The organism is Pseudomonas sp. IT-P260, assembly GCF_949768395.1.
GTDB lineage: Bacteria > Pseudomonadota > Gammaproteobacteria > Pseudomonadales > Pseudomonadaceae > Aquipseudomonas > Aquipseudomonas parakoreensis.
In genome coordinates, this window is sequence record NZ_CATKPO010000044.1 from 1 (window position 1) to 54030 (window position 54030).

59 protein-coding genes and 1 pseudogene (1 of these 60 only partly in view) are annotated in these 54030 nt (G+C 60.3%); 30 read left to right on the forward strand and 30 right to left on the reverse strand.

Annotated features, from left to right (window positions below; translation table 11 throughout):
• Window positions 1-123: 123 nt before the first annotated feature.
• The 4 genes from infA to trxB all read right to left on the reverse strand — a co-directional run bounded on the left by infA (window position 124) and on the right by trxB (window position 2922).
• Window positions 124-342 carry a translation initiation factor IF-1 gene (infA, locus tag ACM6HV_RS25910; protein WP_002553999.1) on the reverse strand — a complete coding sequence of 73 codons (219 nt, stop codon included), beginning with the start codon at window positions 340-342 and terminating at the stop codon, window positions 124-126.
• Window positions 343-454: 112 nt separating this feature from the next.
• Complete coding sequence (locus ACM6HV_RS25915; protein WP_041074211.1) at window positions 455-1162, reverse strand: arginyltransferase; 708 nt, start codon at window positions 1160-1162, stop codon at window positions 455-457.
• Between the two features lie 57 nt (window positions 1163-1219).
• Window positions 1220-1900, reverse strand: coding sequence for a leucyl/phenylalanyl-tRNA--protein transferase (gene aat, locus ACM6HV_RS25920; RefSeq protein WP_414905627.1), 681 nt, complete (start codon window positions 1898-1900; stop codon window positions 1220-1222).
• Window positions 1901-1962: 62 nt separating this feature from the next.
• Entirely contained in the window at window positions 1963-2922 is a 960-nt protein-coding gene (gene trxB, locus ACM6HV_RS25925) for a thioredoxin-disulfide reductase (RefSeq protein ID WP_414905628.1), read from the reverse strand.
• Window positions 2923-3230: 308 nt separating this feature from the next.
• Between trxB and ACM6HV_RS25930 the strand changes: the two genes are divergently transcribed.
• From ACM6HV_RS25930 to cysG, 6 genes are all read left to right on the forward strand, one after another.
• Entirely contained in the window at window positions 3231-5639 is a 2409-nt protein-coding gene (locus ACM6HV_RS25930; protein ID WP_084234290.1) for a DNA translocase FtsK, read from the forward strand.
• 66 nt (window positions 5640-5705) lie between these two features.
• Window positions 5706-6326 (forward strand): outer membrane lipoprotein chaperone LolA, encoded by a 621-nt coding sequence (gene lolA, locus ACM6HV_RS25935; protein WP_145596692.1) that lies wholly within the window; start codon window positions 5706-5708, stop codon window positions 6324-6326.
• 147 nt (window positions 6327-6473) lie between these two features.
• Complete coding sequence (locus ACM6HV_RS25940) at window positions 6474-7796, forward strand: replication-associated recombination protein A (protein WP_003223849.1); 1323 nt, start codon at window positions 6474-6476, stop codon at window positions 7794-7796.
• Window positions 7796-8170 (forward strand): fluoride efflux transporter CrcB, encoded by a 375-nt coding sequence (gene crcB / locus ACM6HV_RS25945; protein ID WP_041074221.1) that lies wholly within the window; start codon window positions 7796-7798, stop codon window positions 8168-8170. The genes ACM6HV_RS25940 and crcB overlap by 1 nt, the downstream gene beginning before the upstream one ends.
• A 15-nt stretch (window positions 8171-8185) precedes the next feature.
• Window positions 8186-9466, forward strand: coding sequence for a serine--tRNA ligase (gene serS / locus ACM6HV_RS25950; protein ID WP_003223852.1), 1281 nt, complete (start codon window positions 8186-8188; stop codon window positions 9464-9466).
• Entirely contained in the window at window positions 9467-10861 is a 1395-nt protein-coding gene (gene cysG / locus ACM6HV_RS25955; RefSeq protein WP_047295105.1) for a siroheme synthase CysG, read from the forward strand.
• Window positions 10862-10974: 113 nt separating this feature from the next.
• Here the strand turns inward: cysG and ACM6HV_RS25960 are convergent, their stop codons facing one another.
• The 8 genes from ACM6HV_RS25960 to ACM6HV_RS25995 all read right to left on the reverse strand — a co-directional run bounded on the left by ACM6HV_RS25960 (window position 10975) and on the right by ACM6HV_RS25995 (window position 15743).
• Window positions 10975-11982: a glutathione S-transferase family protein gene (locus tag ACM6HV_RS25960; RefSeq protein WP_414905629.1), complete on the reverse strand. Its 1008-nt coding sequence runs from the start codon at window positions 11980-11982 to the stop codon at window positions 10975-10977.
• Between the two features lie 91 nt (window positions 11983-12073).
• Window positions 12074-13075: a glycosyl transferase family protein gene (locus tag ACM6HV_RS25965; protein ID WP_414905630.1), complete on the reverse strand. Its 1002-nt coding sequence runs from the start codon at window positions 13073-13075 to the stop codon at window positions 12074-12076.
• A complete protein-coding gene (locus ACM6HV_RS25970) occupies window positions 13072-13407 on the reverse strand; it encodes a TusE/DsrC/DsvC family sulfur relay protein (RefSeq protein ID WP_131670153.1) in 336 nt (111 codons plus the stop codon). Before ACM6HV_RS25970 ends, ACM6HV_RS25965 begins: the two co-directional genes overlap by 4 nt.
• A complete protein-coding gene (tusB, locus tag ACM6HV_RS25975) occupies window positions 13404-13697 on the reverse strand; it encodes a sulfurtransferase complex subunit TusB (RefSeq protein WP_121184803.1) in 294 nt (97 codons plus the stop codon). Before tusB ends, ACM6HV_RS25970 begins: the two co-directional genes overlap by 4 nt.
• Complete coding sequence (gene tusC, locus ACM6HV_RS25980; RefSeq protein ID WP_262948707.1) at window positions 13697-14053, reverse strand: sulfurtransferase complex subunit TusC; 357 nt, start codon at window positions 14051-14053, stop codon at window positions 13697-13699. Before tusC ends, tusB begins: the two co-directional genes overlap by 1 nt.
• Before the next feature lies 1 nt (window position 14054).
• Window positions 14055-14447, reverse strand: a complete 393-nt coding sequence (gene tusD, locus ACM6HV_RS25985) for a sulfurtransferase complex subunit TusD (protein ID WP_041074269.1) — start codon at window positions 14445-14447, stop codon at window positions 14055-14057.
• Between the two features lie 236 nt (window positions 14448-14683).
• Window positions 14684-15388 carry a YoaK family protein gene (locus tag ACM6HV_RS25990; protein ID WP_414905631.1) on the reverse strand — a complete coding sequence of 235 codons (705 nt, stop codon included), beginning with the start codon at window positions 15386-15388 and terminating at the stop codon, window positions 14684-14686.
• 25 nt (window positions 15389-15413) lie between these two features.
• Complete coding sequence (locus ACM6HV_RS25995) at window positions 15414-15743, reverse strand: DUF6388 family protein (protein ID WP_414905632.1); 330 nt, start codon at window positions 15741-15743, stop codon at window positions 15414-15416.
• 134 nt (window positions 15744-15877) lie between these two features.
• Here ACM6HV_RS25995 and ACM6HV_RS26000 point away from each other — a divergent pair, with 134 nt between their 5' ends.
• Window positions 15878-16228 carry a hypothetical protein gene (locus tag ACM6HV_RS26000; RefSeq protein WP_041074236.1) on the forward strand — a complete coding sequence of 117 codons (351 nt, stop codon included), beginning with the start codon at window positions 15878-15880 and terminating at the stop codon, window positions 16226-16228.
• Between the two features lie 89 nt (window positions 16229-16317).
• Here the strand turns inward: ACM6HV_RS26000 and ACM6HV_RS26005 are convergent, their stop codons facing one another.
• Window positions 16318-16743, reverse strand: coding sequence for a GNAT family N-acetyltransferase (locus ACM6HV_RS26005; RefSeq protein ID WP_145596703.1), 426 nt, complete (start codon window positions 16741-16743; stop codon window positions 16318-16320).
• A gap of 147 nt (window positions 16744-16890) precedes the next feature.
• Between ACM6HV_RS26005 and ACM6HV_RS26010 the strand changes: the two genes are divergently transcribed.
• From ACM6HV_RS26010 to ACM6HV_RS26025, 4 genes and pseudogenes are all read left to right on the forward strand, one after another.
• Window positions 16891-17328, forward strand: coding sequence for a hemerythrin domain-containing protein (locus ACM6HV_RS26010; protein WP_041074240.1), 438 nt, complete (start codon window positions 16891-16893; stop codon window positions 17326-17328).
• 222 nt (window positions 17329-17550) lie between these two features.
• Window positions 17551-18186: a lytic polysaccharide monooxygenase gene (locus ACM6HV_RS26015; protein ID WP_145596705.1), complete on the forward strand. Its 636-nt coding sequence runs from the start codon at window positions 17551-17553 to the stop codon at window positions 18184-18186.
• A 40-nt stretch (window positions 18187-18226) separates the two neighbouring features.
• A pseudogene (locus ACM6HV_RS26020) lies at window positions 18227-19249 on the forward strand (chitinase); the annotation flags it as partial.
• A 131-nt stretch (window positions 19250-19380) separates the two neighbouring features.
• Entirely contained in the window at window positions 19381-19968 is a 588-nt protein-coding gene (locus ACM6HV_RS26025) for an NUDIX domain-containing protein (RefSeq protein WP_414905633.1), read from the forward strand.
• Between the two features lie 83 nt (window positions 19969-20051).
• Here ACM6HV_RS26025 and ACM6HV_RS26030 read toward each other — a convergent pair whose 3' ends face one another.
• Window positions 20052-20567: a methylated-DNA--[protein]-cysteine S-methyltransferase gene (locus ACM6HV_RS26030; RefSeq protein WP_414905634.1), complete on the reverse strand. Its 516-nt coding sequence runs from the start codon at window positions 20565-20567 to the stop codon at window positions 20052-20054.
• 150 nt (window positions 20568-20717) lie between these two features.
• On the opposite strand from ACM6HV_RS26030, the gene ggt reads away from it, so the two are divergent.
• The 3 genes from ggt to ACM6HV_RS26045 all read left to right on the forward strand — a co-directional run bounded on the left by ggt (window position 20718) and on the right by ACM6HV_RS26045 (window position 24387).
• Complete coding sequence (gene ggt / locus ACM6HV_RS26035) at window positions 20718-22445, forward strand: gamma-glutamyltransferase (RefSeq protein ID WP_182404288.1); 1728 nt, start codon at window positions 20718-20720, stop codon at window positions 22443-22445.
• 66 nt (window positions 22446-22511) lie between these two features.
• Complete coding sequence (locus ACM6HV_RS26040) at window positions 22512-23045, forward strand: cysteine hydrolase family protein (RefSeq protein WP_414905635.1); 534 nt, start codon at window positions 22512-22514, stop codon at window positions 23043-23045.
• 322 nt (window positions 23046-23367) lie between these two features.
• A complete protein-coding gene (locus tag ACM6HV_RS26045; RefSeq protein ID WP_414905636.1) occupies window positions 23368-24387 on the forward strand; it encodes a lysozyme inhibitor LprI family protein in 1020 nt (339 codons plus the stop codon).
• 59 nt (window positions 24388-24446) lie between these two features.
• Here the strand turns inward: ACM6HV_RS26045 and ACM6HV_RS26050 are convergent, their stop codons facing one another.
• The gene (locus ACM6HV_RS26050) at window positions 24447-25088 is read right to left on the reverse strand and encodes a TetR/AcrR family transcriptional regulator (RefSeq protein ID WP_414905637.1); all 642 of its coding nucleotides are present in this window, start codon (window positions 25086-25088) and stop codon (window positions 24447-24449) included.
• Window positions 25089-25230: 142 nt separating this feature from the next.
• Between ACM6HV_RS26050 and ACM6HV_RS26055 the strand changes: the two genes are divergently transcribed.
• Window positions 25231-25689 (forward strand): GNAT family N-acetyltransferase, encoded by a 459-nt coding sequence (locus ACM6HV_RS26055; protein ID WP_414905638.1) that lies wholly within the window; start codon window positions 25231-25233, stop codon window positions 25687-25689.
• A gap of 6 nt (window positions 25690-25695) precedes the next feature.
• Here the strand turns inward: ACM6HV_RS26055 and ACM6HV_RS26060 are convergent, their stop codons facing one another.
• Window positions 25696-25998, reverse strand: coding sequence for a hypothetical protein (locus ACM6HV_RS26060; protein ID WP_041074257.1), 303 nt, complete (start codon window positions 25996-25998; stop codon window positions 25696-25698).
• A gap of 157 nt (window positions 25999-26155) precedes the next feature.
• Here ACM6HV_RS26060 and ACM6HV_RS26065 point away from each other — a divergent pair, with 157 nt between their 5' ends.
• Complete coding sequence (locus ACM6HV_RS26065) at window positions 26156-27601, forward strand: SulP family inorganic anion transporter (RefSeq protein WP_414905639.1); 1446 nt, start codon at window positions 26156-26158, stop codon at window positions 27599-27601.
• A gap of 106 nt (window positions 27602-27707) precedes the next feature.
• On the opposite strand, the gene ACM6HV_RS26070 is transcribed toward ACM6HV_RS26065, so the two are convergent.
• Complete coding sequence (locus ACM6HV_RS26070; protein ID WP_414905640.1) at window positions 27708-28601, reverse strand: DMT family transporter; 894 nt, start codon at window positions 28599-28601, stop codon at window positions 27708-27710.
• Between the two features lie 89 nt (window positions 28602-28690).
• On the opposite strand from ACM6HV_RS26070, the gene ACM6HV_RS26075 reads away from it, so the two are divergent.
• The 3 genes from ACM6HV_RS26075 (at window position 28691) to ACM6HV_RS26085 (ending at window position 31873) form a co-directional block, all read left to right on the forward strand.
• Window positions 28691-30022 (forward strand): PLP-dependent aminotransferase family protein, encoded by a 1332-nt coding sequence (locus ACM6HV_RS26075; protein WP_414905641.1) that lies wholly within the window; start codon window positions 28691-28693, stop codon window positions 30020-30022.
• A gap of 161 nt (window positions 30023-30183) precedes the next feature.
• Window positions 30184-30576, forward strand: coding sequence for a c-type cytochrome (locus ACM6HV_RS26080; protein ID WP_414905642.1), 393 nt, complete (start codon window positions 30184-30186; stop codon window positions 30574-30576).
• Window positions 30577-30640: 64 nt separating this feature from the next.
• A complete protein-coding gene (locus ACM6HV_RS26085) occupies window positions 30641-31873 on the forward strand; it encodes a hypothetical protein (protein WP_414905643.1) in 1233 nt (410 codons plus the stop codon).
• A gap of 29 nt (window positions 31874-31902) precedes the next feature.
• Here ACM6HV_RS26085 and ACM6HV_RS26090 read toward each other — a convergent pair whose 3' ends face one another.
• Window positions 31903-32790, reverse strand: a complete 888-nt coding sequence (locus ACM6HV_RS26090) for a LysR substrate-binding domain-containing protein (RefSeq protein WP_145596739.1) — start codon at window positions 32788-32790, stop codon at window positions 31903-31905.
• 161 nt (window positions 32791-32951) lie between these two features.
• Here ACM6HV_RS26090 and ACM6HV_RS26095 point away from each other — a divergent pair, with 161 nt between their 5' ends.
• From ACM6HV_RS26095 to ACM6HV_RS26105, 3 genes are all read left to right on the forward strand, one after another.
• Window positions 32952-34253: an NAD(P)/FAD-dependent oxidoreductase gene (locus ACM6HV_RS26095; protein WP_414905644.1), complete on the forward strand. Its 1302-nt coding sequence runs from the start codon at window positions 32952-32954 to the stop codon at window positions 34251-34253.
• Window positions 34254-34304: 51 nt separating this feature from the next.
• Entirely contained in the window at window positions 34305-35390 is a 1086-nt protein-coding gene (locus tag ACM6HV_RS26100; protein WP_414905645.1) for a polyamine ABC transporter substrate-binding protein, read from the forward strand.
• A gap of 116 nt (window positions 35391-35506) precedes the next feature.
• Window positions 35507-36202, forward strand: a complete 696-nt coding sequence (locus tag ACM6HV_RS26105) for a hypothetical protein (RefSeq protein WP_041074271.1) — start codon at window positions 35507-35509, stop codon at window positions 36200-36202.
• A 40-nt stretch (window positions 36203-36242) separates the two neighbouring features.
• On the opposite strand, the gene ACM6HV_RS26110 is transcribed toward ACM6HV_RS26105, so the two are convergent.
• The 3 genes from ACM6HV_RS26110 to ACM6HV_RS26120 all read right to left on the reverse strand — a co-directional run bounded on the left by ACM6HV_RS26110 (window position 36243) and on the right by ACM6HV_RS26120 (window position 39209).
• Window positions 36243-37886, reverse strand: a complete 1644-nt coding sequence (locus ACM6HV_RS26110; protein ID WP_414905646.1) for a diguanylate cyclase — start codon at window positions 37884-37886, stop codon at window positions 36243-36245.
• Window positions 37887-38113: 227 nt separating this feature from the next.
• Window positions 38114-38515 (reverse strand): hypothetical protein, encoded by a 402-nt coding sequence (locus tag ACM6HV_RS26115; protein ID WP_414905647.1) that lies wholly within the window; start codon window positions 38513-38515, stop codon window positions 38114-38116.
• A 124-nt stretch (window positions 38516-38639) separates the two neighbouring features.
• Entirely contained in the window at window positions 38640-39209 is a 570-nt protein-coding gene (locus tag ACM6HV_RS26120) for a chorismate mutase (protein ID WP_414905648.1), read from the reverse strand.
• A 124-nt stretch (window positions 39210-39333) separates the two neighbouring features.
• Here ACM6HV_RS26120 and ACM6HV_RS26125 point away from each other — a divergent pair, with 124 nt between their 5' ends.
• Both ACM6HV_RS26125 and ACM6HV_RS26130 read left to right on the forward strand, forming a co-directional pair.
• Window positions 39334-40692: an MATE family efflux transporter gene (locus ACM6HV_RS26125; RefSeq protein WP_414905649.1), complete on the forward strand. Its 1359-nt coding sequence runs from the start codon at window positions 39334-39336 to the stop codon at window positions 40690-40692.
• A gap of 98 nt (window positions 40693-40790) precedes the next feature.
• Entirely contained in the window at window positions 40791-41351 is a 561-nt protein-coding gene (locus ACM6HV_RS26130) for a YceI family protein (protein WP_414905650.1), read from the forward strand.
• Between the two features lie 15 nt (window positions 41352-41366).
• Here ACM6HV_RS26130 and ACM6HV_RS26135 read toward each other — a convergent pair whose 3' ends face one another.
• Together ACM6HV_RS26135 and ACM6HV_RS26140 are read right to left on the reverse strand one after the other, a co-directional pair.
• Window positions 41367-41579 carry a hypothetical protein gene (locus ACM6HV_RS26135; protein ID WP_414905651.1) on the reverse strand — a complete coding sequence of 71 codons (213 nt, stop codon included), beginning with the start codon at window positions 41577-41579 and terminating at the stop codon, window positions 41367-41369.
• A gap of 41 nt (window positions 41580-41620) precedes the next feature.
• Window positions 41621-41944 carry a YXWGXW repeat-containing protein gene (locus tag ACM6HV_RS26140; protein WP_041074788.1) on the reverse strand — a complete coding sequence of 108 codons (324 nt, stop codon included), beginning with the start codon at window positions 41942-41944 and terminating at the stop codon, window positions 41621-41623.
• A gap of 255 nt (window positions 41945-42199) precedes the next feature.
• On the opposite strand from ACM6HV_RS26140, the gene ACM6HV_RS26145 reads away from it, so the two are divergent.
• The gene (locus ACM6HV_RS26145) at window positions 42200-42886 is read left to right on the forward strand and encodes a GNAT family N-acetyltransferase (protein ID WP_086790845.1); all 687 of its coding nucleotides are present in this window, start codon (window positions 42200-42202) and stop codon (window positions 42884-42886) included.
• A gap of 192 nt (window positions 42887-43078) precedes the next feature.
• Here ACM6HV_RS26145 and ACM6HV_RS26150 read toward each other — a convergent pair whose 3' ends face one another.
• On the reverse strand, window positions 43079-43717 hold the full coding sequence (locus ACM6HV_RS26150) for a TetR/AcrR family transcriptional regulator (protein ID WP_414905652.1): 639 nt from the start codon (window positions 43715-43717) through the stop codon (window positions 43079-43081).
• A gap of 86 nt (window positions 43718-43803) precedes the next feature.
• On the opposite strand from ACM6HV_RS26150, the gene ACM6HV_RS26155 reads away from it, so the two are divergent.
• Window positions 43804-44391: an NAD(P)H-dependent oxidoreductase gene (locus ACM6HV_RS26155; RefSeq protein ID WP_414905653.1), complete on the forward strand. Its 588-nt coding sequence runs from the start codon at window positions 43804-43806 to the stop codon at window positions 44389-44391.
• Window positions 44392-44484: 93 nt separating this feature from the next.
• Here the strand turns inward: ACM6HV_RS26155 and ACM6HV_RS26160 are convergent, their stop codons facing one another.
• Both ACM6HV_RS26160 and ACM6HV_RS26165 read right to left on the reverse strand, forming a co-directional pair.
• Window positions 44485-45603 carry a P1 family peptidase gene (locus ACM6HV_RS26160; protein ID WP_414905654.1) on the reverse strand — a complete coding sequence of 373 codons (1119 nt, stop codon included), beginning with the start codon at window positions 45601-45603 and terminating at the stop codon, window positions 44485-44487.
• Window positions 45604-45773: 170 nt separating this feature from the next.
• Window positions 45774-46889: a polyamine ABC transporter substrate-binding protein gene (locus ACM6HV_RS26165; protein ID WP_414905655.1), complete on the reverse strand. Its 1116-nt coding sequence runs from the start codon at window positions 46887-46889 to the stop codon at window positions 45774-45776.
• Between the two features lie 111 nt (window positions 46890-47000).
• Here ACM6HV_RS26165 and ACM6HV_RS26170 point away from each other — a divergent pair, with 111 nt between their 5' ends.
• Window positions 47001-47780, forward strand: coding sequence for a helix-turn-helix transcriptional regulator (locus tag ACM6HV_RS26170; RefSeq protein WP_414905656.1), 780 nt, complete (start codon window positions 47001-47003; stop codon window positions 47778-47780).
• A gap of 126 nt (window positions 47781-47906) precedes the next feature.
• Here the strand turns inward: ACM6HV_RS26170 and ACM6HV_RS26175 are convergent, their stop codons facing one another.
• Entirely contained in the window at window positions 47907-48848 is a 942-nt protein-coding gene (locus ACM6HV_RS26175; protein ID WP_145596771.1) for a class I SAM-dependent methyltransferase, read from the reverse strand.
• A 199-nt stretch (window positions 48849-49047) separates the two neighbouring features.
• On the opposite strand from ACM6HV_RS26175, the gene ACM6HV_RS26180 reads away from it, so the two are divergent.
• Window positions 49048-49461 (forward strand): response regulator, encoded by a 414-nt coding sequence (locus tag ACM6HV_RS26180; protein ID WP_041062997.1) that lies wholly within the window; start codon window positions 49048-49050, stop codon window positions 49459-49461.
• Window positions 49462-49539: 78 nt separating this feature from the next.
• Window positions 49540-50208 (forward strand): HAD-IA family hydrolase, encoded by a 669-nt coding sequence (locus ACM6HV_RS26185; RefSeq protein WP_414905657.1) that lies wholly within the window; start codon window positions 49540-49542, stop codon window positions 50206-50208.
• 102 nt (window positions 50209-50310) lie between these two features.
• Here ACM6HV_RS26185 and ACM6HV_RS26190 read toward each other — a convergent pair whose 3' ends face one another.
• Complete coding sequence (locus ACM6HV_RS26190) at window positions 50311-50970, reverse strand: methyltransferase family protein (RefSeq protein ID WP_145596775.1); 660 nt, start codon at window positions 50968-50970, stop codon at window positions 50311-50313.
• Window positions 50971-51146: 176 nt separating this feature from the next.
• Between ACM6HV_RS26190 and ACM6HV_RS26195 the strand changes: the two genes are divergently transcribed.
• Window positions 51147-51944, forward strand: coding sequence for an SDR family NAD(P)-dependent oxidoreductase (locus ACM6HV_RS26195; RefSeq protein ID WP_414905658.1), 798 nt, complete (start codon window positions 51147-51149; stop codon window positions 51942-51944).
• A gap of 182 nt (window positions 51945-52126) precedes the next feature.
• Here the strand turns inward: ACM6HV_RS26195 and ACM6HV_RS26200 are convergent, their stop codons facing one another.
• Together ACM6HV_RS26200 and ACM6HV_RS26205 are read right to left on the reverse strand one after the other, a co-directional pair.
• On the reverse strand, window positions 52127-53521 hold the full coding sequence (locus ACM6HV_RS26200; protein ID WP_414905659.1) for a sensor histidine kinase: 1395 nt from the start codon (window positions 53519-53521) through the stop codon (window positions 52127-52129).
• Window positions 53499-54030, reverse strand: partial view of a response regulator transcription factor gene (locus ACM6HV_RS26205; protein ID WP_003223938.1) — the 3' portion only. Its footprint extends 152 nt past the window's final position; 532 of the gene's 684 nt are visible here — the last part of the coding sequence; its start codon lies beyond the right edge, outside the window; the stop codon is at window positions 53499-53501. The genes ACM6HV_RS26200 and ACM6HV_RS26205 overlap by 23 nt, the downstream gene beginning before the upstream one ends.

Here is a 54030-nt window from a genome sequence, read left to right on the forward strand (position 1 = left end):
ATAAGAGGCCGTTACCGCAGCAACGGATATACACCCCAAACCCAAACCCAAACCCAAACCCAAACCCAAACCCCAGACAAACAAAAACGCCCGGTATAAACCGGGCGTCTTGTATTGACTTGATTAGCGAGCGCGGTAAGTAATGCGCCCTTTGCTCAAGTCATAGGGCGTCAGCTCGACGCGCACTTTGTCACCGGTAAGAATACGAATGTAGTTCTTGCGCATCTTGCCGGAGATATGCGCGGTTACGACGTGCCCATTTTCCAACTCCACACGAAACATGGTGTTGGGCAGGGTGTCGACGACAGTGCCTTCCATTTCGAAGCTGTCTTCTTTCGACATGCAGTAAAGCCCTCGGTGTCCAATGAATGGCCCGGTGCAACTGCGCCAGGCAAAAGCGGCGTGCATTGTGCCCGAAAAAGGGGGTTCAAGCCAAGGGGTTTAGGGCTCGCGATTAGTTCAGGATTACCCAGCGCTGATTGATCAGCAATTCGATGGGGCGATATTGGGTCTTGTAGTTCATCTTTTTGCAGTTCTTGATCCAGTATCCGAGATACACCGCTTCCAGCCCCAGACGCTGGCTTTCGGCGATTTGCCACAGGATCGCGAAGCGCCCCAGGCTGCGGCGCTCCTCGTCAGGTTCGTAAAAGGTGTAGACCGCCGACAAGCCGTTGGGCAGCAGATCGGTCACAGCAACGGCGAGTAACCGTCCGTCGAGTCGAAATTCATAGAAGCGCGAAAAGGGCAGGTCGCGCACCAGAAAGGTCGAGAACTGGTCACGGCTTGGCGGGTACATGTCGCCGTCGGCGTGTCGCTGTTCGATATAGCGTTGGTACAGGTCGAAATATTCTTCGCTGAAATGCGGTTTTACCGGGCGCACCTGCAGATCGGCATTGCGTTTGAAAATGCGTTTCTGCTGGCGGTTGGGGTTGAACTGTGCCACCGGGATGCGTGCAGGCACGCACGCATTGCAATTCTGGCAATGGGGCCGATACAGATGATCGCCGCTGCGGCGAAAGCCCATTTCCGACAGGTCTGCGTAGACATGCACATCCATGGGCTGACTCGGGTCGAGAAACAGCGTCGTCGCCTGCTCCTCGGGCAGATAACTGCAGGAATGAGGCTGAGTGGCATAGAACTTCAAGCGCGCCAACTCGGTCATGATCAACCCTCGGGATAAGCTGGTGAATTAAGTGTAAGCCACGTGCGCAAAAGTCGCTCAGCAAACCCAGGTGGCACGACTGGATTGATCCAGGTGGCGGGCCAGGTAGTTGGCGAATTCGTGGCGGGGGATCGCCCGGGCGCCGAGGCTGTGCAGATGATCGGTCGGCATCTGGCAATCAATCAGAACGAATCCCGCCTCTTTCAGATGCTGCACCAGCGTGGCAAAGCCATATTTGGAGGCGTTGTCGGCGCGGCTGAACATCGATTCGCCGAAAAACAGCTGACCCATCGCCAAGCCATACAGGCCGCCGACCAGTTGGCCCTGATCCCAGACCTCGACCGAGTGGGCGAAGCCGCGGCGGTGCAGTTCGAGGTAGGCGTCCTGCATCGCTTCGGTAATCCAAGTGCCATCGGCGTAGACCCGAGGCGCGGCGCAGGCGCGAATCACGGCTGCGAAATCCCGATCGAAGGTCACCTGGTAGCGTTGCTTGCGCAGCAGCTTGCCGAGGCTGCGCGAGACATGCAGTTCGTCGGGAAACAGAACGGTGCGCGGATCCGGCGACCACCAGAGGATTGGCTGGCCCTCGGAAAACCATGGAAAACAGCCGTGTCGGTAAGCCTGCACCAGGCGATCGGCGGACAGGTCGCCACCGGCGGCCAGCAATCCATTGGGATCGCGCATGGCCTTTTCCAGGGGCGGGAAAGTCAGGGAATTGCGTTGTAACCAAGTCAGCATGGCGTCCAGGCTTGCAGAAGGGGAGGGCGGTGCGGGCGCGAGGCCCGCGATAAAGTGTGCCGCTAAATGACAGGAATGTCGTCCAGATACTTCTCCGCGTCCAGTGCCGCCATGCAACCGGCGCCGGCCGAGATCACGGCTTGGCGGTAGACGTGGTCGGCCACATCGCCAGCGGCGAAGACGCCGGGGATCTCGGTGGAGGTGGCGTCGCCGTCGCTGCCGCCCTTGACCAGCAGATAGCCGTCGCGCATTGGCAACTGGCCCTGAAACAGGTCGGTGTTGGGTTTATGCCCGATGGCGATGAATACGCCGGTCAGGGCCAGTTCGCGGGTCTGCCCGGTGTGGCTGTCACGCAGGCGCGCGCCGGTCACGCCGCTGGCATCGCCCAGCACTTCATCCAGATTCTGGTTCCAGTGCAGGCGAACGTTGCCGTTGGCGACTTTTTCGAACAGTTTGTCCTGGAGAATTTTCTCCGAGCGCAATTTGTCGCGGCGATGGATCAAATGCACCTCTCTGGCAATGTTCGACAGGTACAGGGCTTCCTCGACGGCAGTGTTGCCGCCGCCCACCACGGCGACCACCTGATTGCGATAGAAAAAGCCGTCACAGGTCGCACAGGCCGAAACCCCTTTGCCGGCGAAGGCTTCTTCCGAGGGCAGTCCCAGATACTGCGCCGAAGCGCCGGTGGCGATAATCAGGGCGTCGCAGGTATAAGTGCCGCTGTCGCCGATGAGCTCGAACGGGCGCTGCTGCAACTTGGCAGTGTGGATGTGGTCGTAAACGATCTCGGTGGCAAAGCGTTCGGCGTGCCTCTGCATGCGCTCCATCAGTACCGGGCCGGTGAGGCCTTCGACGTCGCCGGGCCAATTGTCGACTTCGACGGTGGTGGTGAGCTGGCCACCGGCCTGCAACCCGGTAATGACCACCGGTTTGAGGTTGGCGCGGGCAGCGTATACGGCGGCGCTGTAGCCGGCAGGGCCGGAGCCAAGAATGATCAGGCGTGAATGCTTCGCTGCGTTCATCAAATACACCTCATAAGCCTTTGTCACAAAAGACAATGCATGCTCAAATTGAACCGCAGGATTTGTGCGGTTGGCTATGCTCAGCTAAGGGGTTTGAAGCATGGCATCAGCCGCGCAAACCCGTACAATGCCGGGCTGTTACAGAATATTTGTAGAGCGCTGTGTTTATAGCTGTGTTTATAAAAGCTGCGGCACAGTGTTAAAAGTAGTCTCAGATGCGCCGGTTCACTTTTTTACCTGCCTGGATTGGGCAGTTTTTATCGTCATTCAATAGATGGACGCGCCTTGGGCGCAGGAAAAGAAGCGTTTTGAAGAAATCCACCGCAGCACCAAAAACAGTCGTTCCGCTCTGGCGCCAGCAATTGCACTACCGGCTCAAGGAAGGTGCATTGATCGCCATCGGTGCCTTGTGCCTGTTCCTGATGATGGCCTTGCTGACCTACGGCAAGGACGATCCGGGCTGGAGCCACAACAGCAAGATCGACGACGTGCAGAACTTCGGCGGCCCCGCCGGTTCCTACAGCGCCGACATCCTGTTCATGGTGCTGGGTTATTTCGCGTACATTTTCCCGTTGCTGCTGGCGATCAAGGCGTATCAAATCTTCCGTCAACGCCACGAACCCTGGCAGTGGAGTGGCTGGCTGTTCTCCTGGCGCCTGATCGGTCTGGTGTTTCTGGTGCTGTCCGGCGCGGCGCTGGCGCATATCCATTTTCATGCCGCCACCGGTCTGCCGGCGGGTGCGGGCGGGGCGCTGGGCGAAAGTCTCGGTGACCTGGCACGCAACGCCCTGAATATCCAGGGCAGCACGCTGCTGTTCATCGCGCTGTTCCTGTTCGGCCTGACGGTGTTCACCGACCTGTCGTGGTTCAAGGTGATGGACGTCACCGGCAAGATCACCCTCGACCTGTTCGAACTGTTTCAGGGCGCGATCAACCGCTGGTGGTCGGCCCGTACCGAGCGCAAGCAATTGGTCGCGCAGTTGCGTGAGGTCGATGACCGCGTCCACGACGTCGTGGCGCCGACCGTTACCGACAAGCGTGAACAGGCCAAGGTCAAGGAGCGCCTGATCGAGCGTGAGCAGGCCTTGAGCAAGCATATGTCGGACCGCGAGAAGCAGGTGCCGCCGGTCATCGCCCCGGCCCCGGTCAAAGCACCGGAACCAAGCAAGCGCGTGCAGAAAGAGAAACAGGTGCCGTTGTTCGTCGACAGCGCCGTGGAAGGTACTTTGCCACCGATCTCGATTCTCGATCCGGCGGAAAAGAAACAACTCAATTATTCGCCGGAATCCCTGGCTGCCGTCGGCCACTTGCTGGAAATCAAGCTCAAGGAGTTCGGCGTCGAAGTCACCGTGGATTCGATCCATCCGGGCCCGGTGATTACCCGTTACGAAATTCAGCCTGCCGCTGGCGTCAAGGTCAGCCGCATCGCCAACCTGGCCAAAGACCTCGCACGTTCGCTGGCGGTGACCAGCGTGCGCGTGGTCGAGGTGATTCCGGGCAAGACCACGGTCGGTATCGAAATTCCCAACGAAGACCGGCAGATCGTGCGTTTCTCCGAAGTGCTGTCGACCCCCGAGTACGACAACTTCAAGTCGCCGGTCACTCTGGCCCTGGGCCACGACATTGGCGGCAAACCGGTCATCACCGACCTGGCCAAGATGCCGCACCTGCTGGTGGCCGGTACCACCGGTTCCGGTAAGTCGGTGGGCGTGAACGCGATGATCCTGTCGATCCTGTTCAAGTCCGGCCCGGATGACGCCAAACTGATCATGATCGACCCGAAAATGCTCGAGCTGTCGATCTACGAAGGCATTCCGCACCTGCTGTGCCCGGTAGTGACCGACATGAAGGACGCCGCCAACGCCCTCCGCTGGAGCGTTGCCGAAATGGAACGCCGCTACAAGCTGATGGCGAAGATGGGCGTGCGTAACCTGTCCGGCTTCAACGCCAAGGTCAAGGAAGCCCAGGACGCCGGTGAGCCGCTGAGCGATCCGCTGTACAAGCGCGAAAGCATTCACGACGAAGCGCCGTTGCTGCAGAAGCTGCCAACCATCGTTGTGGTGGTCGACGAATTCGCCGACATGATGATGATCGTCGGCAAGAAGGTCGAAGAACTGATCGCCCGTATCGCGCAGAAGGCACGTGCCGCCGGTATCCACTTGATCCTCGCGACCCAGCGCCCTTCTGTGGACGTGATCACCGGTCTGATCAAAGCCAACATTCCGACCCGTATGGCGTTCCAGGTGTCGAGCAAGATCGACTCGCGGACCATCATCGATCAGGGCGGCGCCGAGCAACTGCTCGGGCACGGTGACATGCTCTACATGCCGCCGGGCACCAGCCTGCCGATCCGGGTACACGGCGCGTTCGTTTCCGACGATGAAGTACACCGCGTGGTGGAAGCGTGGAAACTGCGTGGCGCACCGGAATACAACGATGACATCCTCAACGGTGTCGAAGAGGCGGGCAGCGGTTTTGAGGGCAGCAGCGGTGGTGGCGACGGTGATGATGCCGAGACCGACGCCCTGTACGACGAAGCCGTGCAGTTCGTGCTGGAAAGCCGCCGGGCGTCGATTTCTGCGGTACAGCGCAAGCTGAAGATCGGTTACAACCGGGCCGCGCGCATGATCGAAGCCATGGAAATGGCCGGGGTCGTGACCTCAATGAACACCAACGGTTCGCGTGAAGTTCTGGCCCCCGGCCCGGTGCGCGACTGATTGCCAAGCAAGAGGCGGCACCATGATGTGCCGCCGCTCTCCCAACGAGTATTCAAGAGGACTCCCATGCGTTTTATCCGCATGCTGTTGCCAGTACTGGCGCTGACCACGCTCACGGCCCACGCCGATGACAAAGACGTCGCGCGTCTGACGCAATTGCTGGAAACATCGAAAACCCTGACCGCGAACTTCTCCCAGCTGACCCTCGACGGCAGCGGCACCCAGTTGCAGGAAACTCGCGGTGATATGGTCCTGCAGCGTCCGGGCCTGTTCTACTGGCACACCGAAGCGCCAAACGAGCAGACCATGGTTTCCGACGGCAAGAAGGTCACCCTGTGGGACCCGGATCTGGAGCAGGCAACCATCAAGAAGCTCGACGAGCGTCTGACTCAAACCCCGGCGCTGCTGCTCTCCGGTGACGTGTCGAAGATCAGCCAGAGCTTTGAGATCAGTGCCAAAGAGGCGGGTGGCGTGATCGACTTCACCCTCAAGCCGAAGACCAAGGACACCCTGTTCGACAGTCTGCGTCTGTCGTTCCGCAACGGCCTGGTCAATGACATGCAACTGATCGACAGCGTCGGCCAGCGCACCAACATTCTGTTCACCGGGGTCAAGGCCAACGAAGCGGTGCCGGCGTCGAAGTTCAAGTTCGACATCCCGAAGGGTGCTGACGTTATCCAGGAATAAATCCAAAACCCTGTGGGAGCGAGCCTGCTCGCGAATGCAATGGTTCACTCAACATTGACGGTGACTGGTGCACCGCATTCGCGAGCAGGCTCGCTCCCACAAGGGCAAGTGATCGACCTGATCAAATAGAGGTTTCAACGCTACGTGATGGATCTGTTTCGCAGTGCACCGATTGCCCAGCCGCTGGCCGCGCGTTTGCGCGCGACCAATCTGGATGAGTACGTCGGTCAGGAGCACGTGCTCGCTCGCGGCAAGCCTCTGCGTGAGGCGCTGGAGCAGGGTGCCCTGCATTCGATGATCTTCTGGGGGCCGCCGGGTGTGGGCAAGACCACCCTGGCGCGCTTGCTCGCGGAAGTCTCGGACGCGCATTTCGAAACGGTCTCGGCAGTGCTCGCCGGGGTCAAGGAAATCCGTCAGGCCGTGGAAATCGCCAAACAGCAGGCCGGGCAGTACGGCAAGCGCACGATCCTGTTCGTCGATGAAGTGCACCGCTTCAACAAATCGCAGCAGGATGCGTTCCTGCCGTACGTCGAAGACGGCACGCTGATTTTCATCGGTGCCACCACCGAAAACCCTTCATTTGAATTGAACAACGCGCTGTTGTCGCGGGCCCGTGTCTATGTGTTGAAAAGCCTCGACGAGACCGCGCTGCGCAAACTGGTACATCGCGCGCTCACCGAAGAGCGCGGGCTGGGCAAACGCAACCTGACCCTCAGCGATGAAGGCTTCCAGATGCTGTTGTCGGCCGCCGATGGCGATGGCCGGCGCCTGCTCAATCTGCTGGAGAACGCCTCGGACCTGGCCGAAGACAACAGCGAAATGGGCACCGAGCTGCTGCAAAGCCTGCTCGGCGACACCCGACGACGCTTCGACAAGGGTGGCGAAGCGTTCTACGACCAGATTTCCGCGCTGCACAAATCGGTACGCGGCTCCAACCCCGATGGCGCGCTGTACTGGTTTGCGCGGATGATCGACGGTGGTTGCGATCCGTTGTACCTGGCGCGACGCGTGGTGCGCATGGCCAGCGAAGACATCGGCAACGCCGATCCGCGCGCGCTGAGCCTGTGCCTGGCGGCGTGGGAGGTGCAGGAGCGCCTCGGCAGCCCGGAAGGCGAGTTGGCAGTCGCCCAGGCCATCACCTATCTCGCCTGCGCACCGAAAAGCAACGCGGTGTACATGGGCTTCAAGACCGCTCTGCGCGCGGCTGCCGAGTACGGTTCGCTGGAAGTGCCGCTGCACTTGCGCAATGCGCCGACCAAACTGATGAAGCAATTGGGCTATGGCGACGAATACCGCTACGCCCACGACGAACCGGACGCGTATGCCGCCGGCGAAGATTATTTCCCGGAAGAGCTCGAGCCCATTCCGTTCTATCAACCGGTGCCCCGTGGCCTGGAGTTGAAGATCGGCGAGAAGCTCAACCACCTCGCGCAACTCGACCGTTTAAGCCCAAGACAGCGGAGAAAATAGTGCTTCCATTGATTGTTGCGGTCTCCGTCGGCGGAATTGCCGGCACCCTGTTGCGCTTCGCCACCGCTAACTGGGTCAACGCCAATTGGCCGCGGCACTTCTATACCGCGACGCTGGCCGTTAATATCGTGGGCTGTCTGCTGATTGGCGTGTTGTACGGCCTGTTTTTGATACGCCCGGAGGTGCCGATCGAGGTGCGCGCCGGGTTGATGGTCGGCTTCCTCGGGGGGCTGACGACTTTTTCATCCTTTTCACTGGATACGGTGCGCCTGCTGGAAAGCGGGCAGGTGCCGCTGGCCCTGGGCTATGCGGCGATCAGCGTATTCGGCGGGCTGCTCGCGACGTGGGCTGGCCTGTCCCTGACCAAACTTTGATAACGAGAAACCGACATGCTCGATTCCAAACTGTTACGTAGCAACCTTCAGGACGTAGCGGACCGCCTGGCTTCCCGTGGCTTTGCCCTGGATACCGCGCGCATCGAAGCGCTGGAAGAACAGCGCAAGACCGTCCAGACCCGCACCGAAGCACTGCAGGCTGAGCGTAACGCTCGTTCCAAATCCATCGGTCAGGCCAAGCAGCGCGGCGAAGACATCGCGCCGCTGATGGCGGACGTCGAGCGCATGGCGGGCGAGCTGAGTGCCGGTAAAGTCGAGCTGGACGCGATCCAGACCGAACTGGACTCGATCCTGCTGGGTATCCCCAACCTGCCGCACGAATCGGTACCGGTCGGTAAAGACGAAGACGACAACGTTGAAGTGCGCCGCTGGGGCACGCCGACGCAGTTCGATTTCGAGGTCAAGGACCACGTCGCGCTGGGCGAGAAGTTCGGCTGGCTGGACTTTGAAACCGCCGCCAAGCTCTCTGGTGCCCGTTTCGCCTTGCTGCGCGGCCCGATTGCTCGCCTGCATCGCGCCCTGGCGCAGTTCATGATCAACCTGCACGTCAACGAGCATGGCTACGAAGAGGCCTACACGCCTTATCTGGTTCAGGCCCCGGCGCTGCAAGGCACCGGTCAACTGCCGAAGTTCGAAGAAGACCTGTTCAAGATCGCTCGCGAAGGCGAAGCCGATCTGTACCTGATCCCGACTGCCGAAGTGTCGCTGACCAACATCGTGGCCGGTGAAATCGTCGATTCGAAACTGCTGCCGATCAAGTTCGTCGCGCACACCCCGTGCTTCCGCAGCGAAGCCGGCGCATCGGGTCGTGACACTCGCGGGATGATCCGTCAGCACCAGTTCGACAAAGTCGAGATGGTCCAGATCGTCGAGCCGTCGACCTCGATGGAAGCGCTGGAAGGTCTGACCGCCAACGCCGAAAAAGTCCTGCAACTGCTGGGTCTGCCTTATCGCACCCTGGCGCTGTGCACCGGCGACATGGGCTTCAGCGCCGTGAAGACCTACGACCTGGAAGTGTGGATTCCAAGTCAGGACAAGTACCGCGAAATTTCCTCGTGCTCCAACTGCGGCGACTTCCAGGCCCGCCGTATGCAAGCGCGTTTCCGTAATCCGGAAACCGGCAAGCCTGAACTGGTACACACCCTGAACGGTTCCGGCCTGGCGGTCGGTCGTACTCTGGTTGCCGTGCTGGAAAACTACCAGCAGGCCGACGGTTCGATCCGCGTGCCGGACGTACTGAAACCGTACATGGGTGGCCTTGAGGTCATCGGCTAAATGAAATATCTGCCGCTGTTTCACAACCTGCGCGGCAGTCGTGTGTTGGTGGTCGGTGGGGGGGAAATTGCCTTGCGCAAATCCCGCCTGCTGGCCGATGCCGGTGCGCTGCTGCGGGTGGTCGCACCTGAAATCGAAGCGCAACTGCGCGAACTGGTCACTGCCAGCGGTGGTGAATGCCTGTTGCGTGGTTATGTGGAAGCGGATCTGGACGGCTGCGGCCTGATCATCGCCGCCACCGACGATGAAACGCTCAACGCCCAGGTCTCCAGCGATGCCCATCGGCGTTGCGTGCCGGTCAATGTGGTTGACGCGCCGCAGTTGTGCAGCGTGATCTTCCCGGCGATCGTCGATCGCTCGCCGCTGATCATCGCGGTGTCCAGCGGCGGCGATGCGCCAGTGCTGGCGCGGCTGATTCGCGCCAAGATCGAAACCTGGATTCCTTCGACTTACGGCCAGTTGGCCGGTCTTGCCGCACGTTTTCGCAATCAGGTGAAAAACCTGTTTCCCGATGTGCAGCAGCGTCGCGGGTTCTGGGAAGACGTGTTCCAGGGGCCGATTGCCGACCGGCAACTGGCCGGGCAGGGCGCCGAGGCCGAGCGTCTGTTGCAGGCCAAGATTGATGGCGAGGCGGACATCACCACCGGTGAGGTGTATCTGGTGGGCGCCGGGCCGGGTGATCCGGACCTGCTGACCTTCCGCGCACTGCGTTTGATGCAGCAAGCTGACGTGGTGCTGTACGACCGCTTGGTCGCGCCGGCGATTCTTGAGCTGTGCCGTCGCGATGCCGAGCGTGTCTACGTCGGCAAGCGTCGCTCCGACCATGCGGTACCGCAGGACCAGATCAACCAGCAACTGGTGGACCTGGCCAAGGCCGGTAAGCGGGTGGTGCGCTTGAAGGGCGGTGACCCGTTCATCTTCGGTCGCGGCGGTGAAGAGATCGAAGAGCTGGCGGCCCACGGGATTCCGTTCCAGGTGGTGCCGGGGATCACGGCGGCCAGCGGTTGCGCGGCGTATGCCGGGATTCCGCTGACCCATCGCGATTACGCGCAGTCGGTGCGCTTCGTCACCGGTCACTTGAAGGACGGTTCCACCGATCTGCCATGGGCCGACCTCGTTGCCCCGGCGCAGACGCTGGTGTTCTACATGGGCCTGGTGGGCTTGCCGGTGATTTGCGAGCAGTTGATCAAACACGGTCGCCGCGCGGACACCCCGGCAGCGTTGATCCAGCAGGGCACCACGGTCAATCAGCGAGTCTTCACCGGCACGCTGGCGGACCTGCCGCGTCTGGTGGCGGAGCATGAAGTGCATGCGCCGACGCTGGTGATCGTCGGTGAAGTGGTGCAGCTGCGCGAGAAGCTGGCGTGGTTCGAGGGTGCTCAGGCGCAAGTCTAAAAGACCGAGTCGCCTCATTCGCGAGCAGGCTCGCTCCCACCTTGGATCTGTGTCGTGCACAAATCCCCTGTGGGAGCGAGCCTGCTCGCGAAGAGGCCCTCAAACACACCGAATCAATCAGAGCCTCTACGCCAAACCCCTTTCCCGTTGAGCCGCGCCCGATCATGCGCCCCGCTGAAATCCTGCTCTGGGCCCTTCGGCACAATCCCGGTCGGATTAATCGTCTTGTGACTGCCGTAGTAGTGGTTCTTGATGTGCTGAAAATCCACCGTCTCGCCAATCCCCGGCCACTGATACAGTTCACGCAGCCAGTTCGACAGGTTCGGGTAATCGGCGATCCGCCGCAGATTGCACTTGAAGTGCCCGTGGTACACCGCATCGAAGCGAATCATCGTGGTGAACAGACGCATGTCGGCTTCAGTCAGGTATTCACCGGTCAGATAACGATTGGCGCCCAGTATTCGCTCCAGATGATCCAGCTCAGCAAACACTTCATCGAAGGCCTGTTCATAAGCCTGTTGCGAGGTGGCGAAGCCGGCGCGATACACGCCGTTGTTCACCGCTGGATAAATCCGCTCGTTCAGTGCATCAATCTCGCCACGTAACGGTGCCGGGTAGAAGTCCAGCTCGTTACCGGTCAGGCCATCGAAGGCGCTGTTGAACATGCGGATGATTTCCGCCGACTCGTTGCTGACAATGCGCTTGAGTTTCTTGTCCCACAGCACCGGCACCGTGACGCGCCCGGTGTAGTCCGGGGTGTCGGCGGTGTAGCGCTGGTGCATGAAGGCGAAATCATCAAGTTTGTCACCGGTCGAGCCCAAGGCCTTGTCGAAGGTCCAGCCGTTTTCCAGCATCAGCCAGCTGACCACGGACACGTCGATCAGGCTTTCCAGACCTTTGAGCTTGCGCAGAATCAGCGTGCGGTGCGCCCACGGGCAGGCGAGGGACACATAAAGGTGATAGCGCCCGGCTTCGGCGGCGAAACCGCCTTCACCGCTCGGCCCGGGCTGGCCGTCTGCGGTGACCCAGTGGCGACGCTGCGCCTGTTCGCGCTGGAAGGCGCCGTCCTTGCTGCTTTCATACCACTTGTCCTGCCAGTGGCCATCGACGAGTAAACCCATGATCAAGACTCCTGAATCCAATAAGCGTTGGAGCCGAGTCTATTCCGATGAGTTCGAACAAAAAGCGCAAAGATCGGGCGTCTATGATCGGTTAAATCGATTTGTTGCGCGCGGCCCAGTATTGCTCGGCGGTTTCAAAGGCTTGCTCGCGGCTTTGACCGAGGCCACGCAGGGCCAGGGCCATGGTCGAGATCAGGGCCATTTGCGGATAGCTGTCGACCACGTCGCCACGCCATACCGCTTTGAGATGTTCAACGTCCAGCGAGGCAGGTTTGACGTGGCGCTGGCTCGACAGTTGCGGCCATTCTTCATCCCAGCTCTCGCCGCCCTTGGTGCCGTACAGATGGCTGTCGGCATCCGGGTTGATCTCGATCTCGCCGCCGTCGCCCTTGACCACGATCGCCGTGTCGCCGAGCAGACCGCTGGCCTCGCGATGCACCGTTTGATAGCCCGGATGAAAAATACTTTGCAGGCCACAACGGGCGCGCAGCGGGTTGAGAATCCGTGCCAGTGAATGGATCGGCGAGCGCAGGCCCATGGTGTTGCGCAGGTCGATCATCTTCTGCAACTGCGGCGCCCAGTCCATTAGCGGCATGAATGCCAGGCCGCCGTTGTCCAGCGCGTTGCCGACCTGCTGCCACGTGCGGCACAGCGGGAGGTTCAGCTCGCCAAGCAGTTGTTCGGTGTACAGACGCCCGGCGGTATGCGCGCCGCCGCCGTGCATGAAGATGCGCACGCCGTTTTGCGCCAGACACTTGGCCGCCAGCAGGTACCACGGCAGATGACGTTTCTTGCCGGCATAGGTCGGCCAGTCCAGATCGACGTGCAACGCTGGAGCCTGCAAGCGTTCACGCAAGGCTTCGGTGAAACCGGCCATTTCTTCGGCGCTTTCTTCCTTGTGCCGCAGCAGCATCAGAAAGGCTCCGAGCTGGGTGTCTTCGACCTTGTCGTCGAGCACCATGCCCATGGCTTCCCGGGCCTCTTCACGGGTCAGGTCGCGGGCGCCGCGTTTGCCCTTGCCAAGGATTCGCACGAACTTCGCGAACGGGTGCTCGGCGGGCGTTTCGAGGGTCAGCGCTGGAAAGTCGGTCATAGGCAATTCGTCGGTTTGGGCAGGCCCGCCAGTTTCGCGGCGAGTTTGGCAGGGGTGCCTTTGAACAGTCGGTTCAGGTGCAGGCTGTTGCCTTTGTCCGGGCCGAGTTTGAGTGCGGTGTATTTGATCAATGGACGGGTGGCCGGCGACAGCTGAAATTCCGCGTAGAAGCTGCGCAGCAGTTCGAGGATTTCCCAGTGTTCGGCAGTCAGTTCGATGTCCTCGGCAGCGGCAAGGGCGCTGGCGACGTCATGGGACCAGTCATCGAGGTCGACCAGAAAGCCGTCCTTGTCCAGTTCGATGGCGCGGGCGCCGACAGTCATCGAGTTCATAGCCAGCTGTTGACCTTGTCGTGGCGGATCGACAGTTCGACGAATGCCGGGTAATCGATGGCCTCTGCCCAGTCGGGAGCAACGATGGCGCGGGCCTGCAGGTCTTCAGCTAGGGCGAACAGCTTGACCCGGCGCTCGTTCAGCGTGGCGAATGGCGCGGTGCCGGGTTGCAGGGCATACACCGCGTCACCGGATAACAGCAGGGCGTCGGCAGCGCCGATCACGCGCAGGCAACTGTTCAGGCGCTCGTCGCCGAACGGGGAATGAGACAACACATGCAAAGTCGACATCAGAGGGTGATCACCTGGTCGTAACGGTCAATAAGGGCGGTGATTTCGCTGGCGCCGAGCGGCTGCGCTTCGTCCAGCGACAGCGTGCTCAGGCCACGGGCGCTGGCGCTGTCGGTGCAGTAGAACAGTTCTTCGACACCGAACATCGGCAGCGCCTGCAGATTGGCGCTGAGGTCTTTCTGTTGCAGGGCCTTGGCGTTCTGCCCGACGCCCAGTTGCAACACGCCATCGTCGAGAAACAGCAGGCCGATCGGCAGATCGAACGCACCGCCGGCCAGCACGATGTCCAGCGCCTCGCGGGCGCCGGGGCCGGACCATGGCGACTGGCGGCTGATGATCAACAGGGATTTGGCCATCTCACGCACCTCCGAAACAGATCAGTCGATCGGCGTCCTGCACCGCATCGTGCAACTGGCCGAGGCCGGACAACTCCCACGGTGCGCTGACCGCAACGGCATCACGCTGATAACGCCTGGCCTCTTCGTCATTCAGTACGCCACGACGCAGGGCGGCGGCGATGCATACCACGCCGTCCAGTTGTTGCTCGGTGATGAACGCACGCCACTGTTTGGGCAGGTCCAGTTCGTCCTGCGGGGTGACCACCGCGTCGGAGGCGTTGTAGACGCCGTCCTGATAGAAAAACAACCGGACAATCTCATGCCCACCGGCCAGCGCCGCCTGAGCAAACAGCAGGGCACGGCGCGAGGAGGGCGCATGGGCGGCGGAAAACAGCGCAATGGCGAACTTCATGACGGACTCGATCAGCAAAACTGCGGCCATGATAAAGCTTTATGAAGGCAGCCGCGAAACCCAAGTTGCACACACCGATTGCGCGGGAATAACTGTCCGCCTGCTGCTATCGGTCATAGTGCGAATCCATGTAGGAGCTGCGGCACGCTGCGATCTCTTGATCTTTACAAGCAAGATCAAGAGATCGCAGCCTCGTTTCACTCGACAGCTCCTACAGGGGGGGAGTGAGGTTTCGATCAGCGCGGCATATAGCCCAGTTGCCAACGCCGCGGAATGCTCAGCGACAGCACACCGAGCGCCGCCGCCAGCAAGCCGCTGGCGAACAGCGCCCGAAGCCCGAAATGATGTTCCAGTACCGCGCCAAGAATTGCGCCGATGAACATCCCGCTCCATGGCACCAGTTGCACCCGCCAGCCGTTACGGCGTTCGCCGAGCATCCAGCGGCCGAGTCCACGGCCGAAGCGCGATAGCGCGCCGGTCACATAGGTCAGGCCGACCGGCAGACCATTCACTTCCTCGACCGCCGCGTTAAGCATCCCCATCGCGATGATCGCCGCCAGCAGCGCCGGCAGTTGCGTGTCATACGGCCACGCTGCCGCGAAGCACAGCAGGGTGGCGATACACAGCAACAAGGGCAGTGTGCGCCGACCACCGAGGCGACCGATGACAATCCCCAAGGCGTTACCGATCACGAACGTGACGACGAGAATGACCAGGCGCAGCGTCAGTCCGAGGTCACCGTCACTGATCGCCACCGCCAGCCGCGTGGTGTTGCCGCTCATGAAGGAAACGAAATCGCCGCTGGCCATGAAGCCGATGGCGTCGGTCATACCCGCCAGCACCGACAGGCAGGCCACCAGCGCCAGACCAATGCGGCCACGCCATTTCTGCCGATGCAAATGCCCGGACGTGGCGCGATGAGTCGAAGTGGAGGGTAGCATCGGTGACGATATCCTTGAGCAGCGGTTAAGGTTTCAACTCGTACAGATCGCAGTAATCGGCCCAGCTCATGTGGGCCATTTCCGCCACTTCACGGTGCACCTCCATGCGCTGAGCCTCGTACTCCTCGGGCGTTTGCGCCGTGAGCTGCAAGGTCAGTTCCCAAGCGAACAGGCCTTGATTCTCCGCCTCAGCCTCGAAGGCTTCGTGCAGGCGCTCCTCACGATACTGCGCCGGGGTTTCGCCCTTGGCCTGGGCCAACAGCGGGTTGAGGTGATCGAGGGTTTCGCGCAATTCGGGGCGCGCGTCGAGAAACAGTTTCAGGGCTTGTTCATGTCGCTGGTCGGTGGGCGCCATGTGTATTCCTTGTCAGGCTGATGACCCTAGGGTGCCGGAGCGGCCGGCGTGTGTCGCGCTATAAATGCAGTAAAGCAGAACGATTTTGCCTGTTGCGATGATACAGTCCGCTTTTTTCTGAATGAGCGAATGCAATGCGAATTCTGATGGTAGCGCTGGCCGCGACCGTGCTGGCGGGCTGCGCGGGTTCGGTGATGGACGATTCTCGCACCAAAGCCCCTTACAAGGTTTTGACCTCGGACAAGCCAGAGAAAGTCGTGGCCCAGTGCGTGCAATTCGCCTGGCAGGACGAGGCAGTGTTTGGCGTGGACGCCGGCGCGTATCTGCAACCGGGCAAGAAGGGCGGCTCGACGGTGTATACCCGTTCGGCGGAATCGTTTGTCGACGTGACCAGCGATGCGTCGGGGACGGTGCTCAATTACTACGTGCAGAAGGATGATTTTGTCGCCAAGCGGCGTTTGGCGGGGTTGGCGACCTGTCTTTGATATTGCGCTGAGCGGCTGCAGGCTTGCTCCCACTGTTTGAAATGCATTCCATTGTGGGAGCGAGCCTGCTCGCGAAGGGCTCTTGAGATTCAACCCTTCAGGCGCTTCTGGAAATAGTGCCTGCTATGCCCCGGCGGATAGTCGACGATCTCGCCAAACTGGCTGAATCCCAACTTCCTGTAAAACTCCGGCGCCTGAAAATCGAAGGTATCCAGCCAGATGCCCAGGCAGCGCTTCTCGTTGGCCAGCTCTTCGGCCATGGTCATCAGTCTCGAGCCAATACCCTGGCCGCGCCCCTGTTCCGGCACCGAAAGCAACTCGATGTACATCCACTGGAAAATCACCCGGCCATACAAGCCGCCGAGTATCGCGTCGTGTTCATCGCGCACCAGCAGGGCGAACGGTTCCGACGTGGAGCCCCCGGTCTGGGCGTCGTTGTACGCAATCAACGGCTCGAGGATAGCCTTGCGCTGTTCTTCCGTGGGGTTCTGTGACAGCTCGATTCGCAACGTCATACGCAACTTCCTTGTGAGGTGAACGCGCAGCCTATCCTGCCCGGCGGGCGCTTTCCAAGTCCGTGCTCATCCCTTTGGAACCGCCGCTGTCGCGTCGGGGTCTAGCTTTTACAGCGTCATTCCGAACGCGGTTGATGAGGATCCCCCATGAATATTTTCGAAGCCCTTCGCGAAAGCCACGACCGCCAGCGCAATTACGCCAAAGCTCTGGTCGAAACCAGCGGCGACACCCCGGAGCGGGTCGAAGCCTACAAACAGCTCAAGGCCGAACTGCAGGCGCATGAGACCGCCGAAGAGCGCCACTTCTACATCCCGCTGATGGAGTTCGACAACGGCGTCGATCTCAGTCGTCACGCGATCTCGGAACACCATGAAATGGACGAGATGATGGAAGAACTGGATGAGACCGAGATGTCCAGCCCGGCGTGGCTGGCCACCGCAAAAAAACTTTCCGACAAGGTTCATCATCATCTCAAGGAGGAGGAGCAGAAATTCTTCCAGATGGCCGGCAAGTTGCTCGACGACAAGCAAAAGGAACAGCTCGCCGGGCAATACGAGAAGGAATATCAGGCACAGTTGGAGTGAGTGATGAATGCGGGTTTTTGCTGTGTCGGCGTGTAGGCCTTTAGCCATGCATCAGGTGGGCGTTGTCGCAATTGACTGTATATTTATCCAGTATTTACTGGGTTTTCCACTCAATACGCCGATTGCCTGCGACAAAACCGCCGATGGACAAAAAAACCACCTCCGTTAGCTTGAAGGCCTCTCCTCGGACAGGAGAGTTCTTAAATCAACGGAGTGAAAAACATGAATCAACCACAAGCTCAAACTCAGCTGCGACATGGTCGCGTCACCTCTCCAGCCAGCCGCGGTGCGGTGGCCATCGAGCAAGGATTGCTCGGTGCCTGGCAGGTCAACGAAATGGAAGGCGGCAAGAACTTCCCGGCGCTGACGGCAGGACCTTTTCCTGCGCCCTATGGCAGTGACAGCGACAGCGTCACACCACCTGCCGACGGTTACATTCTCAGCGGTGGCAAGACCGACGCCCGTGACTGTGTGAACTTCACCGACGAGGAAATGAGCAAAAAGCTCAACCGTCCGTTCAGCTGGCCACTGCTCAGTGTGACCCCGGGCCAGACGCTGGAAGTGAAGTGGGAATACACCGCGCCACACACCACCCGTGGTTATCGCTGGCTGATCACCAAGGATGGCTGGGATCCGAAACAGCGTATTTCCCGTGCACAGCTTGAAGCGCAGCCTTTCGCCGAAGACTTCTACACTCAGGTGCCGTATTACAGCTATCCGGGGGAATTGAAGGCCAAGGTCAATCATTCGGTGAAGTTGCCGGCCAGCAAAAAGGGTCGTCACGTCATCGTGTTGATGTGGATCGTCGCCAACACCGGTAACGCGTTCTATCAGGCGTTCGACGTCGACTTCAAATAACGGCGTAATGCTCAACCCACAGGTTCTGAAGGATTAGAACATGTCAAATATCGACTTTTCGTTAATGCACAGTCAGGCCGCTGACGCGGCTTCACTGATGCCAGGCATCGCCGGCAAGAAAATTCTCATGGGTTTCTGGCACAACTGGCCGGCCGGCCCGAGTGACGGCTACCGTCAGGGCCGCTTTGCCGAGATCGCGCTGGAGGCGGTGCCCAAGGAGTACAACGTGGTTGCGGTGGCGTTCATGAAGGGCAGCGGGATTCCGACCTTCAAACCGTACAACGTCTCCGATGCCGAGTTCCGGCGCCAGGTCGGCGTGCTCAACAGCCAGAGGCGGGCGGTACTGATCTCCCTGGGCGGCGCCGATGCGCACATCGAATTGCGTGCCGGTCAGGAACAGCCGCTAGCCAATGAAATCATCCGTCTGGTGGAAACCTATGGCTTTGACGGGCTGGACATCGATCTTGAACAGAGCGCGATTGATTTCGCTGCCAACAAGACCGTGTTACCGGCCGCGCTGAAGCTGGTCAAGGATCACTACGCAGGCCAGGGCAAGCATTTCATCATCAGCATGGCCCCGGAGTTTCCGTACCTGACCACCAACGGCAAATACGTCGGTTACCTGCAGGCGCTGGAAGGCTACTACGACTTCATCGCACCGCAGTTCTACAACCAGGGCGGCGACGGGGTCTGGGTGCCGGAAGCCAATAATGGCAATGGCGCGTGGATCGCGCAGAACAACGACGCGCTGAAAGAGGATTTCCTCTATTACCTGACCGAAAGTCTGGTGACCGGTACCCGGGGCTTCACCCGAATCCCGGCGGACAAATTCGTCATCGGGCTGCCAGCCAACGTCGATGCCGCTGCCACCGGTTATGTGATCGACAGCACCGCCGTGGGCAATGCGCTCAAGCGTCTGGCGATCAAGGGGCTGCCGATCAAGGGCCTGATGACCTGGTCGGTGAACTGGGACAACGGCGTCAGCAAGGATCGCCTGCCGTACAACTGGGAGTTCAGCCGGCGTTATGGACCGCTGATTCACAGCGCTCGAACAGCGGCGCAGGAAACGGATGATGCGTTGTCGCGCATCGCCCGTTAATCGCAAGTAAAGAAGCCCGGTAGCGCTGCCGGGCTTTTTTTGTGGGCGCGATTAATCGACTATGGGCGTTTTCCGATGACAAAGGATCAGGCGTCATGATCAAGACAGCCGAGCGGGTCAACATCGTCGACACTCAGGTGTTGTCCCACGACTGGTACCTGTTGAAGAAGATTACCTTTGACTACCTGCGCAACAACGGCGACTGGCAGCGGCAGACGCGCGAGGTCTACGACCGTGGCAATGGTGCGGCGATCCTGTTGTTCAACCGCGAACAGCGCACCGTGGTGCTGACGCGCCAATTCCGTTTGCCGGTATTCGTCAACGGCCACGACGGCTTGTTGATCGAAGTGGCGGCAGGTCTGCTGGAAGGTGCGGCACCGGAGCAGCGGATCCGTGACGAAGCCGAAGAGGAAACCGGTTACCGCGTTCACGACGTGAAGAAGGTGTTCGAGGCTTACATGAGCCCCGGTTCGGTGACCGAGAAACTGCACTTTTTCATTGCCGAGTACGACGCGAAATCGAAGGTCAGTGAGGGTGGCGGCCTGGAAGAAGAAACCGAAGAACTGGAAGTGCTCGAATGGGGCTTCGATGAAGCACTGGCTGCATTCCAGCGTGGCGAGATCTGCGATGCCAAGACCATCATGCTGTTGCAGTATGCGGCGATGAATAACCTATTTGCCTGAGAAAGCAAAGATCGCAGCCTGCGGCAGCTCCTACATTGCTCCACCTGTGTAGGAGCTGCCGCAGGCTGCGATCTTTTGATCTGCTAAAACAAATCCCCAGTTCTGCCCACCGCCGACCAGTTACCACCCTCCAGCACCAGCAACCGCTCTTTGGCCTCAAGCCCACCCGCAAATCCGGTCAACTTCCCCGACGCGCCAATCACCCGATGGCACGGCGCCACAATCGAAATCGGATTGCGCCCATTTGCCGCTCCGACCGCACGCACGGCTGTCGGGTGACCGATCTGCTCGGCGATCTGGCTGTAAGTGCGGGTTTCGCCAAACGGAATGGTCAGCAACGCTGCCCAGACCTTTTTCTGAAAATCGGTGCCGACAAAATCCAGCGCCAGGTCGAAGCGATTACGCTTGCCGGCAAAGTATTCTTCAAGCTGCTGTGCGGTTCGTTGCAGCAGCGGATGGTCCGGTGCTGCGCTCATCGGACCAAGGCGCACCCGGCCCGGTTTGTCGTTTTCCCAGAGGATGGCTGCCAGTCGTGCGCCGTTCGCAACCAGCTTCAGTTCGCCGACCGGTGAGGGCAGGGTGATGAACGTGTAAGGCATGGGCAGAACTCCGGATCAGCGTGACGAAGGCGTCCAGCATACTGGCTGATCGGGGAGGCGCAAATCGCAATAGCGACCATACTGCTTGGTGCTTTTGCAGCGTTCCCTTCTGCTCTGCACAGAACCCAAAAACAAAAAAGAGATCGACTCATGAAGTACGAACCTTTGGCCAAAACGCTGATCGCGACTTCACTGGCACTGAGCTGCCTGATGGCCCACGCCGCTTCCGTGGCCCCGGTTGCCGCCGAGAACGGCATGGTGGTCACTGCCCAACACCTGGCCTCCCATGTCGGCGTCGATGTGTTGAAAAGTGGCGGTAACGCGGTGGATGCGGCGGTCGCTGTGGGCTATGCGCTGGCGGTGGTGTATCCCGCAGCGGGCAACCTCGGCGGTGGCGGTTTCATGACCATTCAACTGGCGGACGGGCGCAAGACCTTCCTCGACTTCCGCGAAAAAGCCCCGCTGGCGGCGACCGCCAACATGTACCTGGACAAGGACGGCAACGTCGTCCCGGACCTGAGCACCCGCGGTCACCTCGCCGTGGCGGTGCCCGGCACCGTGTCGGGCATGGAGCTGGCGCTGAGCAAGTACGGGACCAAGCCGCGCAAGGACATGATCGCCCCCGCGATCAAACTGGCGGAAGACGGTTTCGAACTGGAGCAGGGCGACGTCGATTTGCTGGACTACGCCACCGATGTATTCAAGAAGGACATGCGTGATTCCGGCTCGATCTTCCTGCACAACGGCGAGCCAATGCAGGTCGGGCAGAAACTGGTGCAGAAGGATCTGGCGAAAACCCTGCGCACCATCTCGGAAAAAGGCGCTGACGGTTTCTATAAGGGCTGGGTGGCCGACGCCATTGTCACCTCCAGTCAGGCCAACAAGGGCATCATCACCCAGGCCGACCTGGACAAATACAAGACCCGCGAACTGGCCCCGGTGGAGTGCGATTACCGTGGCTACCACGTGGTGTCGGCGCCACCGCCAAGCTCCGGCGGGGTGGTGATCTGCGAGATCATGAACATTCTCGAAGGCTATCCGATGAAGGACCTGGGCTTCCATTCGGCCCAGGGCATGCACTACCAGATCGAAGCGATGCGCCACGCTTACGTGGACCGCAACAGCTATCTGGGCGACCCGGATTTTGTGAAGAACCCGATCGAGCATCTGCTGGACAAGAACTACGCGACCAAGCTGCGCAACGCGATCCAGCCGCAGAAGGCCGGGATCTCCGCCGAACTGAAACCCGGCGTCGCGCCCCATGAAGGCAACAACACCACGCACTATTCGATCGTCGACAAGTGGGGCAACGCGGTGTCGGTCACCTACACCCTCAACGACTGGTTCGGCGCCGGGGTGATGGCGAGCAAGACCGGGGTGATCCTCAACGACGAAATGGACGACTTCACCTCCAAGGTCGGCGTGCCGAACATGTACGGTCTGGTGCAGGGCGAGGCCAATGCCATCGCTCCGGGCAAAACTCCGCTGTCGTCGATGAGCCCGACCATCGTCACCAAGGACGGCAAAGTGGTGATGGTGGTCGGTACGCCGGGTGGCAGCCGCATCATTACGGCGACCTTGCTGACCATGCTCAACGTCATCGACTATGGCATGGGCCTGCAGGAAGCGGTGGACGCGCCACGTTTCCACCAGCAATGGATGCCTGAGGAAACCAACCTCGAAGACTTCGCGGCCAGCCCGGATACGAAGAAGCTCCTCGAGAGCTGGGGCCACAAGTTCGCCGGGCCGCAGGACGCCAACCACATCGCCGCGATCCTGGTCGGCGCGCCGTCGCTGGGCGGTAAGCCAGTGGGCAAAAACCGCTTCTACGGGGCCAACGATCCACGACGCAATACCGGATTGTCACTAGGCTACTGACAGGGGTAAAAAGGGGGCGGGCGCTGCTCCGCCCCGGTTTCAACGTTCGATCAAGGAAGGCCCATCATGTCTAGCGCATTGCTGATCATCGACGTCCAACAGGCTCTCTGCTCGGGCCAATATCAGTGCTTCGACATTCGCCGCGTCATCGACACCATCAACCAGCTCAGCACTCGCGCGCGCAAGGCTAGCGTGCCGGTGGTGCTGGTGCAGCACGAAGAAAAGGACAGCCCGCTGGCCCATGGTGCCGAAGGCTGGCAACTCGCCGATGGCCTGCTGACGACAGATCAAGACCTGCGCATACGCAAAACCACCCCGGATTCGTTCTACCAGACCGAGCTGGGCAAACTGCTACCCGGCGAAGACTTCGAGCGCCTGATCATCTGCGGCCTGCAAACCGACTATTGCGTCAACGCCACCGTGCGCCAGGCCCATCAGTTGGGTTACGACGTCGTCCTCGTGGCAGACGCTCATTCCACTCTCGACAACGGCAACATGAGCGCCGAAGACATCATCGCCGAACACAACAAGGATCTGGCGCACCTGACGGGGGCTACCGGACGCATTGACGTCAAACCCGCAATCGAGGTCATTTTCTGAAGCCCGAAAATACCTCTGTTGTTCTTACTGGCCTCATCGCTGGCAAGCCAGCTCCCACAGGGTTTGGCATGGATCACAAAGTTTTTGAACAACACAGATCATTGCGGGAGCTGGCTTGCCAGCGATGGCGGTGGATCTGTTAATGAAGATGCAAGCTGTACCCACCCAATCGCCAGCAGGCTGGCTCCTACAATGATTGATGGTGTTCACAGATTCCATGTACAGCAAAAAATCCCTGTGGGAGCGGGCGTGCTCGCGAAGACGGCAGTACTGACCACACTTCACTGGCATAATCCCGCGCCCCGAAGAATGGAATCTGTCGATGTTGTCTTTCAAACCCCGCCACGCCTTGCTGCTGACATCCCTGGTATTTTCCACTACCGCGCATGCCACCAGTTTCGATTGCACCGGCGCCACCAGCCCGGCTGAAAAAACCATTTGTTCTGATCCCTACCTCTCCAACCTTGATGAAAAACTGAGCTCTCTGTGGCGTGTCACGTTGCCGAAAGTTGCGGATTCGAAAGCCTTGAAGGCCGATCAGCGAGGCTGGCTAAAGCAACGCAATCAATGTGCTGCGGATGTGGCCTGTTTGCGCCGGGAATACCTGATGCGCCTCAAAGCACTGGAATTCATGGCCAAACCCTTCAATTGGGATGCGACCTGGCAACTCATTCCATGGGGCGTATCATCGTCGGTCGAGGTTAAAACCAAGCGTATCGATGCCACTCATATCGCCTTTGATATTTCAGGCGTGGCTGGCGCCAACTCCGGCGATATGGATGGCGTCGCCAACATTGTGGGCAGCGAAGCACACTATGCCCAAGATGACTGTTCGTTGAAGTTCAGCGCATTCAACGGTCTGTTGGACATTGACCAGGATGGTGCAGACCCTAGCTGCGGCGGTGGAATGGGGGTTTACTACGGCGGTCGCTACGTGGCATCGGAACAGCCATTGGCGATTGATTACGACTTGCTTAGTCTGGGGGTGGCGCGGACTGAGCAGGAAAACGAGCTATTATACACTCTGCTCAAAGGCGATTATCAGACGTTGTTGCAAAACAGTGGAACGATGGTGACGGCTGATGCTTCCCGCGATGTGCCGGATGCTCAGGTCGATGAGTTCTGGTTGCGTGGGCTGGCCAACACCAATGCAGGCATTCTGATGCGCGCGCCGGACGCTCGGGTATGGCTGGTTTTATTGGTGTTCGATGAGCAGCGTAATTTGCGTGCCCGCTATTACACCAATGCGCCGCAATGGAAAAAACGTGTGCCCGAAGCATTGCTTGCCTGGCACCAGCGAATAGAGAACGGTGAGACGTTGCCGCTGGATTTCATGCCCTGATTCTCGGCGGCGAGGTTTTGGCGAAATGTCGGCGGGGCTGACCAACAGCCCCGCTGCATTCAAGTCGCAAACAACCAGCCACGCGCACTCGCGACCGGTTCCGACACCACCCCCTCCAGCACCATCCGCGTAATCGTCTCCGCCGCCGTCCGATAATCCTCATCCTGCGGCACTGCGCGCCCGGTGATGCAGCCCATTTGCCAGCCAATGTTGGTGTAGGTGCGGGTCGCCGACCAGATGAACAGCATCAGGTGTTCCGGGTCCACCGGGGCCAGCAGGCCGCGGTCGATCCAGCTGCGCAAGCAGTCGACGTTGCGCCGGGCTTCGGCGTGCAGCAGGTCGCGGCACTCGTCTGGCAGTTGGTGACCGCCGAGTAGCAGTTCGCCGCTGAAGACCTTGGCGATGGCCGGGTGTTCGCGAGCGATGCGGATGCGTGCGGCGATGTAGGCGCGCAGGCCGATCAGCGGGTCATCGCTTTCGCGCAACGCTGCCGAGGCTTCCAGCAGCGGTTCGACAAATCCCAGGAGGACTTTCGAGTACAGGTTTTCTTTGGTCTGGAAGTAGTAATACAGATTGGCCTTGGGCACGCCGGCACGGGCGGCGATGTCGCGGGTCTGAGTGGCGTCGAAACCGTTGGCGGCAAATTCTTCGCTGGCGGCGGCGAGGATCAGTTGCTCGTTGCGTACGCGGATGGCGCTCATGGGAATGCGGTGTGTATGAATGGCATGGTCGAATACTGGCAAATTTGGTTTCGCAATATACAAAACTATATAGCGATGAGGCCAGCTCACTCGTTCGAGAGCGCTATGCTGATTCGCTCATCAAAAAGTCGGGGGAGGGAACATGGCCATCAACGCACTGCGCGCTACGGCGACGCACTTGGAGGCTGTAGCAAAACTGTTCGACGCCTATCGTGGCTTTTATCAGCAACCTTCGAACCTGACGCAATCGCGCGCCTTCATCGCTGAGCGGATGGCTGGCGAAGAATCGGCGATTTTCCTCGCGCAGGATGAACAGGGCGATGCGCTCGGCTTTGTGCAGTTATACCCGACGTTTTCCTCGATCGACGCTCACCGCACCTGGTTGCTCAGTGATTTGTTCACCATGCCCGCAGCCCGTGGTCACGGTGTCGGGCGATTGCTGATGAACACGGCCCGCGACTTTGCCTTGCAGACTGGCGCCAAAGGTCTGGTGCTGGAAACCGCCACCGACAACTTGATGGCGCAGGGTTTGTACGAGTCGCTGGGTTATGTGCGTGATACCGGCTATTACACTTATATGCTCGATCTGCGTCAGGGTTGATCGAGTTCAACACTGCCGCGCCAGCAACCGCTCGATCTGCGCCAGCTCCCAGGTACTCAGCAGGTCGACTGGATTGGTGCCGTAACGCTGCCACGTTGCCAATGTCCCCTCGCGGCCATCCGGGGCGCGGGCCTGTTCACAGTGGTGCAAGCGTCCGCCTTCAAAGTCCAGCAGCAACTGCCAGCCTTCGATATCGACCGCAACCAGTCCGGCATCGCCGGGTCTCTCGGATCTGTTGAACATCAGCACACCCAGCGCAGCCTCGCGCAAGCGCTGGCAAACGTCGCGGGCGGTCAGCCATGCAGTCATGGTCATACTCGGAGGAGGCACAAGCGCGTCAGGATAAATCGCACGGCTAACGGTGTCAGCGATCGCTGGCCCGATTCCGAACTATTCCGTAACATCCGCACCCCTCATTTTCGTGAACATCAGCGGCCGCGCTCGTCGGCCGTCAGTCAGGTAAGCCATGAAACCACAACGTCTGCGCGCCGATGTCCTGGCCGGACTCACCACCTCGTTTGCCTTGTTGCCCGAATGCATTGCGTTCGCGCTGGTGGCGCATCTCAATCCACTGATGGGCCTGTACGGCGCCTTTTTCATTTGCACGTTGACCGCATTGTTCGGCGGCCGGCCGGGAATGGTCTCCGGTGCGGCGGGTTCGATGGCGGTGGTGATCGTCGCGCTGGTGGTGCAGCACGGCGTGCAATACCTGCTGGCGACCGTGTTGCTCGGTGGCCTGATCATGATGGCGTTCGGCTTGTTGCGCCTGGGCAAACTGGTGCGCATGGTGCCGCATCCGGTGATGCTCGGCTTCGTCAACGGTCTGGCGATCATCATTGCGCTGGCGCAACTGGAGCATTTCAAGAGCGGTGAACACTGGCTCAGCGGCACGCCGCTGTACCTGATGACCGGGCTGGTGCTGCTGACCATGGCCATCGTCTACATACTGCCGCGCCTGACCCGCGCGGTGCCGCCGGCATTGGTGGCGATCCTCGGTGTGGGCCTGCTGGTCTACCTGTTCGGCCTGCCGACGCGCACCCTCGGCGACATGGCGCACATCGCCGGCGGCCTGCCGACTTTTGCCTTGCCGGATATCCCGTGGAGCCTGGAGACCCTGCGCATCATCGCTCCGTACGCGATTCTGATGGCGCTGGTCGGTCTGCTGGAAACCCTGCTGACCCTCAACCTCACTGACGAAATCACTGAAAGCCGAGGCTACCCGGATCGCGAATGTGTCGCGCTGGGGGCGGCGAATATGGTCTCGGGCGCGTTCGGTGGCATGGGCGGTTGCGCGATGATCGGCCAGACCGTGATCAACCTCAGCTCCGGCGGCCGTGGGCGTTTGTCCGGGGTGATCGCGGGGGTGTTGATTCTGCTGTTCATCCTGTTTCTGTCGCCGCTGATCGAGCGTATTCCGCTGGCGGCGCTGGTGGGCGTGATGTTCGTGGTGTCACAGCAGACTTTCGCCTGGGCCTCGTTGCGGGTGTTGAACAAAGTGCCGCTCAACGATGTGCTGGTGATCATCGCCGTGACCAGCATCACCGTGTTCACCGACCTGGCCACTGCCGTCCTCTGCGGAATCATCATCGCCGCGCTGAATTTCGCCTGGCAGCAGGCCCGCGAGCTGTACGCCGATGAACATCTGGAAGTCGACGGCAGCAAACTTTATCGCCTGCACGGCACACTGTTTTTCGCCTCGACCACGCCGTTTCTCAACCAGTTCGACCCGGCCAATGACCCGGCCCGGGTGACGCTGGATTGCCGGCATTTGAGCTTCGTTGACTATTCGGCGATTGCCGCACTGAAGACCTTGCGCGAGCGTTACGCCAAGGCCGGGAAGGAGTTGCAGGTGTTTCATCTGTCCGAGCGCTGCAAGAAACTGCTCAAGCGCGCTGGCGTCGAACACCACTGATCCTCCCTGTAGGAGCTGCCGCAGGCTGCGATCTTTTGATCTTGTCTTTTAAAAGATCAACATCAAAAGATCGCAGCCTGCGGCAGCTCCTACAGAGGCGGTCGGGTTATCTGGCAAATTTCTTCGCCCCGGCCACGCACAGAATCACCCCCAGCGTCACCGCCAGCATCCCCACGCTGACCTGCTCATGCAGCAACGTCGCCGCCAGCGCCAGACCGAAAAACGGCTGCAGCAATTGCAATTGACCGACTGCCGCGATTCCGCCCTGGGCCAGGCCGCGATACCAGAACACAAAGCCGATCAGCATGCTGAACAACGCCACGTACGCCAGGCATATCCAAGCCGACAGGCTGATGTGGCTGAATGAAGCGGGCGCCAGCCACAGGCTGAGCACCGTCATCACCGGCAGCGACAACACCAGCGCCCAGCAGATAACCTGCCAGCCGCCGAGGACGCGCGACAGCTTCGCGCCTTCGGCATAACCCAGACCGCAGGCCAGAATCGCCGCGAGCATCAGCAGATCACCGGTGGGCGAGGCAGTCAGCCCCTGTGACAGGGCGAAGCCCACGACCAACGCGCTGCCGAGAATCGAAAACACCCAGAACACCGGTCGCGGGTGCTCGCCGCCACGAAGCACGGCAAAAATCGCCGTCGCCAGTGGCAGCAATCCTACAAACACGATCGAATGCGCCGACGTCACATGTTGCAGCGCCAATGCCGTCAGCAGTGGAAACCCCAGCACCACGCCCAAGGCCACAATCAATAACGACCACCCCTGATCGCGTGTCGGGCGTCGTTCGTGAAACAGCCTCAACAGAATGAGCGCCAACACGCCGGCAATGGCTGCGCGCGCGACGGTGAGGAACACCGGATCGAATTCCAGCACCGCCAGACGCGTGGCGGGTAGCGATCCGCTGAAGATCAGCACGCCGATAAAGCCATTGATCCAGCCGCTGGTTTTTTCCAGGGCGGGATTAACCAGGTTCGAAGTCCGTTCCATACAAGGTCACGCTCAAAGGTGGGTTGCTTTCGAGCCATGCTGAGGCTGAGAATCAGCACAATCAAATAATTGTCATGGATACATCCAGCATGCCGCGTTCGCGCTACAAGACGCTCGTTGACGCCTACGCCGCAGACATTCGCGCGGGGCGTCTGGCGCCCGGAACCCGACTGCCCACCCACCGGGAACTGGCAGCGAGTGCGGGGTTGGCGCTGGTCACGGCGTCGCGGGTGTACGCCGAGCTTGAGGCGATGGGACTGGTCAGCGGCGAAACCGGGCGCGGGACGTTCGTGCGCGAAACCTCGTTGTCGCCGGGGCAGGGCATCGATCAGAAAGACGTGGCAGTCGGCATGATCGACTTGAATTTCAACTATCCGTCGCTGCCCGGCCAGGCCGATCTGTTGCGCACGGCGTTACGCCAACTGGCGCTGTCCGGTGATCTGGAAGCCTTGCTGCGTTATCAACCCCATGCCGGACGCCAGCATGAGCGCGCCTCGATTGCGCGGTATTTGCAGCATCGCGCAGTGCAGGTCGAGGCCGGGCAAGTGCTGATCGTCAACGGCGCCCAGCAAGGGTTGGCCGTGACACTGATGGCCTTGCTCAAACCCGGCGATGTGATTGCGGCCGATGCGCTGACCTATTCCGGCTTCAAGGTGCTGGCCGAAGCGCTGCATCTGGAAGTGGTGGCGATTCCGCCCGGTGATCACGGGCCGGATCTGGCGGCGCTCGACAAGCTCTGTCGCAGCCGTTCGGTGCGCGCGATTTACAGCATGCCGACCTTGCACAATCCCTTGGGTTGGGTGACGCCGACCGAACAGCGCGAGCAATTGGTCGCGCTCGCCCGCCGCCATGATCTGACGATCATCGAAGACGCGGCCTACGCTTTTCTGGTGGAAAACCCACCGCGCACCCTGGTCGATCTGGCACCGGAACGCACGGTGTACGTGTCGGGACTTTCGAAGAACATTGCCACAGGCCTGCGCGTCGGTTTCATTGCCGCACCGCTGCAGACGGTGCCGGCGCTGGAGCGGATCATTCGCGCCACCACCTGGAACACCCCCGGCGTGATGACCGCGATGGCTTGCGGCTGGCTCGATGACGGCACCGTTACCCTGCTGGAACAACAAAAACGCGACGACGCCAAGGCCCGGCAAATGCTCGCCACTGAGTTACTGCAAGGGCTGACGTGCATCGGACATCCAGCTTCATACTTCTTGTGGCTGCCGCTGCCAGAAGATGTGCGCGCCGATCAGATTGTCGTGGAGTTGATGCGCGAGCAGATTTCGGTGACGACTGCCGAGCCGTTCGCGGTGTCGGCGCATGTGCCGCATGCGATTCGGCTAGCGTTGGGGTCGGTGCCGATGGACGTCTTGCGCCAGGCATTGATCACCGTCAGAAAGGTCATCGGCGCTTATCTGTAAAAATACTGACTGTGAAATACACCTGTGGCGAGGGAGCTTGCTCCCGCTGGCCTGCAGGGCAGGCCCATATTGGGGTCGCTACGCAACCCAGCGGGAGCAAGTTCCCTCGCCACAAAATGTTAGCCTTGCCTCGACTGCATCACACCGTTCTGGATCGACTGATGAAAAACACCGCTTCATTTCTTCTTGCCCTGGCCGCAACCGCCGTGCTGTTCAGCTCAACCGCCCGCGCCGCAGGCGATCCGACAGCCGGCGAGAAGATCTTTCCACGTCTGTGCGGCGGCTGCCATCAGGTTGGCCCGGACGCGCGCCCCGGCTTCGGCCCGCAACTCAACGGCATCATTGGCCGACCGGCCGGGACCTCGGCCAACTACGTGTATTCCGAGGCGATGAAAAACTCGGGCAAGACCTGGGACCGCGAAACGCTGACCGCGTATCTGAAAGATCCAAAGGGCGTGGTGCCGGGCACGCGGATGATTTTCTGGGGGCTGAGTGATGAGGAGAAGATCGATAATTTGTTAGCGTACTTGAGTGCGCAAATTCCTGAAAAATGAACAAAGTTGTATAAAAAATAGCGCTGCTCATATGGATTAAAAGAGAAAAAGGGATAATTGGTTTATGAAAATTAAACTTGGTGGTGCATTTTTTGTTGTTGGTTTGCTATGCGTGGTGCCTGTGGGCGCTTATGTGTATTTTATGTGGTACAAGTTTGGTTTCAGCCAAGTATCATCACAGAATGCTGATTGGAGTGCTTTTGGTTCCTACTTAGGTGGTATTCTTTCGCCTATGTTCACATTGGTGTCGATCTTGTTTATTTACTACTCGATTCGAGAAAATAATAGAAATCACAAAACTGAAATGCGCTATCTGGAAAGCCAGCAAGTCATATCGATGGTTGGATCACTGGCCGATGCTTTCAATGCCAAGCTTGATTCTGCTGTGAATCTGGCGCACCCGCTTCTCATGGATGTCAATATCAATGTTTACCAAGGTGATGAGGGGGGGGCGGGAGAAGAGGGAACTGAGGTTGCCGACGAGAATAATGAGAGCAACGAGGAATTGAGCGCGGAGCTTGATGTGTTTCAAGTCGAAAAAACAAAAATGAAACTGTCTGACTTGCTCGAAGATTACATGTCCTATCGTGATTCAAAGAAACTGTTCAGTTGGCAGTATGTGAATTTGGTAAATGCGCTCACTCATGATCTGGTGGAAACTCTGAATGTTGCGCTTGCTTTTTGTAGCGCTATTAACGAGTTTCCTCAGCGTAAAGATGCTGTGATGTTGTTTAATGCCAAGACCAATAGCACAGTAGTGACGGTTCTGTTTCATTTGTTGGCCGATAGAGTCGGTTATAGTTTGTCTTTGAAAGAAGATATGGGGGATGTTGAGAGAATCTTCGCCAGCGCGGCGCTCTTGTCGGAGCTATCTGAAAATTTTAAATATTCAAGTGTTCCTTTTTTGGAGGTTTTACTTTATCAACTTGTTGTTGACGGGTTTCGAAATACGTCCGATGAAGCGCGTTTTGAATTTAATCGAAAGGGGGATGCAGATGTCGTAAAAGGCGATCGTGTTGAGGTTATTCCGGTTCAGAAAGTTTTTGAAGAGAATGACCTGGTAATTCATGGGGTAAAAATTAATTTAACAGCGAGTCTGCGCTGCCCTATCAGGGATTTTATCCCGGTTGTCGATGTCAAGTTTTCGTCGAATATTAAAAAATATCACGTAGAAATACAGACGCGTGATCCTCTTGGATTGGCAGAAGCATTAGGCACTACCCCTCCACTTTTTAAGTTGACTTTTTCCCTAGAGGGGCTGCTATTCAATCTGGACGAGTTGGAAATTATGAATTGAGGTTTGGCTCCGGTCGATTCAATCAGCGCTCAAAGCAAAAGACGCTCTATTTGGCGGGCAAACCACCGCATGATTACCTCGCACGCAGGATGCGAAGCCGCCGCCGGTTGCAGGCATAACGCGTAAATTCCGCCCGTCTTCAGCGGTGGTCCGAACGGCACCACCAGCACCCCACGCTCGATGGACTCTGCCGCGAGCGTCATGTCGGTCACCGCCACGCCCAAACCTCGCGCGGCCGCATCCAGTGCCAACTCATCAAGGTTGAACGGAATATGCCGGTAACTTTCCAGCGGCTCGCCGCCGTTGGCCGTCAGCCATTCGATCCACGCTTGCCGATCGGCAGAACGATGCAGCAACGCAAAGCGCTGCAACTGCGCCACTGATCGAGGCGCCTGCGGCAGGCTCGGCGCGCACACGGGCACCAGCGTTTCCTCAAACAGTGTCAGGCAATTCGCGTCACTGGTTGGCTGCGGCAAATAAAGAATATAGGCATCGCTGTCACTGGCCGGCTCGACGACTTCGGTGGCGACGGTTTCTATCGCCAGTGAGACCTCGGGGTGGCTGAGGTAGAAGTCGCTGAGTCTGGGTAGCAGCCAGCGCACCGCCAGTGATACATGCATGCGAATGCGGAACGGGCGTTGCTGCGGAGCGAGGCGCTCTTCGAGGGTTTTCAATTGACCGAAGATGCTGATGGCGCTGGCCAGTACCTGTTCACCTTCCGGGGTCAGGCGCAGGCTGCGGCTGGTCCTGATGAAAATCGCGACATTGAAGTGACTTTCCAGTTGCTGGATCTGCCGGCTCACCGCGCTTTGGGTCAGGCACAGCTGTTGCGCGGCCTGGGTGAAGCTGGCGCAACGGGCGACTTCTACCAGCGTCTGCATGGCCTGCAGTGAGGGCACGTGGCGGATTTTATCCATGCGTTTTCAGAATGGCTCGATGATTTTATAACGTTGGTTGGGCCAGTCTAGACCCTATAGATTTCAGCTCTGGCGGCGAACTTTGTGTTTTCTCCATGCGATTCACGCATGAGCAAAGAAGAAAGGCAAGCCGTGCAACGACAAGTCGAATGAGGTCAGCAATGGAAAACGTATGTGGCTGGATCGCCCAGGCCGGCAGCTCGCCGGAGCGCGGTCGCCTGAGCGGTGCGCAGAAAGCCGATTGGCTGGTGATCGGTGGCGGCATTACCGGCCTCAGCGCCGCACACAACCTGGCACAGATGCACCCGCAGGCGCGCATCGTGGTGGTTGACCGCCAGCGTGCGGCGCAGGGCGCTTCGGCGCGCAACTCGGGGTTTGTCGTGGCCCACGAACATCCGGGCGACGGTGAATTGCTCGGCGCGCCAGGCTTTGCCGGGTTTGAAATCGACACGGCAATTTCCCGTACTGCCGCCGACGCCGTGCGCCAGACCATCGCGCAACATGCCATCGACTGCGACTTTCGCGACAACGGGTATTTCTTCGCGGTCAGCGACGCCGCCAAGCTCAGCCATGTCGACGCCAAACTGGCGACCTTGCGCGCCCTCGGTGCCCGCGCAGAATTTCTCCAGGGCGATTCGTTGGCGCAGAAACTCGGCACCCGGCACTACACGGCGGGGATCTGGTGCGGCAACGGCAATGCGCTGTTGCAACCGGGCAAATACGTGAAGGGCCTGCTCAATTCGCTGCCGGGCAATATCAGCGTTTACGAGCACGCTGACATCTGTGGTCTGGAGCGCATCAGCCACGGCCGGCTGCGGGCCAATGCGGTGGGTGGCAGTGTCGAGGCCAAGCGGGTGCTGGTGTGCCTGAACGCATTCATTCCCCGGGTCGGCATTCATGACAGCGCGACCTTCCCGATGGAACTCAGCGCCAGTCTTACCCGGCCACTCAGCGACCAGGAGTTTCACGCGATCGGTGCCGTCGAGCCGTGGGGCGTGCTCTCGACCCGGCCGCTGGGCGCCACGGTGCGGCTGACCCCGGACCGGCGGGTGATGATCCGTAACACTGCCGAATACCGTACGCGCGATTTGTCAGAAAGCGAACTGGTGCTGCGCCGCAAACATCATGTGCGAGGGCTGCAACGACGCTTTCCGTTCCTCGGCGAGCAAGACATTCAATACACCTGGACCGGCCACTTGAGCGCGACCCGCAGCGGTCAGGCGTTTTTTCAGAAGGTGGAAGAGGGCGTGTTTGCCGTCGCCGGTTGCAACGGTTCCGGGGTGGCGCGCGGCACGCTGTGGGGACGCTTGCTGGCGGAACTGGCGTCCGGCGTCGATTCACCGTTGCTGCATTCGGTGATGCAACGGGCCGAACCCGGCTGGCTGCCATCGCGACCTTTTTTCGACATCGGTGCCATGCTGCGCATGCGCGTGGAGGCAGTCCGGGCCAGAACAGAAATCTGAAGTTTCACTTACCGCACAACAACAAAAAACACTCAACACAGGTGACAGACCATGCGCATCCACCCACTTTCCCTGGCAGTCCTGCTCGCGGCCAGCGCGGCCGCTTGTGCCGACGAAACCGTCAATATCTCCAACTGGAACAGCTACATCGCTCCGGACACCCTGGCCAATTTCACCCAGGCCACGGGGATCAAGACCACCTACGACATTCACGACAGCAACGAAGTGCTGGAATCGAAGCTGATGACCGGCAACACCGGTTATGACGTGGTCAGTCCGTCGAACCACTTTTTGTCGCGCCTGATCAAGGCTGGAGCGATTCAGAAACTTGACCGGTCGCAGCTGCCGAACTGGAAAAACCTCGACCCGGTGCTGTTGAAAAAACTTCAAGTCAACGATCCTGGCAACCAGTACGGCTACCCCTACATGTGGGGCACCGCCGGCATCGGTTACAACGTCGAGAAGATCAAGGCGATTTTCGGCAACACCGATGTAACCCAGTCATGGGACTTTTTCTTCAAGGAAGAAAACATCAAGAAGCTGAACCAATGCGGCGTGGCGTTTATCGACAACCCGACGCAAGTTCTGCCGATCACGCTCAACTATCTGCACTTGCCAGCACACAGTCACGAACCGGCGGATTACAAGCAGGCTGAGCAGCAATTGCTGAAGATTCGTCCGTACATTCAGTACTTCCACGCCTCGAAATACATCAGCGACCTCGCTAACGGCAACGTCTGCGCGGTGATCGGCTTCAATGGTGATATCGTCCAGGCAGCCGCCAGCGCGAGGGAAGCGAAGAACGGCATCAACATCGCCTATTCGATCCCTAAAGAAGGCACGGCCCTGTGGTTCGATATGGTGGTCATGCCCAAAAGCGCGCCGCACGAAAAGAACGGCTACGCCTACATGAATTACCTGCTCGACCCCAAAGTGGTGGCCAACATCAGCAACAGCATTCACTACGCCAATCCCAACGCGGCGGCGGATCAGTACCTCAATGCGGATGTGAAACAGGATCCGGCGATCTACCCGCCCAAGGACGTGATGCAACGGCTGTTCACCGTGGAAGAGCTCCCGGCGGCGATTGCGCGGTTGTCGACGCGGTTGTGGACCAAGTTGAAGACCAATACCTGAGTTCGCTCGTTTGATCCGGGTCAGGTACGCAAGCCTGACTCTCCAGCTCATACGGATTCAAGAAATGCAGGTGGCGGGCGATACGACTGTCACCCATGTTCTGGATCCTGCCTGATATGAAGAAGATTCTCGGTATTGTTTGTGCGCTGGCATTGCTCTCTGGTTGCGTAACCAAAAACCTCAGCACTGAAGACCGCCAGCAGATCAAGACCCTGAAGGTGTTGCCGGTGTTTGTTGCGGTCGACAATTTCCAGTACACCAGCATGACTCAGGCATGGGGTGCAGGCCTGGGCGCGGGTGCCGGCGCAGCAACCGGCATGGTGGCCGGTGCATCCTCTGCCGGTACAGCAGCACTGACCGGGGCAGGCTCCGTGGCCGGGACTAAAACGGGCGATGTGCTGACTGGCGATATTTCCCGAGCGATCCAGAACAATATGAAAGCCAACGGTATCGACCTGAGTCAGTTGATCCGCCAGAGTTTCGTCAAACGCATCCAGCAGGAACGAGTCTTCACTGTCGTGGGTGAGGGCGAGCAGGCTGACGCCGAAGTGGAAATCCTCGTGATGCAGTGGGGACTTTCCCTGAAGAACTACAGCACTGTGCTGTACCCGGTTATCGGCGCCAATGCGTCCATCAAGCGCAATGGCTCTGCGGTATGGCGTAACTTCGAAACCATTTCAGTGTTCAACGACGCCAACACCATCGCCTATACACCGGAGCAATATGCGACTGACCCCGAGGCATTGCGTACGGCGTTCACCCATGTTTCCGATCTGGTGATGAAAAAGCTTGTCGATGACTTGAAACCTTGATTTTTCGGCGAGGACAACTCGACTCCTTACACCTCGCTGATCAAGCCACCTGATTACGGCCCGCCGCTTTCGCCTGATACAGCTGCTGATCGGCACGTTTGATCAGCATCGTGTGACTGTTGTCCGCCGGATCGGCCAGCGCGACGCCAATGCTTACCGTGACCTGTCCGATGCTGGGAAAGTGCGCCTGTGCCACGGCAACACGGATCTTTTCGGCTACCACCTCTGGCGTATCAGGCTGGGCAACTTCCGGCAGCAGTACGGCGAACTCCTCGCCGCCGTAACGGGCAACGAAATCGGTGGCGCGCACGCTGACCTGAATGAGTTGCGCCAATTGCTGCAGCACGTCGTCGCCAATCGCATGGCCGTAGGTGTCGTTGATGCGCTTGAAGTGGTCGGCGTCAATCAGCAGCAGGGCAAACGGTCGCCCGGTGCGGCGGAAGAGCAGGCTGTACTCGCTGAGTTTTTCGTCGAAGCGACGGCGGTTGTAGACGCCGGTCAGGGCATCGTGGGTCGCCAGGTTCAACAGTTCGGCATTGGCCTGCATGAGTGCGGCGGTGCGCTGGGCGACGGTGGCTTCCAGGGAGGCGTTGGCTTCCTGCAGTTCGCGCTCCTTGGCCAGCAGCGACTTAGTCATGGCGTCAATCGACTGCCCTAACTGGGCGATTTCCCGCACCGGGTGTTGCAGCGGGAAGTGTGCGCCGGGCTGCTGGTTCTGCACCTGTTTGGCCGAATGCGCGAGTTGCTCGATGGGCCGGCTCAGGTACTGCGCCAGGTAATATGCCACCAGCCCGAACGCGACGGCGGCAGCCACACCCAGCAGCAGCAATTTATAGAGCAGCAGGCGTGCCGGTTCCAGCGCGGTGTCCAGTGGCTGGCGCACGGCAATCGACCATGACAGCGCGGTACTCGAAGGCGTCGGTACGGTGACCAGGCTGGTCAGGTAACCGTTGCCGACCGACCAGCCCGGCGACTTCGAATCATTCACCGCCAGTTGCTGGCCCATCAGCGCTTCCGGGTACAGCACCTTGCCATCGTGATCAATGATCAGCGCTTCGATATCCGGCGAGGCATTTTTATGCGAGAACGCTGCCGATTCGACGATGCGCGTCACCCAGCTCCAGTGCGCGTGCGCCCCCAGTACGCCAATCACCTGGCCGTCGGCGTTGCGGATCGGGGCGGCGAAATCGATGAAGCGCAGCGGTTCACCGTTGGGCGTTCCCGGTAGCAGTTTGGCCAGCAACACCGCTTCGTGCGGGTCACCGGTGTACTCGCCCCGCAGACCCGCCTGGAACCATGGGCGTTGCTGTACCGATTGCCCGACCAGCAAATTATTGACCGCTTGATGCACGTGGCCCTCGGCATCGGTCACGCCCATCCACGCATACTCGGCACGGGCCTGGGTGCGCAGTTGCATTGACTTGAGAATCGCCGGGTTGTCGAGATCGCCACGTTCCAGATGCGGCGCACGGCTGAGCAGGTAAACCTCCAGCTGGCGTTCGCGCAACTGGTCACCGAGCAGCGTCGCCGCCGAGCGCGCGGTATTGAGCAGGGCACTGCCGCTGGCCTGTTTCATCTGTTCGGTGGCGATATGGCCGACATAGAAGCCGACGCTCACCAGGGTCAGCAGGGACAAACCGGCGAACCAGAGGGTCAGGTGGCTTCGCAGACTGGCTTTGAGCATGGGCAGGCAAATTCTGTTTGGACGTTGTGGCCGCATGGTATGCGCATTAAGCGTCGGGCTGCCAGTCGGTCGCTTCGGATAAGCGCCATCGGAAGTTTCGCCGATGCTCTACAGGGCAGGATCCGTTCTGACGCTGATTGTTGAAAAGAACCACGCCTGCAAACGACAAAATGAAAAAGCCCGGCTGATCAGGCCGGGCTTTCCTTGACTGCTTTAGAACTGGTGTTTCAGGCGTTGCGGCTTTCGATCAGACGATCCGAACCACCTTCGGCTACACGGCGTTCCTGCAGACGATCCGAGCCACCTTCGGCTACACGGCGTTCCAGCAGACGATCCGAGCCACCTTCAGCCACGCGGCGCTCCAGCAAACGGTCCGAACCACCTTCGGCTACACGGCGTTCCTGCAGACGATCCGAGCCACCTTCAGCCACGCGGCGCTCCAGCAAACGGTCCGAACCACCTTCAGCCACGCGGCGCTCCAGCAAACGATCAGAACCACCTTCAGCCAAACGGCTTTCAATCAACTTGTCCGAGCCGCCTTCAGCGACCAGGGTGTGAGCGGGTGTTGCTGCAAAAGCGTTAACTGCAAGAACCGAGAAAGCGATGCCGAGGATGGTTTGGCGTTTCATGATCGTGTGCTCCGGGGTGTATTGGGTTGGTATGGAGCTGATGTTACGCCGCGGATTTTTTATGAGAACTTCATTGACGTGATGGTGACTATCGACGCCAGCGATGTATGCCGGAACCCCTGATTTAAAGCTTCGGAGCCCGAATGCACAGCTCTCCGGTGGCACGGGTCAGGGCCAGATCATGCAGTGCGTCGTGGGTCAGACCCTGCCGAGCCTTGGCCAGCAACGCCTGGCAATTCGGCTCGCGGCGGTGCGGCGCGAAGTCGGCGTACTGACGCAGCAGGCGGGTTTGCAACTCGTCCAGACGCGGACGAATCTGCTTCGCCAGATCCGGTCGCGGGGTGTCCGGCGCCGCCCCGGCCGCTTGCCATTGTGCGAGCAATCCGTACTGCACCAGTTTGTTCGCCTCCATCTGCGCGGCGATCAACTGAGCCACGTCTTCGGCGTCGAGCTGATGTTCGGTCGCCAAGGTGCGGGCATTGGCGATGACCTGGGCTTCGCGCGGGCTGTCCTGAATCGGCTTGCCGCTGTCCCATTTGGTCAGTGCCACCAGATCGCCGATGTTCAGGCGTTCGTTCAAGGTTGCCAGCAAGGGACGCAACGATTCGGTGGGGGCAGTGGCTTCGGCGGCGCCAGCCATGTGGCTGAAAACAACCAGCAGGGAACAGGTCAGGGCATTTCGCAACGGGGTCATGGGCGGGTGCGTTCCACGGAAAATAGTGCCGACATTTAAGCCTTGCGCAGAGGCGCTGTCGACCGACTTTATCCGCCATCTAGCGTAGTATCCAACGCATCTCCCACCCCGAGACGGATCCTCAATGCAAACCCCTGGCACCCGCAAACCGCTCTGGCAAACCTACCTGTTGTTCCTCGCGCCGATGGTGCTGTCCAATTTCCTGCAATCGATGTCGGGCACGGTCAACAGCATCTACATCGGGCAGATGCTCGGGACACAGGCGTTGGCGGCGGTGTCGGGGATGTTCCCGATCATCTTTTTCTTCATCGCGCTGGTGATCGGTCTGGGCGCGGGGGCCGGGGTGTTGATCGGCCAGGCGTGGGGCGCACGCGAGGCGCACATGGTCAAGGCGATCACCGGGGCAACGCTGCTGTTGGGGGTGTTGATCGGCTTGCTCGCGGCGGTGCTGGGCAGTGTGTTTGCGCGGCAGGCGTTGCAGGGGCTGGGGACGCCGGCGGATGTGCTGGACGACGCGGTGGCGTATGCGCACGTGATGATGTGGATTCTGCCGTCGATGCTGGTGTTTGTGCTGTTCACGCAATTGCTGCGCGGGGTCAGCGACACCGTATCGCCATTGTTGGCGCTGATGGTCTCGACCTCGGTCGGGCTGGCGCTGACTCCCGCGCTGATTCGTGGCTGGTTCGGTTTGCCCCAGTTGGGAATACAGAGCGCGGCCTTCGCCGGTCTGGCTGGCAACCTGTCGGCCATGGCGTGGCTGGCCTGGCGCTTGATTCGCAACAACCATCCGCTGGCGCCAGACCGTGAGTTCTTCGCGGCACTGCGGCTGGACAGGGCGATTCTGGGCAAGGTGCTGCGCATCGGCCTGCCGACCGGGGTGCAGATGATCGTGTTGTCGCTGTCGGAGCTGGTGATTCTGGCGCTGGTCAACCAGCACGGCTCGCAGGCGACGGCGGCCTACGGCGCGGTGACGCAGATCGTCAACTACGTGCAGTTTCCGGCGCTGTCGATTGCCATCACTGCCTCGATCCTTGGCGCCCAGGCCATCGGTGCCGGGCAACTGCAGCGCCTGGCCGCGATCCTGCGCACCGGACTGTTGATCAACGTGTGCCTGACCGGTGGCTTGATCGTGCTCGGTTACCTGTTATCGCACTGGTTGCTGGGACTGTTCCTGACCGAAGATTCGACCCGGGCGATGGCTGAGCACTTGTTGCACATCATGTTGTGGAGCCTGCTGGTGTTTGGTTTCCAGGCGATCATCGGCGGCATCATGCGCGCCAGCGGCACGGTGCTGGTGCCGGTGGCAATCGCCATCGTCTGCGTGGTCGGCGTGCAGTTGCCAGCGGCTTACTGGCTGGACGGGCAGTACGGTTTGCAGGGAGTGTGGATGGCGTTTCCGGTGGCGTATCTGGGCATGCTGGTGTTGCAGACGCTGTATTACAAACTGGTCTGGCAGCATCAGAAGATCGAGCGGCTGGTCTGAGCCTGAGCCACACCGGCGGACAGATGACATGGCGCAACCGCCGGTTGTTTGCTTAAGTCAATCGAGGCCTCGAAGGTTTGCCCTGTCCGGAGAATCCCATGCGTGTCCGATTCACCGCTGCGGCACTGTTTACCGGCCTCTGCGTCATGGCCTGCGCGCAGGCCGCTGAATACAATCGCGTCAACACTACCGCCAGCAAGATCAGCTTCATTTACAAGCAATTCGGCGACCAGGTTTATGGCACCTTCGGCAAGTTCGACGCGACACTGCAGTTCGACAGCGACAACCTCGCCAACGCCCACACTACGTTGCACATCGACCTGGCCAGCATCAATGCCGGCAGCGACGACGCCAATACCGAGCTGGTGAAACCGGCGTGGTTCGATACCCAGCGCTTTCCTGAGGCGGTGTTCGTATCCAGCCGTTTTACCCGCGTGGCGAACAACCGCTATCTGGTCGCCGGTCTGCTCACCGTCAAAGGCATTACCCGCGAGGTGCAGGTGCCGGTCGAGCTGAAGCCGGAGAGCGCAATCGGCATTTTCGACGGCGAGCTGGTGCTCAAGCGCAGCGAATTCGGGCTCGGAGCGGGGGAGTGGGCGGATACCGTGGTGTCCAACGACATTGCCATTTCCTTCAAGGTGGTGGCGCCACAGCAGTGACGCCAGCCTTTCAGGTCAGTAGGCGCGCCAGTGCCCCGGCACCCAGCGCCATTCATGACCACCCCAGCGGTAATGACCGGCGACCCAGTGATAGCCCGGCGCAGGCATCACCGGCACCACTTCCACTGGCGGCGGTGGCCGGTGCGGACGGACCGGTTCGACGACGCAACCGGACAGGGTGATAGCCACCAGTGCGGCGGCGAGCAAGGCTTTAACGCTTCTGGACATGGGTTGTTCCTTGTAGAAGAAGTGTGCAGGTCGACGGCCAATCAGCGCACCCAGCGCCCTTCAACCCAGAACCAGTTCGGCCCGCGTGCCTGCCAGTGCCCCGGTCGCCAGTGCGCACCATGGCGCACCGGTTGCCAATGGCCGGGCATCCACACGTAACCGCGTCCTTCCCAGCGCCAGTGGCCCTGATCCCAGACATACCCGGGACGCGCGCCGGGCATCACTTCCATGCGCATCGGCGGTGGGGCTTGCTGGACGATCACCACCTGCTGGGCAAACGCTGGCGCACTGGCCAGCGCCGCCAGCGTCATCGGCACCAGCAGCAGGGTTTTTCGCCATTTGAACAGTGAACGCAACACGCTCATGACAACTCCTCAAGGCCTGCGTGAAAAGTGAACGCAGCTGAAGAATTGGACGCCAAATCGGCGAAAAATCCGCTTCACGGAGGATGAAATTTTCTTCAGGTCAAACGCGAGCTTCCCTGTAGGAGCTGCCGCAGGCTGCGATCTTTTGATCTTGCTTCTATAAAGCCAAAAGATCGCAGCCTTCGGCAGCTCCTACACAGAGCAGGCGTCGGGACAGGGTATGATGGCGCGGTTTTTCGCCGGAGTTCACCCGTCATGTCACGCATCACCCACTACAAATCCCCATGCCCCGAAAGCGTCAACAGCCAGATTCTGCAACTGGTGGTCGATTACCTGACCGACATCAGCGCGGTCGGCCTTGGCCCGAGCAATCTGCTGTACAACGTCTATCAGTACGCGGTCGGCTATGAGGTGCATCTGTATCTGGAGGCGCTGAATGGCGAGAAGGGCACCGAGGTGGAATTGCTGGTGGCGACCGCCGAGGACGATCCGGAGCAGGTCACCGGTTTCCTTTTGTACTTGCCGGTGCAGGGCGATTGGGAAGCGTGCAGCGTTGCCTACATGGCCGTGCGCGAAGGCTATCGGCGTCAGGGCGTGGCGCGGGCGATGATCGGCGAGATGGTCAGCCGTTACCCGCATGCCGAACTGACCTGCAGTGTCGGCAAGGTGCCGTATTTCGAAGCGCTGGGGTTCGAGGTGATCGGCGCTCGCGAAACCCAGGTGCTGATGAGCACCCGGCATTACCGCAGCAACGGCCTGCGCGGTTTTATCGACACCACACCGATCTACCGCTCGTTGGAAGTGCAGCAGATCCACACCTATCTGCTGCAGAAGAACGGCAAGCGCGCGATGCTTGATGCCGAGAAGCAGCGCGACCGGCACCTGGATCAGGTCACCCGGCACACTGAAGAATTCGTGCGCCAGCGGCTGACGTTGCACTGAGTCAGCGACAAAAAAAGGACAAAAAAAGAGCCTCAAGGCTCTTTGATGGGGAGAAGTAGAGCCCATGAGGCTCAAGCTGCGCATGAAACAGGGAACGGGCTTGATTTGGGGTTCAGAACACCCGATCCCTACACAGGCGCTCAGGAGTGAAGCGCCTGCGTACCTTCATCATGGGAACGCGCAGAGGCTGACTCAAGTACCGCTAGTCGCACGGGCGGCGGCCCGTTCCACCATCGCGATGATGGTGGCGAACAATTCGTCCTTCGCTTGCCCGGCACTGATTTCAGCACTGGCGGCAGCATTCGACAACGCCTCGGCGGCACCGAGCATCGCGCGCAAACCGGCCTGGGTGAGTTCCCCGCCAGCAGCCAGCGGTTGCAGCACACTGCGGCACTTTTCGAGGAAGATTGCCTCGTAGTCACGCTTGATCTTTTCCAGCTCCGGCGTGCTGCCCAGCGCGGCAATGACCCCCGGAATCTCATTGCCCTGCAATAACACGCAATCGACGTACGCCGTGGCGATCACCGTCGCGGTGTCGATCAGCGTTGGCGGGCATTGGTCGATCGCTGCATCCATCACCGCAGTCTGGCGAGTATCGAAGTCGCGATACAGCGCCGCGAGCAAGCCCGAGCGAGTGGTGAAGTGGTCGTAGACCACCGGTTTGGTCACCCCGGCCTTGTCCGCCAGATAACCCAGGGTCAGCGCATCGGTGCCCTCGGCGCGAATGATCTGCCAAGCGACGTCGAGCAACTGGCGGTTGCGATCTTCGCGCGACAGGCGACGGCGGGGTTGGGCAGGGGAATCGGCTTCGGTCATTTCTGTGGTTGACATCGGTTATATACCAAACGTAACTTACTGTTCGTAACTTACCAAGAGTACATAGCCCTTGGTCAGCGCAAACTTACAGGAGAATGACCATGCACGCATTGATTGTTGTGGCGCATCACGAGCCGCGTTCGCTGACCTGCAGTGTGGCGACGCAGATTGCCGAGGGCTTGAACCGCGCCAACCCCGCCAATACCTGGGAAATCGCTGATCTGTACGCCGAGGGGTTTCAGCCGGTGTTTGGCGCAGCGGATTTCGCCGTGCATCACCGTGAGGCGCGGCCGCCAGCCGACGTACTGGCGGAACAGGCACGGATTGACCGGGCCGACGCTCTGGTGCTGGTATTCCCGGTGTACTGGTGGTCGATGCCGGCGTTGCTCAAGGGTTGGATTGATCGGGTGTTCAGCAACGGCTGGGCGTTCGATTTCGCTGGCGACCTCAAGCACGTGAAGAAGCAGCAGCGCCTGCGCGTGCATCTGGTCGGCCTTGCAGGGGCCGATGAGCGCGCCTACGAACGCCACGGTTATGGCCCGGCGATGAAGGCGCAGATCGAACACGGGATTTTCGATTACAGCGGGGCGACAGTGGTCAGTTCGACGCTGATGGTGGAGTCGGAGGTGCGTGATCCGCAGGAGCATCTGCAAACGGCGCGACATATCGGCGCCCAGATGTTCACCTGAGTCGCACCTCCTGTAGGAGCTGCCGAAGGCTGCGATCTTTTGATTTTTTTAAAGCAAGATCAAAAGATCGCAGCGTGCCGCAGCTCCTACAGGTCAGCGGGCGCCGGGCCAGCCGGCTTTGGCAAGGGCGGCGAGCAGTGTTTCTGAATCCAGCCCTTGCACCGCATGCCCGTTGCCCTCGGTGCTCTCACTGGCGAGCAGGGCGTTGATGATCGCTTCTTCGACCGCTTCGGTGGCGGCCAGGAACAGCTCGCTGATGTGGTCGTTGTTGACCATGCGCAAGCCGTCGCAGGTCGGCGCGCCTTTGCCTTCGTAAGCCGCGGGCGGCACCTGTTCGTTGCCGGTGGCGAAGGCGATGAAGATGTCGCCGCTGTGGTCTTCGTTGCCGCCGCCGCTGCGCGCCAGACCAAGGCTGGCGCGCTGTGCCAGGCGCGTGCATTGATGCGGTAGCAGCGGTGCGTCGGTGGCCAGGCAGACCACGATCGAACCCATGCCAGGATGCGGCAGCGAAGCCCGCAGGAACGGCGAATCCACCTGTTCCATATAACGGCCCACCGGATAACCGTCGACCCGCAACTCGCTGCGAATGCCGTGGTTGGCCTGCACGATCGCACCCACCGTCCAGCCGCCCTGAGCGCTGCTCAAACGCCGTGAGGCGCTGCCGATCCCACCCTTGAATTCATGGCAGATCATGCCGCTGCCGCCACCGACAGCGCCTTCTTCAACGGCACCGGCATGCGCGCAATTCAGCGCCTCGGCGACATGCTCGGGTTTGACGTGAAAACCATTGATGTCGTTGAGCAAGCCATCGAAGGTTTCCAGCACCACCGGCATGTTCCAGTAGAGCCGACCGTCGTCCGGTTGCTGTTGGCGATCCAGCGCAATCAGTGCATCGCGCACCACGCCGAGGCTATGGGTGTTGGTAAAGGCGATGGGACTGGTCAGCAGCCCGGCCTCGCGAATCCACTCAAGGCCGGTGGCATCGCCGTTGCCATTGAGCACATGCACCCCGGCAAAACACGGTTGCTGGTTGCTTGAGCCACGGCGCGGTTCGATCACGGTGACGCCGGTGCAGATGTCGCGTCCGGCGTCGCTGCGGCCACGCACATTACTGTGACCGACGCGCACGCCGGGGACATCGGTGATGGCGTTGAGCGGGCCGGGTTGCAGTTGGCCGATGCGGATGTTGAGGTCACGGGCACGGGGTTTCATGGGGTTGTCTCTCTATAACAAGGCAGAAATGAATGAGTGGGGCTGAACACCAAACCCTGTGGGAGCGTGGCTTGCCCGCGAAGGCGGTGTGTCCTTCAAAGGAGATGTTGACTGACCCGACGTATTCGCGAGCAGGCTCGCTCCCACAGGCACAGGGGAAATGGGTTGGGTTACTGGCCGTTCTTGACCTTGCTCCACACCCGCGTGCGCACGCGTTCGGTGGCTTTGGGCAGCGGCTCCAGGGTGTACAACGTGGCCATCGCCGCCGCCGACGGATACACCGCCGGGTTATCCCGCGTGGCTGCGGCCACCAGTGGGGTCGCGGCGCGGTTGCCGTTGGGGTACGACAGGTGATCACTGACCGGCGCGATCACTTCCGGGCGCAGCAGGTAGTCGATGAACGCCAGGCCCTGAGCGCGGTTCGGCGCGTCCTTGAGCAGTACCAGCGTGTCGAACCACACCGGCGCGCCTTCCTTGGGCAGGCTGTAGGCGATCTTCACACCGTTGTTGGCCTGCTCGGCGTTGGTCTTGGCTTCGAGCATCGCCCCGGACCAGCCGACCGCCACGCAGATGTTGCCGTTGGACAGGTCACTGATGAATTTCGACGAGTTGAAGTAGGCAATGTGCGGGCGCAGCTTGAGCAGCAGCGCTTCGGCTTTTTGATAGTCCTCGGGGTTGGTGCTGTTGGGCGGCAAGCCCAGGTAGTGCAGGGCCACCGGGAGCATTTCCGACGGCGAATCGAGCATCGCCACCCCGCACTGGCCGAGCTTGGCGAGGTTTTCTTCCTTGAACACCAGGTCCCAGGAATCCAGCGGCGCCTTGTCGCCAAGGGCGGCGCGCACCTTGTCGACGTTGTAGCCGATGCCGTTGGTGCCCCACAGATAAGGCACGGCGTATTGATTGCCGGGGTCGTTGTTGGCCAGTTTGCTCAGCAGATCGCTGTCCAGATTCTTCCAGCCCGGCAGTTGATCGCGCGGCAGCGGAGCGAGGGCGCCGGCCTTGATCAGCGTCGGCAGGCTGAAGTTGCTCGCCACCACTACGTCGTAACCGCTGCGGCTGGTCAACAGTTTGCCTTCGAGCACCTCGGCACTGTCGAAGGTGTCGTAAACCGGCTGAATGCCGCTGTCGCGCTTGAAATCAGTCAAGGTCGTGGGGCCGATGTAGTCGTACCAGTTGTAGACGTGCACGCTCGGTGCATCGGCGGCACTGGCGACGGATGCGACGCCAAAACAGGCGAGCAGGCCAAGGTTGATGCCCCGGTTGATATAGCCACGACGACAACGCATGATGCGGCACTCCTGGCCTGCGGCAGGCCGGTGATTGACAGGAGTGCTCAGCCTATCCGGGCGGGCACGCCTGACCCATTCCCATCATGGGTTACTCAAAAGGGGTAGAGCGTGGACGCGTTGTTGCAGGAGTTGCCGGTGCACCAAAGTCTGGCGCGGGTGTTTGCCGCCGTCGGCCAGGACGCTTTCTGGCGTGCGCTGGTGGACACGCTGCGGCTGCTGGTGCCGCTGGACAACGCGCTGGTGGCGCTGATGAATGCGGGGCAGGCGCCGCAGTTGCTGATCGACTTCGACAGCAAGGGCCGCGCCGACGAGCAGGAAGAGCTGGCCAGCTACAGCGCCGGGATGTACCTGCTTGATCCGTTCTACCAAACCGCCTCGACCGGCATCGCCGACGGCCTGCACAGCCTGGCCTCGGTGGCGCCCGACCAGTTTCTGCACAGCGAGTATTACCAGAGCTACTTTCGCTCGGTGGTCGGTGAGGACGAGTTGCAGTTCATGATCAACATCGACGGCGGTGTACTGGGCCTGTCGCTGGGGCGCTCGACGGCTTTCGATCTGGTCGAGCAGGGCCGACTGTTGTGCGTGCGCGACTGGGTGCTGGCGGCGATGCGCCGTCACGTGCAGCTATTGCCGCCGCAAGGGACCGGCACCGAGCCGGTGGCGGGGGATCTGGCGACGCTGCTCGATCGCTTCGACGCGCGTCTGACCCTGCGCGAGGTCGACACCGCGCGGCTGATTCTGCAAGGGTTCTCCAGCAAGGCCATCGCTCAGCAGATGGGGATTTCGCCGGAGACGGTGAAGGTTCATCGGCGCAATCTCTATCACAAGCTCAACGTGAACGGGCATGGTGAACTGTTTGCGCTGGTGTTGCGTCCACCCGCCTCCTGATCCACATCCGCCCCTCCTGTGGGAGCGAGCCTGCTCGCGAAAGCGTTCTGTCAGTTGGTGAAATCCTGGCTGACACACCGCATTCGCGAGCAGGCTCGCTCCCACATGGGTTATCGGGGTGTCAGGTCAGTCGAAACGTTTGAACACCAGCGCCTTCAGGCCGCTCTCGGGATCGACATCCGGAAACTCCGGCGGATTCTCCAGCCGCTGCTCAAAGCGCAGACTCGGCGCCTCCTGAGTCACGCCATCAATCAAAAAGTCCGAACCCAACGACGGATCATTCATGCACGCCAGCACCGTGCCGTCAGCCGTGAGCAATTCCGGCAAACGACGCAGCACCCGCTGGTAATCCTTGGTCAGCAGGAAACTGCCTTTCTGGAACGATGGCGGGTCGATGATCACCAGGTCGTACGGGCCGCTGTTGATCACCTTGCCCCAGGACTTGAACAGGTCGTGGCCGAGAAAACTCACCTTGCTCAGGTCATGCCCGTTCAAGCGGTGATTGTCGCGACCACGGCTCAGCGCGGCGCGGGACATGTCGAGATTGACCACCTGGCGGGCGCCGCCTTCGATGGCCGCCACGGAAAACCCGCAGGTGTAGGCGAACAGGTTCAGCACGCGCTTGCCCTCGGCGTGCTCACGCACCCAGTTGCGTCCGTAGCGCATGTCGAGAAACAGCCCGGCGTTCTGCTTGCGGCCCAGATCGACGCGGTACTGCAAGCCGCCCTCGACGATGCTCATCTCGTCGATGGCATCCCCCAGCAACCATTCGGCGGTGCTTTGCGGCAAATAGCGATGTTGCAGCAGCAGGGTGTGGGCGCCGGACTGCAGCCACTCGGCCGAGGTGCTGAGGTCGAGCAGCACGTGCTTGAGCGCTTCGAGCTGTTCCGGTGCCGGTTCCTTGAACAGCGAGACCAGCACCACGCCTTGCAGCCAGTCCACCGTCAGCTGTTCCAGCCCCGGCCAGCAACGTCCACGACCATGGAACAGGCGACGGGTTTCGCTCGGTGCGGCCGCCAGTGCAGGCAACAAGTGGGCGCGGAGGGTGGCGAGGGCTTCAGGGTTCATCAGTCACGGTCGGCAAGCAAAAGGGCCGGCATTTTAACCACAAAAACCGCCTGACCAACGCCCGACAGCCAAGGCCATTGACCACTGTTAGGAAAAGACCTGTATCAAAAATGAATTTATGCAGGGCGCGCTGCTCATACCTGATAAGCAGCGGATTTGAGCCGCTAAGTCGTTAATGCAATTCAGGGAGTGCCAGTTCATGAGTCCAACACCGACGCCGAGCGCGCACCTTCCTGGCGGGTTGATTCTGGTGGTTGAGGACGACCCGTTGATTCTGGAATTTCTCTGCGAAATTCTTCAGGAGGAAGGTTTCAAGGTCGAGCCGCAAACCAGTGCGGATGCCGCCAAGCTGTATCTGGAGGCACACGCGCCGGAAGTCGCGCTGCTGCTGACCGACATCACCATGCCCGGTGAAATCAACGGCGCGGGGCTGGCCAATCTGGTCGGCGAGCGCTGGCCGGACAAACCGGTGATGGTCATGTCCGGTTATGAAACGCCGGAGACTTCCGGGGTCAAGCATCCGGTGGCGTTCATCAAAAAGCCCTGGGCCATCGGCCAGTTGCTCGATTGTGTCGACAGCGCGTTCAAGTCCAAGGCCGCGCGTCTGCACTGAGTCTTCGGGTCGAAGTGCCGGGCAAAAATGCTACATTGCCCGGCCAATCCGCCCAGTTCTGTCAAAGGATGCGACCTTTTGTCTGCTCACGATAACGTCTTCGATCGCGCGTTCGGCGCGTTCCTGTTCGACATGGACGGCACCGTCCTCAATTCCATTGCCGCTGCCGAGCGCGTCTGGGCGACGTGGGCTGAACGCCACGGCGTGGATGTCGAGAGTTTCCTGCCGACCATCCATGGCGCCCGCGCCATCGACACCATCCGCCGGCTGAACCTGCCGGGGGTTGATGCGGAGGCGCAAGCGGCGTTCATCGCGCAGGCGGAAATCGATGATGTCGAAGGGATTGTGCAGATTCCCGGGGCCGCGGCGTTTCTCGACAGCCTGCCTGCGCAGCGTTGGGCCATGGTGACCTCGGCGCCTCGGGATCTGGCGTTGCGCCGCATGGCGGCGGCGGGGATTGCCGAGCCAGCGGTGATGATTACGGCTGAGGATGTGACGGCCGGCAAGCCTGATCCGGCGGGTTATCGTCTGGCCGCGCAGCGTCTGGGGCTTGATCCCGCCGATTGCCTGATTTTCGAAGACGCCACCGTCGGCATCCAGGCTGCTGAAGCGGCCGGAGCGGCGCTGATGATCATCACCACAACGCACCAGCATCCGCTCGACACCCGCCACGCGACGATCGACAGTTATGAGTCGCTGAGCGTCACCGCCAACAGCCAAGGCCAACTGCACCTGCGAAAGACCTGACACCACCGATTCCCTGTAGGAGCTGCCGCAGGCTGCGATCTTTTGCCTTTGATTTTCAAAAGCAAGGTCAAAAGATCGCAGCCTTCGGCAGCTCCTACAAGGTCAGTAGACGCCCGGTAACAAGCGCCAGCTACGTGCGCAATAAGCCTCGTACTCCGCACCAAACTGCCCGCGCAGCAACGCTTCTTCCGAGTGGATACGCGCGATCAACGGAATCAATGTCAGCGCCGCCAGAATCAACCCGACACTGGAACGAAACGCCAGCGCCCAGCCCACGGCATTGACCACCAACCCCAGGTAGCTCGGGTTGCGCAGGCGCGTGTAAATGCCGTCGGTGACCAACCGATGCCCCGGCTGAATCGCCACCAACCCGCTGAATCGTCGGCCCAGCACAAACACCGGCCACAGCCGTAGCGTGCCACCGACGATAAACAGCAGCGCGCCGAGCCAGCGCACGCCTTCAGCGCCGAAGGTCCAGAAGTCGATGCGATCGCAGTACGCCGGCAGAAAACCGCTGAGCAGACCGATGACGCCGAAGGCCGGAATCACCCAGCGGTTGGCCCGGTCCTCGCGCTCGCCCGAGCTCATGTTCACATCGGTGAACAGCGACGCCAGCACCATCAATACCGTGGCCAGCGCCACCAGCACCAGCGCCCCCTGCGAGAAGAACACCGCCGGCCCGCCGATGCCCCACACCGCCAGCCCCAGATAGGCAAGGGTGGCCAGCACCGCGACCACGGTCATTTGCGCAGACATTTTCATGGTGTTCTCTAAAAAGCAGCTGACCCTTTCAGTGTAGAACGCCGCTCAACCCGCGAAGGCGTCGGATCGTTCGCGACCGGTCTTTGGTCGGCCACGTCTTCATACGGCCGACATCGCGTCTACGCTGATCCATTCCTTCCATTTGTCCGTGTATTGCCTATCGAAGAGGTGAACCCATGAAAATCGACTTGAGTGGAAAACTGGCCATCGTCAGCGGCAGCACGGGTGGCATTGGTCTGGGCATCAGTCAGTCGCTGGCCGAAGCCGGCGCCACGGTGGTGGTGATCGGGCGTGAGACGGCCAAGGTCGAGCAAGCGCTGGCGAGCATTCGGCAGCAGGTGCCGGGTGCGCAATTGCGGGGTCTGACGGCGGATCTGGGCACCGCCGAAGGCGCGGAAAAGCTCTTCGCCGCTGAACCGCGTACAGACATTCTGGTGAATAACCTGGGGATCTTCGACGCCGTGGATTTCTTCGATACCCCGGACAGCGAGTGGACGCGCTTCTATGAGGTCAACGTGATTTCCGGCGTGCGCCTGTCGCGCCATTACGCGCCGGCGATGGTCGAGCAGGGTTGGGGGCGGATCATTTTCCTGTCTTCGGAATCCGGCGTGGCCACCCCGGCCGACATGCTCAACTATGGCGTGACCAAAAGCGCCAACCTCGCGGTATCCCATGGCTTGGCCAAGCGTCTGGCCGGCACTGGCGTGACGGTCAATGCGATCCTGCCGGGGCCGACCTTTACCGGTGGCGTGGAACACATGCTCAAGGACGCTGCGGCCGAATCTGGTCGCAACCTGCGCGATGAAGCCGACGCTTTCGTCCGCCGGGCGCGGCCGACGTCGATCATCCAGCGGGTGGCCGACGTTGCCGAGGTGGCGCATCTGGTCACGTACATCGCTTCGCCGTTTTCCTCCGCCACCACGGGCGCGGCCTTGCGCGTGGATGGCGGTGTAGTCGACAGTATGGCGATCTGAGTTCAACGGCCTCTATCAGGGTGGCCTTGAGGCGTTGCGGGCCAATTACCCGGCTTGATAGACAAAACGCAAAAACTGTGGGAGCGAGCTTGCTCGCGAAGGCGTCGGATCAGTCAACATCTTCATTGACGGTTACACCGCATTCGCGAGCAAGCTCGCTCCCACAGGGGAACCCTGTGACATCAGGAGTTGGCGATCAAACTCTGCCGACAATCCAGCACCAGTTTTGCACCGCCCAGTTCACTGCTGCCCACCTCAAGATTGAAGCCATGCAGGCTGACAATCGCCGCCACAATCGACAGGCCCAGGCCAAAGCCGCTTTGCGGTTGTCCGCCTTCGGCCCGATAGAAACGCTGAAACACCGCCTCACGTTCAGCCTCGGGAATTCCGGGTCCGGAATCGTGGACTTCGATCCGCGCATGCCCGTCGTCATTCACACCACGCAAAATCACCGTGCCCCCCGCCGGGGTGAACTTGATCGAGTTGCTCAACAGATTGGCCAGCGCCTCGAACAACAACGCGCGGTCGCCATTGAGGGGCGGCAGGGTTTCCGGCATGTTCAGCACGAACAGCAGTTCGCCTTCTTCGGCGAGTGGCAGGTAAAACTCATGCAATTCTTCCAGCAATTGCACTGGATCGAGCTCGACAAATCCTGAGCGCCGTTGACGATCTTCCAGTTCGGAAATCCGCAGCAAGCCGCGAAACCGCGCCATCAGCGTATCGGCCTCGGCCAGCACCAGATCCAGTTGCGCCGCTGCTGGCGAACCTTCGCCGGCCTGTTGCTGCATGCGATACAGCTGCGCGCGCAGGCGCGTCAGTGGCGTGCGCAAGTCATGGGCGATGTTGTCGCACACGCCTTTGACTTCGTGCATCAGCCGTTCGATGCGATCGAGCATGGCGTTGACGATGGCGGCGAGCATGTCCAGTTCGTCGCGGCGGTTGGACAGCGGCAAACGGTGAGTCAGGTCGCCGGCGACAATGGCCTGGGCGCTGTCCTGAATCGCGCGGATGCGCCGCAGCGGCCGACGGCGCAGCAAATGCCAGCCGGCAATCCCCGGCAGGATCGTCAGTGACACACCCCAGAACAAGGCATGCAGAATGATCCGTGTCACGGCGAACAACGAACCGTTATCGCGCAGCAACACCAGCCAGCGGCCATCGCGGGTCTGGGTCGCCACCGCGTCGCAGCTGTCGGCGGGCAGGGTCGGGTCATCGGAATCGGCGCAGTCATCCAGCGTATGAATCTTGCCGTCCAGCGGCAGGCCTTCGGGCAGTTGCTGCAAGGCACCTCCGAGGTACACGCCCTGGGCGTCGAACAGGCCGTAGGCGTCGATGCCGCGGATGTCGAAGGTCATGCTGGCGGCGAGGGCTTCTTCCAGTTGCTCGCCGCGAAAATGCGAAAACAGATGCTGACGTTGCATCAGCGAATGCTTGGCAAGGTTATCGAGGTAGCTGGAGACTTCGAAATACATGACCCCCATGAGGATCGCGCTCCAGGCCACGAACAGCGAACTGTACAGCGCCAGCAGACGGCTGCTGGAGGAGCGCCAGCCGTCAGACGGGTTCGGCAATGACATAACCCGAGCCCCGTACCGTGCGAATCAGCGGAACATTGCCCGCCGCGTCGATCTTCTTGCGCAGACGACCGATGTGCACGTCGATCAGGTTGGTGCCCGGGTCGAAGTGATAACCCCAGACTTCTTCGAAAATCATCATCCGCGACAGGATCTGGCCGCTGTTGCGCATGAGGAATTCCAGCAACTTGTATTCGGTCGGCAGCAGCGTCAGCACCTGCTCGGCGCGGCGTGCTTCGTGGCTGATCAGATCCAGTTCGAGGTCGGCCACCTGCAACGTGGTGGCCTGGGTGGCGACGCTGTTCTGGCGGCGCAGCAGCACTTCCACGCGCGCGGCCATTTCGTCGGTGGCGAACGGCTTGGTCAGGTAATCGTCGCCGCCGGCCCGCAAGCCGCGCACACGCTCGTCGACATCGGAGAGCGCGCTGATCATCAGAATCGGCGTGGCCACGCCCATGGTGCGCAGGGTGGTGACGATGGCCAGGCCATCGAGTTCCGGCAACATGCGGTCG

Coding starts and splice junctions, on each gene's coding strand:
- infA (WP_002553999.1), bottom strand. CDS start 342: ATGTCGAAAGAAGACAGCTTCGAAATGGAAGGCACTGTCGTCGACACC.
- ACM6HV_RS25915 (WP_041074211.1), bottom strand. CDS start 1,162: ATGACCGAGTTGGCGCGCTTGAAGTTCTATGCCACTCAGCCTCATTCC.
- aat (WP_414905627.1), bottom strand. CDS start 1,900: ATGCTGACTTGGTTACAACGCAATTCCCTGACTTTCCCGCCCCTGGAA.
- trxB (WP_414905628.1), bottom strand. CDS start 2,922: ATGAACGCAGCGAAGCATTCACGCCTGATCATTCTTGGCTCCGGCCCT.
- lolA (WP_145596692.1), top strand. CDS start 5,706: ATGCGTTTTATCCGCATGCTGTTGCCAGTACTGGCGCTGACCACGCTC.
- ACM6HV_RS25940 (WP_003223849.1), top strand. CDS start 6,474: ATGGATCTGTTTCGCAGTGCACCGATTGCCCAGCCGCTGGCCGCGCGT.
- serS (WP_003223852.1), top strand. CDS start 8,186: ATGCTCGATTCCAAACTGTTACGTAGCAACCTTCAGGACGTAGCGGAC.
- cysG (WP_047295105.1), top strand. CDS start 9,467: ATGAAATATCTGCCGCTGTTTCACAACCTGCGCGGCAGTCGTGTGTTG.
- ACM6HV_RS25960 (WP_414905629.1), bottom strand. CDS start 11,982: ATGGGTTTACTCGTCGATGGCCACTGGCAGGACAAGTGGTATGAAAGC.
- ACM6HV_RS25965 (WP_414905630.1), bottom strand. CDS start 13,075: ATGACCGACTTTCCAGCGCTGACCCTCGAAACGCCCGCCGAGCACCCG.
- ACM6HV_RS25970 (WP_131670153.1), bottom strand. CDS start 13,407: ATGAACTCGATGACTGTCGGCGCCCGCGCCATCGAACTGGACAAGGAC.
- tusB (WP_121184803.1), bottom strand. CDS start 13,697: ATGTCGACTTTGCATGTGTTGTCTCATTCCCCGTTCGGCGACGAGCGC.
- tusC (WP_262948707.1), bottom strand. CDS start 14,053: ATGGCCAAATCCCTGTTGATCATCAGCCGCCAGTCGCCATGGTCCGGC.
- tusD (WP_041074269.1), bottom strand. CDS start 14,447: ATGAAGTTCGCCATTGCGCTGTTTTCCGCCGCCCATGCGCCCTCCTCG.
- ACM6HV_RS25990 (WP_414905631.1), bottom strand. CDS start 15,388: ATGCTACCCTCCACTTCGACTCATCGCGCCACGTCCGGGCATTTGCAT.
- ACM6HV_RS25995 (WP_414905632.1), bottom strand. CDS start 15,743: ATGGCGCCCACCGACCAGCGACATGAACAAGCCCTGAAACTGTTTCTC.
- ACM6HV_RS26000 (WP_041074236.1), top strand. CDS start 15,878: ATGCGAATTCTGATGGTAGCGCTGGCCGCGACCGTGCTGGCGGGCTGC.
- ACM6HV_RS26005 (WP_145596703.1), bottom strand. CDS start 16,743: ATGACGTTGCGAATCGAGCTGTCACAGAACCCCACGGAAGAACAGCGC.
- ACM6HV_RS26010 (WP_041074240.1), top strand. CDS start 16,891: ATGAATATTTTCGAAGCCCTTCGCGAAAGCCACGACCGCCAGCGCAAT.
- ACM6HV_RS26015 (WP_145596705.1), top strand. CDS start 17,551: ATGAATCAACCACAAGCTCAAACTCAGCTGCGACATGGTCGCGTCACC.
- ACM6HV_RS26025 (WP_414905633.1), top strand. CDS start 19,381: ATGATCAAGACAGCCGAGCGGGTCAACATCGTCGACACTCAGGTGTTG.
- ACM6HV_RS26030 (WP_414905634.1), bottom strand. CDS start 20,567: ATGCCTTACACGTTCATCACCCTGCCCTCACCGGTCGGCGAACTGAAG.
- ggt (WP_182404288.1), top strand. CDS start 20,718: ATGAAGTACGAACCTTTGGCCAAAACGCTGATCGCGACTTCACTGGCA.
- ACM6HV_RS26040 (WP_414905635.1), top strand. CDS start 22,512: ATGTCTAGCGCATTGCTGATCATCGACGTCCAACAGGCTCTCTGCTCG.
- ACM6HV_RS26045 (WP_414905636.1), top strand. CDS start 23,368: ATGTTGTCTTTCAAACCCCGCCACGCCTTGCTGCTGACATCCCTGGTA.
- ACM6HV_RS26050 (WP_414905637.1), bottom strand. CDS start 25,088: ATGAGCGCCATCCGCGTACGCAACGAGCAACTGATCCTCGCCGCCGCC.
- ACM6HV_RS26055 (WP_414905638.1), top strand. CDS start 25,231: ATGGCCATCAACGCACTGCGCGCTACGGCGACGCACTTGGAGGCTGTA.
- ACM6HV_RS26060 (WP_041074257.1), bottom strand. CDS start 25,998: ATGACTGCATGGCTGACCGCCCGCGACGTTTGCCAGCGCTTGCGCGAG.
- ACM6HV_RS26065 (WP_414905639.1), top strand. CDS start 26,156: ATGAAACCACAACGTCTGCGCGCCGATGTCCTGGCCGGACTCACCACC.
- ACM6HV_RS26070 (WP_414905640.1), bottom strand. CDS start 28,601: ATGGAACGGACTTCGAACCTGGTTAATCCCGCCCTGGAAAAAACCAGC.
- ACM6HV_RS26075 (WP_414905641.1), top strand. CDS start 28,691: ATGCCGCGTTCGCGCTACAAGACGCTCGTTGACGCCTACGCCGCAGAC.
- ACM6HV_RS26080 (WP_414905642.1), top strand. CDS start 30,184: ATGAAAAACACCGCTTCATTTCTTCTTGCCCTGGCCGCAACCGCCGTG.
- ACM6HV_RS26085 (WP_414905643.1), top strand. CDS start 30,641: ATGAAAATTAAACTTGGTGGTGCATTTTTTGTTGTTGGTTTGCTATGC.
- ACM6HV_RS26090 (WP_145596739.1), bottom strand. CDS start 32,790: ATGGATAAAATCCGCCACGTGCCCTCACTGCAGGCCATGCAGACGCTG.
- ACM6HV_RS26095 (WP_414905644.1), top strand. CDS start 32,952: ATGGAAAACGTATGTGGCTGGATCGCCCAGGCCGGCAGCTCGCCGGAG.
- ACM6HV_RS26100 (WP_414905645.1), top strand. CDS start 34,305: ATGCGCATCCACCCACTTTCCCTGGCAGTCCTGCTCGCGGCCAGCGCG.
- ACM6HV_RS26105 (WP_041074271.1), top strand. CDS start 35,507: ATGAAGAAGATTCTCGGTATTGTTTGTGCGCTGGCATTGCTCTCTGGT.
- ACM6HV_RS26110 (WP_414905646.1), bottom strand. CDS start 37,886: ATGCTCAAAGCCAGTCTGCGAAGCCACCTGACCCTCTGGTTCGCCGGT.
- ACM6HV_RS26115 (WP_414905647.1), bottom strand. CDS start 38,515: ATGAAACGCCAAACCATCCTCGGCATCGCTTTCTCGGTTCTTGCAGTT.
- ACM6HV_RS26120 (WP_414905648.1), bottom strand. CDS start 39,209: ATGACCCCGTTGCGAAATGCCCTGACCTGTTCCCTGCTGGTTGTTTTC.
- ACM6HV_RS26125 (WP_414905649.1), top strand. CDS start 39,334: ATGCAAACCCCTGGCACCCGCAAACCGCTCTGGCAAACCTACCTGTTG.
- ACM6HV_RS26130 (WP_414905650.1), top strand. CDS start 40,791: ATGCGTGTCCGATTCACCGCTGCGGCACTGTTTACCGGCCTCTGCGTC.
- ACM6HV_RS26135 (WP_414905651.1), bottom strand. CDS start 41,579: ATGTCCAGAAGCGTTAAAGCCTTGCTCGCCGCCGCACTGGTGGCTATC.
- ACM6HV_RS26140 (WP_041074788.1), bottom strand. CDS start 41,944: ATGAGCGTGTTGCGTTCACTGTTCAAATGGCGAAAAACCCTGCTGCTG.
- ACM6HV_RS26145 (WP_086790845.1), top strand. CDS start 42,200: ATGTCACGCATCACCCACTACAAATCCCCATGCCCCGAAAGCGTCAAC.
- ACM6HV_RS26150 (WP_414905652.1), bottom strand. CDS start 43,717: ATGTCAACCACAGAAATGACCGAAGCCGATTCCCCTGCCCAACCCCGC.
- ACM6HV_RS26155 (WP_414905653.1), top strand. CDS start 43,804: ATGCACGCATTGATTGTTGTGGCGCATCACGAGCCGCGTTCGCTGACC.
- ACM6HV_RS26160 (WP_414905654.1), bottom strand. CDS start 45,603: ATGAAACCCCGTGCCCGTGACCTCAACATCCGCATCGGCCAACTGCAA.
- ACM6HV_RS26165 (WP_414905655.1), bottom strand. CDS start 46,889: ATGCGTTGTCGTCGTGGCTATATCAACCGGGGCATCAACCTTGGCCTG.
- ACM6HV_RS26175 (WP_145596771.1), bottom strand. CDS start 48,848: ATGAACCCTGAAGCCCTCGCCACCCTCCGCGCCCACTTGTTGCCTGCA.
- ACM6HV_RS26180 (WP_041062997.1), top strand. CDS start 49,048: ATGAGTCCAACACCGACGCCGAGCGCGCACCTTCCTGGCGGGTTGATT.
- ACM6HV_RS26190 (WP_145596775.1), bottom strand. CDS start 50,970: ATGAAAATGTCTGCGCAAATGACCGTGGTCGCGGTGCTGGCCACCCTT.
- ACM6HV_RS26195 (WP_414905658.1), top strand. CDS start 51,147: ATGAAAATCGACTTGAGTGGAAAACTGGCCATCGTCAGCGGCAGCACG.
- ACM6HV_RS26200 (WP_414905659.1), bottom strand. CDS start 53,521: ATGTCATTGCCGAACCCGTCTGACGGCTGGCGCTCCTCCAGCAGCCGT.